Genomic DNA, 54,184 nt, shown 5'->3' on the forward strand with positions numbered 1-54,184 from the left:
GAGACGCTCAGCACGCGCGCAAGCGCAGCGCCGGGGAGCATCGGGATCAGCCTTCGCGGTTTTCCTTGATGTTCCAGGCGGTGCCCCAGGCGAACGACTTGATATCCGTCCACTCCTTGTGGTTCGTGTCCTTGGATTCGCCGTTCGCGCCCTCCACGCGCATGAACATGTCTACTGTCATGGTTGTTATCTCCAGAGGTTGGTGGCCCGCTACGCGTTGGGCGAAATCAGCCGTTCCGGCCGGACGCGAGCGCTGAAATCCATCGACATGCCAGAGGCTCGCCAGCGTCCGAAGTCATCAATTCGAAAGCATTAATGCAGTGCAAATTAATAACAAATGATTCGATCAATGTCGTGATTGGGAATGCATTACTTTAGTAAAGAATGATTTCCAACGTGCAGCTTTGTTGCGACTGTTTGATCTTTTCTTTGGATTGGTGATTTATTTCCATAAGAAATTGGTATTCGCCTGAAGCTTACCCACGGGCGCAAGCGGCGCGTGCGATGAATTCGCGCATCAACGAGACGGCGACTTCTTCATGGGTCTCTAGGAGCAGGTGGCCGGCGTCCAGAACATGCGCTTCCATCCGTGGCAGCGCACGCATCCAGGAAAGGACTTCGGCCAGATCGAAATAGACATCGTGCCTTCCCCAGACCAGCAGGGCGGGCGGCTGCCAGTGTTCGAGGTACCTGGCAATCTCGTCGAAGCGGGCGGCATGGTTCGCATAGTCGGCGATGAGCGCGCGCTGGGTTTCCATGTGGCCCGGCAGGTTCATCACGCGCCAATCCTCTTCCCAGTGTTCGGCAGGAATCCGTCCGGCTATGTCCGCAGGCACGCCGGAGATGTAGGTGTCGCGCGTGCCCGCAAGGGTGAGATGCGCCGTCGCCGCGGCCTCGTTCTCTGCATTCGGCTGCGACCAGTAGGCCTGCGTCGCGGCCCATCCCGGTCCCCAGCCGGTTCGATGCGCGTTGGCGTTCTGGACGATGAGGCCCAACACTTTCTCGGGCGCCTGCATCGCGATCTGCAGGCCCACGGGCGCTCCCCAGTCGTGCAGGTAGATGAACCGCGGCCCGATCTCCAACGATTCCAGCAGTTCGGAGATCGCGTGGCCAATGGCCTCGAACGACACCGCCGGCAGCGGATCGGACGCGCCGTGGCCGGGCAGGTCCGGCGCGATCACGAATGCAGCCTGCGACAGCGCGGGCATGATCGGTCGGAACAGGCGGGCCGAGTTCGGCGTCCCGTGCAGCAGCAGCAGCGCGGGGCTGGAAGGCTCGCCGGCGGTCGTGAAAGACAGCGCGGTGCCGCCGGACAGACGAAGTCGTTGGGTTCTCATGCCGTTGTCCACCATGCGCGAGCAGGACTCGCTCGCTCATTCAGGGATCCTGGCTTGCGTCGATGCGGGCGGTGTCAGCCGCTCGCTCCCGCGCGTTGCCGGAGATGGCTGACACTGGACGCACGTCAGGACGCGCCGATGCTTCGCGCCTCGCCTTCGATCACCAGGCGATCGATGCGCTCGTCGGGCAGGTTGACCAGCAATTCCACGTGGCGGCGGATCGCATGCATCGCGAGCGAAAAAGCCCCGAGGCCCTCGCCGGCGTCCTTGGCACACGGATCGGGGTGCGACCAATGCGCCGATGCGGGATGGCCCGGCCAGACCGGGCAGGTCTCTCCCGCAGCTTCGTCGCACAGCGTGACGATGAGGTCCATGCGCGGCGCGGAGGCGCCGCCGAACTCGTCCCAACTCTTGCTGCGCAGCCCGTCGGTGGGAAGCCCCGCGCCACCCAGCACCTCGATCGTGCGCGGGTCGGGTTGCCCGCCCGGCGTCGGCGCGCTGCCGGCGGAGTAAGCCGCAAAGCGCTCGCGGCCCAGTTGCTTGAGCAGCGACTCGGCGATCAGGCTGCGCGCGGTGTTGCTGTTGCACAGAAAGAGGACGTGGATCGGGTGGCTGGTGGTCATGGCGAAATGATGATCGCGCGGTGGCGGCCAGTGTTGTGACGACCCGAAACATTGGCGCGCGGCAGTGTGACGTGTGTATGACGGCGCGTTGCGCTACAACCTCGGCTCCCGCAGTGCCGTCCAGGCGAAGGAGTTCTCGATGAGTTTGAATTTCCAATTCGGTCCCACGGCACTCGCCCTCTGCGTCGGTTCGCTGTTCGCCGCAGCTTCGGCGAGCGCCGACGAGCTCGCCAGCCAGCCGGCCAACGAGGCGTACAGCCTCAGCACGGAAAGCATCAGGCTGCATCTGGCCAACACCTTGGCAGAGGACTCGGTGATCAAACCCCTGCCGCGCAACAGCGAGCGGTACAGCTTCGACGGTAAGGTCCGCACCTATGTCGTGCCGGTGAGCCCGGCCATCGACAACCCGATGAACGGCTATTCGCGCTTCGACAGCAGTTCGTTCCGCCGCGATACGGTGACCGCGGAGTTTTCGAATCTCGGCTGGCTCCAGGCGGCGTACAAGCGCCTCGCCGCGGACTGAGGAGTATGAGACCGCATCTTCAATCCATGAATGACGCCGGTTCCTCAGGCGATCCTGTGGGAAAGGCTTCCTTCAGAAATTCGAGAAAAGTCGAGACGCGGTTGCTCAGCAGCCTGCGCGACGGATACAGCGCCCACAGCGCGATCTCCGGCCCCTCGATCTCGCCCCAGCGCACCAGCCGCCCTGCGGCGAGGTCCTGAGTCACGAGCGACACGGGCAGGTACGCGGCGCCGACGCCGCCCCGGACCGCCTCGCGCACCAGGACGAGCTGGATGGCTTACGACATGCGCCTCATGAGCGAACACTTCATGACGGAAGGCATGACCCCGGGTGCGGGCGACGTGGAGCGCCTGACGGAGCTGCTGGCGCGACCACTGCGCTCGTACCGGAATTTTGTTTCGGAGATTTCGACACCGGTCTGACCGGCTCAATCCGCCTTGAACCCCGTCGCAGCAACCGCCTTGCCCCAGCGCACTGTGTCGGCTGCGATCACGCGGCTGAACTCCTGCGACGTGGTACCCGTGACGGCGAAGCCCGCATCTTCCAGCTTCGCCTTGCCTTCGGCCGACTGGACGGCGCGGCGGATGTCGGTCTCGAGCCGCGCGACGATCTCGGGCGGTGTTTTGGCCGGGACGACGATGCCGAACCAGGAGTTGAAGGCGAGCTGCGGGTAGCCCTGCTCGCGGAAGGTCGGAACGTCGGGCAGCGCGGGGCTGCGCGCTTCGCCGCTCGAGGCGAGCGCCACCAGCTTGCCTCCCTTCACGTTGGCCGCCGACAGGCCCACGCTCGCGAAGGCGCCCGACACGTCGCCGCTGAACAGGCCGCCCAGCGCATCGCCCGTGGTCTTGTAGTGCACCGGCTCCGGCTTGAGGCCGATGGCATCGCCGAAGAGGAAGGCGCCGAAATGGCCCGGCGTGCCGGCGCCGAAGGTGCCCATGAACAGCCCCTTCTGTGCGCGGCTCCATTCGACGAACTGCTTCACGTCGCGCGCCGGCACCTTGGCGGGGTTGACCACCAGCATGAAGTTGGAGGTGACCACCTGGCTCACGGGCACGAAGTCCTTCTTCGGGTCGTAGGCGAGCTTGCTGTAGCTGCTGGGTGCAATGGCCAGCTGGCCGGTCTCGCCGAGCATGAGGGTGTAGCCGTCGGGCTGCGCGCGCGCCACTTCGGAGGCGGCGATCAGCCCGCCGGCGCCCGGCTTGTTGTCGACGATGACGCCGACGTTGCTCCAGCCTTCGGACAGTTTCTGGGCCAGCAGGCGCGCCACGATGTCCGGACCGCTGCCGGCCGGAAACCCCACGACGAGGCGCACGGGCCGCTGCGGATAGGCCGAGGCAGCCGCCTGGGCGAAGGCCTGCGGTGCCCCGAAGAGGGTGGTGAGGACGGCGATGGCGAGCGCGCGGCGGCGCACGCCCGCGGGGAGGGCGGTGATCATTCAGGTCTCCTGTCGGTATCGGTATGGGAATCGGGTCAAAGGCCGGCGTGGCCGGTCACTGCAGCGCGAAGAAGCGCATCACGACCTGTGCCGGGTGGCGCATGCCGACGCCGACGAACAGGCGCTCGGTGATCCACTGCAGCGACTGGCTGCGCGTCTCGAACGAGGGCGTGCAGCGGAAGTAGACCTGCGCGGGATCGACCGGCTCGCCGCGCAGCAGCTTCGCCATCACCTCGGCAGGGGCCGTGCGCAAGGCGCGGTTGCGCACGTAGATGCGGTCGCCGGCATCGGTCTCGAGGCCGTAGCGCGCGTCGAGCTCCGAGACGGTGTCGCTCGCGATGCGCTGGAAATCGGCACCCCCCGGCAACACGCGCGCGGTCCAGCCGTCGCCCTTGGCATGGCCACCCAATATCGGCACCACCCGGCGCAGCCCCTCGGCGCCTTCGCCGAGCACCAGCGGCGCGCCGACGTCGACCGAGACATCGGCAAACCAGGCCAGGCGCGGTGCGGCCAGCGGATCGTTCGGCGGTTGGGGTTGTTCGATGGTGGAAGTCATGCCCTAGCGTAAGCCCGGTGGCGAGCCGGCGCTGTCATCCTGGAAGATGACGGGATTGCCCGTATTGCCCGTATTGCCCGTCTTGCCCCCATGCGCACCTGGATTCCCGATCTGCCCGCCGAGCCTGTCGCCGCGTCACTGGTGCAGTGCCTGCCCATGGTGGTGCCTGCGCTCGGCGAGCCCGGGTTCGGCGCCTGCCTTCTCGAGGCCATGGCGCCGGCGCTGCCGGTGGGCTCGTTCTCGGTCTACCGCACGGGGTCGCGGCCGGCCATCTTCCTGAGCGGCAGCCGGGGCGTGCCCGACACCACCCGCGACTGCTGGCGCGCCTACCTTTCGGGACCCATCCGCAGCGACCGCACCTTGCGCGAGGCGAGCGTGCCGCAGCCGCTGCGCGTGTGCCACATCACGGCACCCGAGGTGCCGCCGGAGCATCGCGCGAAGATCTACGAGGCGCACGGCGTGGTGGAGCGCGTGTCGGTGGTCGAAGAGGATCCCGCGGCATACGACGAGGGCGACGACGCCGGCGCGCTGTTCGCGGTCAATTTCTATCGGCACACCCATCAGCGCCCGCTCAGCGATGCGCAACTCGCCGACTTCGGCGCCGCCGGGCGCCTCTTGATGGCGCTCACGCGCAAGCACATCGCGCTGGCACGCGCCGACACGGCGCACGAACTCCGCGCACGGCTGCATGCCCGCTGCCCGGCCTTGACACCACAGGAACTCAACGTCTGCCTGCGGCTGCTGCGCGGCATGACGCAGGAGGGCATTGCATCGGACATGGGCCTCGCGCTGCCGACGGTCAAGACCTATCGCAACCGGGCTTTTAGCCGGCTCGGGATTCACTTTCGCAACGAGCTGTTTGCGCTGATGTTGCCGGAGCGTGGGGTGCAGCAAGGCAGGGCTTGACGACATGGTGTAGCTTCGCCGCTATCCCATCCACCGCCGGACGCGCCCGATGCCCACGCCCACGAACATCGACAACCCCGTCTCGCCCCAGGCCGCATGGGGCCCGCTGGCGCTGGCGCGCCTGCTCCACGCGGTGGTCGCGCTCGCGGCAGCCGGGGGCGTGGGGCTCGAGCTCGCCACCGCGATCATTCACGGGCCGGGCCTCGCGCCGACGCAGCTCGAAAGGCTGGTGCGGCTGTTCAGCTTTTTCACGATCGATTCGAACCTGCTGATCGGTGGCGTCTGCGCGCTGCTGGTCTTCAGGCCTGCGCATGACGGCCGCGTGTTCCGCGTGCTGCGGCTCACGGCGGTGCTCTGCATCGCGGTGACGGGCGTGGTGTTCCACACGGTGCTCACGGGGCTGCGCGACCTGACGCCGTCGGGCGAGCTGGCCAACTTCCTGCTGCACACCGTCACCCCGCTCGGCGCGGTGCTGGGCTGGCTTTTCGTGGGCCCGCGCCCGCGCACCGACCGCGGCACCATCGGCCGCGCGATGCTGCTGCCGCTGGCATGGATCGGCTACACCTTCGTGCGCGGCGCGTTCGTCGACTGGTATCCGTACCCGTTCATGGACGTGGCGAAGATCGGCCTGGCGCGCGCGCTGCTCAACTCGGCGGCGGTGGCCTTGGTGTTCCTGGCCATGGCCTTCGGCCTGCGCTGGCTCGAGAAGCAGCTGCCGCCCGCGCCGGCTTCCTGAGCCCCAGGGTTTTCGGCTTCGTCGCAGAATCGCGGCATGACGAAGACCACACTGCAGCAACTCCTCGGCACCGAGCTTCCTCTCATCCAGGCGCCGATGGCCGGCATCCAGGGCAGCGCGATGGCGATCGCGGTCAGCAACGCGGGCGGGCTCGGCTCGCTGCCTTGCGCGATGCTCGGCAACGACGCGCTCCGCAGCGAACTGGCGGCCATCCGCGCAGGCACCGGCAAGCCTTACAACGTCAATTTCTTTGCCCATGTGACGCCCGCGCCCGACGCGGCGCGCGAAGCCATGTGGCGTGAGGCACTGGCGCCTTACTACCGCGAGTTCGGCATCGATGCCGCTTCCATTCCGACCGGTCCGGGGCGCAACCCCTTCAGCGCCGAAGTGGCCGAGCTGCTCGCCGAATTCCGCCCGCCGGTGGTGAGCTTCCATTTCGGGCTGCCGCACGAAGCGCTGCTGGCGCAGGTGCGCGGCTGGGGCTCGAAGATCCTTGCATCGGCCACCACCGTCGACGAGGCGCTGTCGCTCGAGGCGCAGGGCGTCGACGCGGTCATTGCGCAGGGGCTCGAAGCGGGGGGCCATCGCGGCCACTTCCTCTCGCACGACCTGACCAAGCAGCTCGGCACTTTCGCGCTGCTGCCGCAGGTGGTGCGCGCGGTCCGGCTGCCGGTTATCGCCGCGGGCGGCATCGCCGATGCCGATGGCGTGAGGGCCGCCATGGCGCTGGGTGCAGCGGGCGTGCAGGTGGGCACGGCCTACATGCTCGCGCCCGAGGCCACCACCAGCGCGCTGCACCGCGCGGCGCTCCAGAGCGAGGGAGCGCGCCACACGGCGTTGACCAATCTCTTCACCGGCCGGCCGGCGCGCGGCATCGTGAACCGCGTGATGCGCGATCTCGGACCGATCGGCGCGGCGGCGCCCGAGTTTCCGCTCGCCACCTCGGCCATCGCGCCGCTGCGGGCCAAGGCGGAGGCGCAGGGCAGCGGTGATTTCTCGCCGCTCTGGTCGGGGCAGAACGCCATGGGCTGCCGCGACCTGCCGGCCGCCGAGATCACGCGTGCGCTGGCACACGGCCTGGCCTGAAGACACATCGCGCCGGGCTGAACTTCGACGCGGTGAACGGGTCACACCGCGTTACGAGCGGGAGGAGGCGCTACGGCGTCGATTTGGTGCACCATCGGTGCTCGTCTCCCATTGCTCTTTGCAAAAGGAAACCGCCGACATGCCCGAACGAGATCCCTCCGACCTCCGCGACAACCATTCCGACGCCCCCGAGTTCAGGCCGCGGCGCGAAACACCCACCGGCCTCATCGTCGTCATCCTGCTGCTGGCCCTGGTGGCGGCGTTCTTCGGCTGGCGCTGGTACCAGCAGCAGCAACAGCAGCCCGAGGCGCTCGCGCCTTCGCCGCCCATGGCCGCCACGCCGAACGACGGCCTGGTGCTGCCGCCGCTCTCGCCGCTGCCCGAGCTGCTCGAACCGCAGAACCCGCTCGAAGGGCTTGCACCGCCCGACGCGGGGCTGCCGCCGGTGGCTGATTCGGATTCGCGCGTGAGCAAGGCGCTGGCCGACCTGCTCGGCAGCCGCAACGCGGCCGAGTTCCTGCTGCCCGACGGCGTGGTGCGCCGCTTCGTGGCCACGGTCGACAACCTCCCGCGCGAGCAGGCGCCCGCCAGCCGGTGGCCGGTCCACCCCACCGGGCAGCGCTTCATCACCGCGGGGCAGGGCAACGCCGAGGTGATCGACGCGAAGAACAGCGCGCGCTATGCCGCTTTGGTGCAACTGACGCAGTCGGTCGATTCGGCGAAGGCGGCCAAGGTGTATGCGCGGCTCTACCCGCTGTTTCAGCAGGCGTACGAAGAGCTCGGCTATCCGGGGCGCTATTTCAACGACCGCCTGATCGCGGTGATCGACCACCTGCTGCAGGCGCCCGAGCCCGCGGGCCCGGTGAGCGTGCGGCTCGTCGAGGTCAAGGGCAGCGTGCCGTCGCAGCGGCCGTGGGTGCGCTACGAATACGTCGACCCTGCGCTCGAATCGCTCTCGGCGGGCCAGAAGATCATGGTGCGCGTGGGCCTGGAGAACGAGCGCAAGCTCAAGGCGAGCCTGCGCAGCTTCCGCCAGCAGGTCGCGACGGGTGCGGTGGCGAAGAAGGCCGGCCAGCCCTGACGCGCGCCGTGTAGGCGCGGGCCGATTGCGCGCGGCGGCGATGGCGCAGATGATCGGCCTTCACGAAATCCAAGCCGTTTCGAGGACCACCGTATGAGCCTGATGAGCGTCGACCTCTACCAGAGTGCTACCGATCCCGCGAAATTCCTGGCGCTTCCCGCCGGCACGGACCCGACGGAACTCATGGGTCCGATGACCTTCGATGCCGACTACGGCGAGGTCCGGCGCTACCGGGAGGGCTTCGAATTCGACCCCTCCCAGGACTACGCCGGCGTCAACGCCGCCAAGATCGCCGCCGACCTGCTGACCGTCAAGTGGGCCATGTACCGCCGCGAAGGTTGAACCGGCGGCTGAGGCCGCCAAGCGCTCAGGCGGCGGCTTCGGCTTCCTGGTAATCGCCCACGGGCAGGCAGCTGCAGAACAGGTTGCGGTCGCCATAGACGTTGTCGACGCGGCCCACGGGCGGCCAGTACTTGGCGTCCTTCAGCGCGGCCAGCGGATAGGCGCCGAGTTCGCGCGCATACGGATGCGTCCATTCGCTCGCAACCAGGCTGGCGGCGGTGTGCGGCGCATGCTTGAGCGGGTTGTCGTCCTTTGGCCAGACGCCTTCCTCGATGCGGCGGATCTCGCCGCGGATCGCGATCATCGCGTCGATGAAGCGATCGAGTTCGGCCAGCGGTTCGCTCTCGGTCGGCTCGACCATCAAGGTGCCCGGCACCGGGAAGCTCAGCGTGGGCGCGTGGAAGCCGTAGTCGATCAGGCGCTTGGCCACGTCTTCGGCGGTGACGCCGCTGGTCTCCTTGAGCGGGCGCAGGTCGAGGATGCACTCGTGCGCGACATGCCCGTTGGGGCTGGCGTAGAGCGTGGGGTAGTGCTCCTTGAGCCGCGCGCTGATGTAGTTGGCGCTCAGGATCGCGGTCTCGGTGGCGGCCTGCAGGCCCTTGGCGCCCATCATTCGGCAGTACATCCAGCTGATCGGCAGCACTGCGGCATTGCCCAAGGGCGCAGCGGAAACGGCGCCTACGCCATTGCCCGCGGCGCCGGCCGTCGCATGCCCCGGCAGGTACGGCACCAAGTCCTCGACCACGCACACCGGCCCCACGCCCGGACCGCCGCCGCCGTGCGGGATGCAGAAGGTCTTGTGCAGGTTGAGGTGGCTCACGTCGCCGCCGAATTCGCCGGGCGCGGCCACGCCGACCAGCGCGTTCATGTTGGCGCCGTCGACGTACACGCGGCCGCCGTGTTCGTGCACCAGTTCGCAGAGTTCCTTCACGCGGGTCTCGAACACGCCGTGCGTGCTGGGATACGTGATCATCACCGCGGCCAGGTTGGCGCTGTGCTTCTCGCAGGCGCGCCTCAGGTCGTCCATGTCGACGTTGCCCTGCGCGTCGCAGGCCGTCACCACCACCTGCAGGCCCACCATCTGTGCGCTCGCGGGGTTGGTGCCATGCGCCGACGACGGAATCAGGCAGATGTTGCGGTGTCCCTGGCCGTTGGCTTCCTGGAACGCTCGGATCGCGAGCAGGCCCGCGTATTCGCCCTGCGAGCCCGCATTGGGCTGCAGGCTGATGCCCGCGTAGCCGGTGGCTTCGCAGAGCCAGGCGCGCAGCTGGGCGTCGAGCTGGGCGTAGCCCGCGAGCTGCTCGGCGGGCGCGAACGGATGGATGTTCGCGAACTCGGGCCAGGTGATGGGGATCATCTCGCTGGTCGCATTGAGCTTCATGGTGCAGCTGCCGAGCGGGATCATGCTGCGGTCGAGCGCCAGATCCTTGTCGGACAGGCTGCGGATGTAGCGCAGCATCGCCGTCTCGCTCTTGTGCGTGTTGAACACCGGGTGCGCGAGAAAGGCGCTGGTGCGGCGCAGGTCGTCGGGCAGTCGCGGCGCGGTGCCGGCGAGTTCGTCGAAGCGCGGCATCGGCGTGCCGGCGGGCACGAACAGCGCCCAGAGCGTCTCGATGTCGGCGCGCGTGGTGGTCTCGTCGAGCGAGATGCCCAGGTGCTGCTGCAGACGCTGGCGCAGGTTGATGCCGCCGGCCTCGGCGCGCTCGACGATCTTCTGCGTGTCGTCGCCGGTGTGGATCGTCAGCGAATCGAACGCGGTGGCATTGACCACTTCGCGGCCCATCTGCGCGAAGCCTTGCGCGAGGATCGCGGTGAGCGCGGCCACGCGCTGCGCGATGCGCGTAAGGCCGTCGGGTCCGTGGTAGACGGCGTACATGCTCGCCACCACGGCCGGCAGCACCTGCGCGGTGCAGATGTTGGACGTGGCCTTCTCGCGCCGGATGTGCTGCTCGCGCGTTTGCAGCGCGAGGCGGTAGGCCGGACGCCCGTGCGCATCGACGCTCACGCCGACCAGCCGGCCGGGCAGCGAGCGCTTGAATTCGTCACGGCAGGCCAGGTAGGCCGCGTGCGGGCCGCCGTTGCACATCGGCATGCCGAAGCGCTGCGTGGTGCCGCAGACGATGTCGGCGTCCCATTCGCCGGGCGGCGCGAGGAGCGTGAGCGCGAGCAGGTCGGCGGCCACGCAGAAGGCGGCGTCGCACTGGTGGGCATGGCCCGCGAGCGGGCGCAGGTCGTGCACATGGCCGGTGGTGGCCGGGTACTGCGCGAGCACGCCGAAGAAGTCGCAGCTCGCCATCAGGTGCGGCAGCGTCTCGGACGCCGTGCTCACCTTCACTTCGATGCCCAGCGGCGCGGCACGCGTGCGGATGACCTCGATCGTCTGCGGATGGCAGTCGCCCGAGACCAGGAACACGTTGCTCTTGCTCTTGACGCTGCGCCGGGCGAGCGTCATGGCCTCGGCCGCGGCCGTGGCCTCGTCGAGCATGGAGGCGTTGGCGATGGCCATGCCCGTCAGGTCGCACACCATCGTTTGGAAATTGAGCAGGGCCTCCATGCGCCCTTGCGAGATCTCGGCCTGGTAGGGCGTGTAGGCGGTGTACCAGGCGGGGTTCTCGAGCACGTTGCGCAGGATCACGCCGGGCGTGTGGGTGCCGTAGTAGCCCTGGCCGATGAAGCTCTTGCACACCTTGTTCTTCGCCGCGATGGCCTTCATCTCGGCCAGCGCGTCCGCTTCGCTGGCGGGCGCCGGCAGCCGCATCGGGCGGGCGCGGCGAATCGCCGCGGGCACGATGCCGTCGATGAGCTCCGCACGCGTGGCCGAGCCGATCACCGGCAGCATGCGCGCTTCGTCGGCCGCATCGATGCCGATGTGGCGGGCGAGGAATTCCTCGGCATTCTCGAGTTCTTGCAGGGAGGGGAGGGAAGGGGTGGGCATGGCGGTGTCGGGGGGAAAAGGCAAGGGCGGGGCTGCCGGACGCGTCGCGTGCGGCCAGCCCGTCTTCAGCGGTGCATCAGGACTCGGCTGCGAACTGGTCGTAGGAGGCGGCGTCGAGCAGCGCGTCGAGCTGCGCAGGTTCGCTGAGCTTGACCTTGAAGAACCAGCCCGCGGCCAGCGGGTCGCTGTTGGCGAGCGAAGGATCGGCGCGCAGCGCCTCGTTCACTTCGGTGATCTCGCCCGACACGGGCATGAACACGTCGGCCGCGGCCTTCACCGATTCGACGACACCGGCCACTTCGCCCTGCGCGAAGGTCTTGCCCACGTCGGGCAGGTCGACGAACACCACGTCGCCGAGCGCATCCTGCGCATGCACGGTGATGCCGACGGTGGCCGCGTCGCCTTCGGCCGAGACCCATTCGTGGTCCTTGGTGTACTTGATGGTCATGTGAAAAAACTCCTCGTGGAAAAAATGAAATGCCGAGCTCAGCCGCGGTAGTAGCGCGTGGGCACGAAAGGCATGGCCGAGACTTCCATCGGAACGGGCTTGCCCCGCACGATGGCCTGCACGCGCGTGCCGGGCTCGGCGAAGGCCATGGCCACGTAGCCCATCGCGACCGGGCGGTCGGCCGTGGGGCCGAGCAGGCCGCTCGTCACGAGGCCTATGTCCTGGCCCTCGAACGATTGCAGCACCGTGCCGTCGCGCACCGGTATGCGCTCGAGCGCCACCAGGCCAACGCGCTTGCGCGTGAGCGTGTCGTGGTCGGTGCGGCCGGCCGCGCCCGACGTGGCCGATGCCAACTGCGCCAGCACCCGGGCCGCGCCCGGGAAGCCGCCTTCGCGCGCGCCGCCCGCGCGGCGCACCTTCTGGATCGCCCAGTTGAGCGAGGCCTCGACCGGCGTGGTGGTGGTGTCGATATCGTTGCCGTAAAGGCACAGGCCGGCCTCGAGCCGCAGCGAATTGCGCGCGCCCAGGCCGATCGGCTTGACCTCGGCCTGGGTGAGCAGCAGGCGGGCCAGGGCGTCGGCGTCACGGCCGGCGACCGAGATCTCGAAGCCGTCTTCGCCGGTGTAGCCGCTGCGCGTGACGAAGGCTGGAATGCCGCCGATCTGCACTGCGCCGCCGGTCATGAACACGAAGCGCTCGGCGCCGGGCGAGAGCCTTGCGAGCACCGCGGCGGCCTGCGGCCCCTGCAGCGCGAGCAGCGCGTGGTCGGGCAGGGGCTGCACCTCGCAGCGTGCGCCGATCTTCTGCTGGATGTGCGCGATGTCGGCCATCTTGCAGGCGCCGTTGACGATCACGAAGAGCGAGCCGTGCCCCTCGTTGAAGAACATCAGGTCGTCGAGGATGCCGCCTTCGTCGTTCAGCAGCAGGCCGTAGCGCTGCTTGCCCGGGGCCAGGTCGATCACGTCGACCGGCATCAGCGTCTCGAAGGCGGCGGCGGCGTCGGGCCCGACCAGGCGCAACTGGCCCATGTGCGAGATATCGAACAGCCCGGCCTGCTCGCGCGTATGGCGGTGCTCGGCCATCAGGCCGGCGGGGTACTGCACCGGCATCGAATAGCCGGCGAACGGCACCATGCGGGCGCCGAGCTCGACGTGCAGGTCGTGCAGCGGGGTCTTGAGCAATGGTTGTTGTTGGTCAGCGGAAGCAGCCACGGGGCACTCTCCAAAGGGGCAGTCGAATTCCATGGCGCAAGCCATGGGCCACCCCTGCTGTCCGCTTTACCTGAGAGATTCGCCCCACGATCGGGGTTTGCTCCTTCGGTGGGCCGTCGCCGCAAACGCGCGCTGCAACGGCCTCTCTCCAGCAAGGAAGCGACGGCGTTCGCTGTCGCTGTGTCAGTCCTTTTGCCTGAGCGTTCGGGGGTTCCCTGCGCCTTCGGCGGCCTCGCGTGGCGAAGCTCTCTCCTGACCCGGCGAGTGTAGTGGATCGCGCTGCGGGCCGGCCGCGCGGGACGGCGGCAGTTCCGCACGCAGATGGTCGAGAAAGGCGCTGACGCCCTGTGGCAGCGTGCGTCCGGCGAGGGTCTGGACCTCGACGGCGCGGCCGTTCATGCCGCGCTCGCGGATCGGTGCGGCATGCAGCTCGCCGCGCCGCGCACGGTCGCGCACCGTCACCTCGCCCGAAATCGACAGGCCGCCGCCGTGCAGCACGAAGTTGGTGAGCGACTCGAAATGGTTGCTGACCAGCACCGGGTCGAACACCAGCCGCCGCTGGCTGCAGCCGATGTCGAACAACTGGCGCACCGTGTTGTCGCGCTCTGGCAGGGCGATCGGATGCGGATGCATCTGCGCCAGCGTGACGGTGGAAAAGCGCGCGAGCGGATGGTCGGGCCGCATGATCGCGTGGACGGGCGCCGCCTGCATGTGCTGCACCTGGATGTCGCGCTCGGCAGCCCGGCTGTAGGTGAGGCCGATGTCCACGTCGCCATTGCGCACCGCCGCGGTTACCTGGGCCGGCGCCACCACGCGGAGGTGGAACAGGATGCCAGGGTGGCGGGCACGGAATTCGGCCATCGCGCCGGGCAGGAACTCGATGGCGAAGCCGGACGAACTGGCCAGGCGCACCAGGCCCCGGCGCAGACCCTGCAGCGCCTGGATGTCGGACACCACGCGGTCGGCCTCCATCGCGCCGCGGCGCGCATGCGCGGCCAGCAGTTCGCCGGCGGCGCTGGGCGCCATGCCGCGCGCGTGCCGCTCGAACAGCGGCACGCCGAGCAGTTCTTCCAATGCCGCCACCTGCCGGCTTACGGCCGAGGGCGACACGCTGAGCCGCGAGGCGGCCTCGCTCACGGAGCCGCTGCGAACCACCTCGAGAAAGTAGCGCAGCGCCGTGTCCTGCAGTCGGTCGGACAGCATCGAAAACCTTCCTAGGTTTGCGTAAAACGCAACGATTCTTGCAACAAACGGCGATTGTCGTATGGCTGGCGGGCGCTTATTCTGACTTCGTCCCGTCATTTTTCCGCAGGAGAGGCATGCACAAACCCCGATCGGCCACGCCGGCGCCGGTGGCTTCGGCCATCGTGGAACTCAGCGCCACAGCGCTTTCGCATGCCATCCATTCGCGCGAGGTCTCGTGCGTCGAAGTGCTCGATGCCTACCTGGCGCAGATCGACCGGCTCAATCCGGTGGTCAATGCCATCGTGGCGCACGCCGACCGCGATGCGCTGCACGCCCAGGCCCGCGAGCGCGACGACCAACTGGGGCAGGGCCGCAGCCTGGGGCCGATGCATGGCTTCCCGCAGGCGCCGAAGGACATCATGCCCGTGGCCGGCATGGTCACCACGCGCGGCTCGCCGATCTTCCGTGGCCAGGTCACGCCGGCCGACGCGGTGGTGTTCGAACGCATGCGTGCCGGCGGCGCGCTGTTCGTCGGCCGCACCAACACGCCCGAGTTCGGGCTCGGCGGCCACACCTACAACCCGGTGTACGGCGCCACGCGCAACGCCTTCGACCCGGCCCGCTCGGCAGGCGGCAGCAGCGGCGGCGCCGGCGTGGCGGTGGCGCTGCGCATGCTGCCGGTGGCCGACGGCTCCGACATGATGGGATCGCTGCGCACGCCGGCGGCCTTCAACAACGTGTATGGCCTGCGCACCTCGATCGGCTGCGTGCCGCACGGTCCCACCGAAGAGGTCTTCTTCCAGCAATTCAGCGTCGCCGGTCCGATGGCGCGCAACATCCCCGACCTGGCCATGCTGCTGGCCGTGCAGGCCGGTTTCGACGCCCGGCTGCCGCTCACGCACCGACAGGCGAAGGGCAGCGACTTCCTGCAACCGCTGGCGCGCGACTTCCGCGGCACGCGCATCGGCTGGCTCGGCGACCTGGGCGGCCATCTGCCCACCGAGCCCGGCGTGCTCGACACCTGCGCCGCGGCGCTGCGGCATTTCGAGGCGGCCGGCTGCAGCGTCGAGGCGGTGCTGCCGGCCTTCGACCTCGAGCAGTTGTGGCGCGCCTGGATCGACCTGCGCAGCTTTGCGGTGGCGGGCGCCAATGCCGCGCTCTACCATGACCCGGCACGGCGCGCGCTGCTCAAGCCCGAGGCGGTGTGGGAGATCGAGCGCGGCCTGCAGCTGAGCGGCATGCAGGTGTATGACGCCGCGCGCACGCGCTCGGCCTGGTACCAGGCACTGCGCGGGCTGTTCGCGCAGTTCGACTTCCTCGTGATGCCATCGGCGCAGGTGTTCCCCTTCGACCTGGTGCTCGACTGGCCGCACGAGGTGGGCGGCCGCGCGATGGACACCTACCACCGCTGGATGCAGGCAGTGGTTCCCGCCACCATGGCCGGCCTGCCGGCACTGGCGGCGCCCGCCGGCTTCGGTGCCGGCGGCCTGCCTGCCGGCCTGCAGATCATCGGCCCGGTGCAGGCCGACGCGGCCGTGCTGCAGATCGGCCATGCCTACGACGAGGCCAGCGGTCACGCACGGGTGCGAAGCCCCTTGCTCGGCTGACCGCCGTCTCGCCTCTTCCGTTTTTCTTGCCTGCCAACTGGAGCTTTGCACCGCCATGTCTCTCCGTCGTTCCCGTTTCCTCTCCCTTGCGTTCGTCGCTGCCGCGGCATGCGCGGTGCCCGCGATGGCGCTGGCCCAGCAGGGCTTTCCCGATCGTCCGATCAAGCTGGTGGTGCCCTATTCGCCGGGCGGCGCGACCGACATCCTCGGCCGGCTGATGGCCAACGCGATGGGCGAGAAGCTCGGGCAGCCGATCGTGGTCGAAAACCGCCCCGGTGCGTCTACGGTCGTCGCGGCCTCGCTGGTGGCCAAGGCGCCCGCCGACGGCTACACGCTGCTGCTGGGCGCCAGCACCACGCTCACGCTGAACCCGGCGATCCGCCCGAACCTTCCGTATGACCCGCTCGCGAGCTTCACGCCGCTCGGGTTGGTGGCCGACATGGGGCTGCTGCTGGTGGCCGGCAACGACACGCCGGGCAGTTCGCTCAAGGACATCGTGGCCCAGGCCAAGGCTGCGCCCGACAAGTTCTCGTACGGTAGCTTCGGCACCGGCTCGTCGGTGCATTTCGGCGGCGAGATGCTCAAGTCGGCGACCGGCATCCAGATGGTCCATGTGCCGTACAACGGCAGTTCACCGAGCCTCACGGCGCTGATGGGCGGACAGGTGCAGGTGGCGGTGGACACGGTGGTCGCGTCGGCGCCGCTCGTCAAGGCCGGGCGCATCCGGCCGATCGCCGCGCTCGGCGCGAAACGCCTGGCGCTGCTGCCCGACGTGCCGACGATGGCAGAGAGCGGCTATCCCGGGTTCGACATGAGCACCTGGTTCGCGCTGCTGGCGCCTGCGGGACTGCCCGCGCCCGTGCAGGCGAAGCTCGAGGCAGCGCTGGCCGCGAGCATGCGCGAGCCCGGCTTCCAGAAGAAGCTCGTCGAGATGGGGCTCACGCCGGCATGGGGCCCGGCCAGTGCGGTGCGCGAGCGCGTCGAGCGCGAGCTCCCGAAGATGCGGGCCGTGGCCGCGCAGGCCAACATCCAGGTCGACTGAGCAGGGTCTCCGACGCCCGCCGACGACCGGTTCAATGAACGGCCTGTGCTGCCGACGGCAGCAATTTTTCAATGCGCTCGCGCAGCGACTCGGCCCGCTCCGCGCCCGCGGTCTTCTCGACCTCGGCCAGCATCAATGCCGCGATCTCCAGCATCGCCTCGCGGTCGCGCGCCTCGCGCAGCGCGTCGCGCATCTGCAGCGCGAACGCCGGATCGCGCCGCACGAACATGCGCTCGCAGATGTCGAACAGGAACATCCGCGTGGTGGCGAGGGAGCGCTTGCCGTCGAAGGTGTCGGCGGCGTTGCCGGGCGCAGCGGCGGGCGGTGCGATGAGGGCGGCAGGCGCGGGAAACTGCAGGTAGCCGCGGTGCGCGAGCGCCTGCAGCGCCTGCTCGGCGTCGCCGCGGCTCGCGAACAGCGGGGCGAAGTCGCTCAGCGAGCGACGGCCGTCGGCCATCAGCAGCAGCGCGCGTTCGCGCTGCGTCAGGGTGCGCTGGCCGCCCCGGAGTTCGTCGCGTGCCTTGTCGGTCTTGATGGGGAACATGGCGCAACAGCCCTGGAATTCGAGGGCTGAAGCATCGCGGCGCGCGGTGACATCTTGATGAAGCTTTTGCCTTACATGGCGAAGGCTTCGGCGGCGCCCGGACTCAGCCCGCGGTTTCGCGGCGGATGAGCCAGCGGTCGTCCACGCGCTGGAACTCGAGCGTCTTGCGGCTCGTGTCGTTCAGCGCATCGGCGCGGTAGGTCTGCTTGAAGTGCGCGGTGGCGGTGGTGCCATGGATGCTGATGACGAGGTCGTCGACACCCACCTCGATGCGCGACTTGCCCTCGATGCGCTTGCGCCGGTCGGCTTCCCAGCCGCGGCGGTCGAGCTTGCCGCTCGGCACCGCCTCCGGCGCATAGACGGCGAAGTAGCGGTCCAGGTCCTTGGCGGCCCAGGCGGCGGCCCAGGCGCGCACCGCGGCATCGACTTCGGCGATGGCGGTGCCGGCCGTCGTGGGGGGAGATTCCGCCGCTGCAGAAGCAGCCCTGGCAGTCGGTGCCGGTGCGGCCGACGCCGCCGAGGCCTCGGGCCGAAACGCCACGTACCCCGTAAATCGCCAGCGCTTGCCCTCATCGAGCGAAAAGCTGAGCTTCTCGGAACCCGCCTTGCCATCGGCCAGCAGCGTGACGAACTCTACGTTGGCATAGGTGCCGGCGGGCAGGTCCTGCAGGCTGCCGTCGGCGCTGGTGGTGCGGCGCGTCACGCTCTGCCAGTCGCGCTGCTTCACGGCGCCGAGCGTCTGGCGCGCCTTGCGCGTGGTGTCGACGAAGGCGGCGCGCGGCACGCGCGACTTGAGCACGCGTGATGCGTTGTCCCACAGCGGCCCGAAGCGGTCTTCATCCAGCTGGCGCAGGGTGGCGTGCGCCCCTTGCAGCAGTTCGTCGGCCGACCGGCCCGCAGGGAGCTTGTCGGCCGCCGCGGCGCCAAGGGCGGCGGCTGCAAGAACCCAGCCGGCGAGAAGCTGCGTCGAGATGCGATGCATGGTGTCGTTCCCCCCTGTTTTCTTGTACGTGTGCGCGCAGGTCAGCGTGCGTACATCAGGTCGCGCACCGACAGCGAGATCCAGGGCACGTAGGTGATCACCATCAGGCACACCATGATCACCAGCACGAAGGGAATCAGGTGCTTCACTATTCGGTCGAGCGAGATGCGCGCCACGGTGCAGGCCGCGAACAGGTTCACGCCAAAGGGCGGCGTGATCATGCCGAGTGCGAGGTTCACCACCATGATGAGCCCGAAGTGCACCGGGTCGACCCCGAAGTGCATCGCCACCGGCGCAAGGATCGGTGCGAGCACGATGATCGCCGCGCTGGTCTCGATGAACATGCCGATGAGGAACAGCGCCGCATTCACGCCCAGCAGGAACATCGTCGGCGACTTGAGCACTTCCTCGAGCCAATGGCCGATCGCATCGGGCACGCCCGCACGCGTGATCAGGAACGCGAACAGGCCCGCGTTGGCGATGATGAACATGATCACCGCCGACGAGAGCACTGACTTGCGCAGGATGCCGAACAGGTCGCTCGGCTTGATCTCGCGGTAGATCACCACGCCCACGACGAGCGCATAGAACACGGCGACCGCCGAGGCTTCGGTGGGCGTGAAGATGCCGCCGTAGATGCCGCCCAGGATGATGACCGGCATCAAGAGCGCCCAGCCGGCCTGCAGCAGCGCGCGGCCGAAGGGCATGCGGCCCTCGCCGTCGCTCTTGCCCCAGCCCTTCCACTTGCAGAAGGCCCAGACGAACAGCATCAGCGCGCCGCTGATGAGCAGGCCGGGACCAACGCCTGCGATGAACAGCTCGCCGATCGACACTTCGGCGCTCACGCCGTAGAGGATCAGCGGAATCGACGGCGGGATGATCACGCCCAGCTCGGCGCTCGTGGCCTGCAGCGCCGCCGCATACGACGTGGGGTAGCCGTGCTTGATGAGCGCGGGGATCAGGATGGCGCCGATCGCGAAGGTGGTGGCCACCGACGAGCCCGACACCGCCGCGAAGATCATGCAGGTCAGCACGCAGGTCATCGGCAGGCCGCCCTGCACGCCGCCGACGATGCTCTTGGCGAACTCGACCAGCCGGCGCGAGATGCCGCCCGTTTCCATCAGGTTGCCCGCGAGGATGAAGAACGGGATGGCCGCGAGCGGAAACTTGTTGATCGAGTTGAAGATCTCCTTGGCGGAGATCAGCATGTGGGCGTTCGTCACCTGGATGCCGACGATCGACGCCAGGCCGATCGAGACGGCGACGGAAACCGACAGTGCGAAGCACAGCACCATCGTGGCAAGCATTGCGGAAGTCATTGCGCCGTCTCCAGTTCGAGCCGCTTCGGGTCGAGGTAGTTGCCGACGATGCCGAAGAGCGAGAACACCGCCCCCACGGGCAACGCCATGTAGGCCCAGATCATCGACAGGCTCTCGAGCCCGGCCATGCTCTGCACGCGGCCGCGGATCGCGTAGTCCCAGCCCCACCACAGGATGATGAGCATGAGCGCGAGCGCGGCCACGCTCACCGCCGCATCGAGCAGGCGGCGCATGCGCGGCGAGCTCCAGCGGTACAGCACGTCGACGCTCACCATCGCGCCCTGGCGAAACGCCATCGGAATGCCGAGGAACACCATCCAGATCAGGCTCACGCGGATCATGATCTCGCTCCATTCGGCGGGCTGCTCGAGCACGAAGCGGGTGACGATCTGGAACACGCCGAGCGAGGATGCCACCACGAGCATCACGCAGGCCAGGGCCATGGACACCATGGTGGTCCATCGCTCCACGCCGAGGAACATGGTTTTCATTTGAAAAAACTCTGACGGTAAAACAAAAACAGGAACGCCCGCCTGGCGTGGTGCCGGGCGGGCGCAGCCTTCAAGCAAGCGCCGGTCGGGGGCCGACGATCACTTGTAGTTGCGGATCTTGTCCAGGTTGGCCTTGCCGAAGTCCTTTTCGAACTGCGTGTTCACCGGTGCCAGCGCCGCCACGAACTTGGCCTTGTCGAGGTTCTCGATCACGGTCATGCCCTTGGCGCGCAGGTCGGCCACGCCCTTGGCGTCGTCTTCGTCCACGCGTGCGCGGTTGGCCTTGGTGCCTTCCTTGGCGGCTTCGAGGAAAGCCTGCTTGTCGGCGGCGCTGAGCTTGTCGAAGCTGGCCTTGTTCATCACGAAGATGCAGGGCGAATACACGTGGCCGGTGAGCGAGAGGTGCTTTTGCACCTGGTCGAACTTGGCCGAGATGATCACCGGCAGCGGGTTCTCCTGGCCGTCGACCGTGCCTTGCTGCAGCGCCGTGAACACTTCGGGGAAGGCCATCGGCGTGGTGACGATGCCGAAGCCCTTATAGGCGGCGATGTGCACCGGGTTTTCCATCGTGCGCATCTTCAGGCCCTTGAGGTCTTCCGGCGCCTTCACCTCGCGCTTGCTGTTGGTCATGTGGCGGAAGCCGTTCTCGGCCCATGCCAGCGCCTTGAAGCCCTTGGCCTCGAACTTGGTCAAGAGCTCCTGGCCGATCGGACCGTCGAGCACGGCGCGCGCATGCGCCTTGTCGCGGAACAGGAAGGGCACGTCGAGGATCTTGGTCTCGGGCACGAAGTTCGGCACCGGGCCGGTCGAGGAGAACGCGAGTTCCTGGGTGCCGAGCTGCACCGCCTCGATCGACTCGCGCTCGCCGCCGAGCGAGCCGTTGTAGAAGGTCTCGACCTTGTAGCGGCCATTGGTGCGCTTCGCCACTTCTTTCGCGAAGGTGTCGATGGCGACGCCCTGGTGCGAGTTCTGCGAGGTCGAGATGCTGATCTTCATGGTCGTCTGCGCGAAAGCGGCGCATGCCATGCCCAGGCCCAGAACCAGGCCGGCGGCCAGTCGGGTCAACTTCATTGTGTGTCTCCTCGGTTGGAAAAAAGAGTGGAAATCGGCCTTGAGACCGGTTTCACGCAAGCGGTGACTATGCACGAATAAGCAGTTTGACTGCGTCGGGATTTTCACGGACGTAGTTGCGGATCACCGCCTCGAAGTCGGCATCGGGCAGCAGCCCCAGGCCGCGGGCGCGCCGGGCCTCGATGTGGCCGGGCCAGGTCTTGACGATGCGCCGGATGGCCGGATCGGGCGTGCGGTCGAGCAGGTCGGTCGCAGCCTTACCGGCCACGCGTTCGAGCGCGGCGGCCATGTCGCCGACGGTGGTCGCGAGCGAGGGCAGGTTGAGCGCGGTGCGCGGTCCCCATTCGGCATCGCCCGCCTCGGCAGCGCGGATGATGCCCTCGATGGTGCGCGCGGGCGAGGCGATGGCCACCGGCGTCTCGTCGGGCACCGGGCACGCGGCGCGAAGGCCCGCGAGCGGCTCGCGGATCATGCCGCTGAAGAAGCCCGAGGCGGCGCCGTTGGGGCGCCCCGGACGCACACTCACCGTCATGAGCCGCACGCTGCGCCCGCGCACGAAACCCTTGCGCGTGTAGTCGGCCATCAACTGCTCGCCGATGAACTTCTGGATGCCGTAGCTGGTCTGCGGCGTGGGCAGCGTGTGGTCTTCGATGACCGGCGGCAGCGGCTGCTCGGGCGAATCGCCGAACACCGCGAGCGAGCTCGCGAACACCACCAGCGGCCGGGTGCCCAGCGCGCGCGCCTTTTCGAGCAGCGCATGCGTGGCCGCGAAGTTGCTGCGCATGCCGAGGTCGAAATCGGCCTCGCATTCGCCGCTGACCGCGGCGGCCAGATGGAAGATGGCGGCCGCCTCGCGCCAGGGCGCCGCATCGGGTGCGGCGAGCTGGTCGTTGAGGTCGCCGAGCGCAACGGCAATGCGCGGGTCGCCCGCCAGGTCAGCCGGCGGCGCGACGCGGTCGACCAGCGTGATGCGGGAGATGGGTTCTGCCGGCGCCCCCGCGAGCGACAGGCGCCCCGTGGCGAGCAGCGTGCGTGCGAGGCGCGCGCCCAGGAAGCCCGCGCCTCCTGTGATGACGACCTGCATGCTCACATGCCCACGTAGTTGGGGCCGCCGCCGCCTTCGGGCGTGACCCAGACGATGTTCTGCGTCGGGTCCTTGATGTCGCAGGTCTTGCAGTGCACGCAGTTCTGCGCATTGATCTGCAGGCGCTCCTTGCCGGCATGGGCTTCGTCGGGCACGAACTCGTACACGCCCGCGGGACAGTAGCGGCTCTCGGGTCCGGCGAACTTCGAGAGGTTGATGTTCACCGGCACCGAGGCGTCCTTCAGCGTCAGGTGCGCCGGCTGTTGCTCTTCATGGTTGGTGTTGCTGATGAACACGCTCGAAAGCCGGTCGAAGGTGAGCTTGCCGTCCGGCTTCGGATAGGCGATGGGCTTGCACTCGGCCGCGGGCTTCAGGTAGAGGTGGTCGGGCTTGTCGCGGTGCAGGGTCCATGGAATACGGCCCTTCAGCAGCCACTGCTCGACGCCGTTCATCACGGTGGCGATGCCCAGGCCCTTCTTGAACCAGGCCTTGAAGTTGCGCGCCTTGTTGAGCTCGGTGTGGAGCCAGCTCTTCTCGAACGCGGCCGGATAGGCCGTGAGCTCGTCGTGCTGGCGCCCGGCGGTCACCGCTTCGAACGCGGCTTCGGCGGCCAGCATGCCGGTCTTGATGGCCGCATGGCTGCCCTTGATGCGGCTCACGTTGAGGTAGCCGGCCTCGCAGCCCACCAGCGCGCCGCCCGGGAACACCGTCTTGGGCAGCGACATCAGGCCGCCCGCGGTGATGGCGCGCGCGCCGTAGCCGATGCGCTTGGCGGGCTTGATGCCCTTGGCTTCGTCGCCTTCGAGGTACCAGCGGATGTTGGGGTGCAGCTTCCAGCGCTGCATTTCCTCGAACGGGCTCAGGTACGGGTTGCTGTAGTCCAGGCCCGTGATGAAGCCCATCGTGACCTTGTTGTCCTCCATGTGATAGAGGAAGGCGCCGCCATAGGTGTCGCTCTTCATCGGCCAGCCGGCCGTGTGCAGCACGAAGCCGGGCTGGTGGCGCTTGGGATCGATCTCCCAGACTTCCTTCACGCCCAGGCCGTAGGTCTGCGGGTCCTTGCCCTCGTCGAGCTTGAAGCGGCTGATGAGCTGGCGGCCCAGGTGGCCGCGCGAGCCTTCGGCGAACACGGTGTACTTGCCGAGCAGTTCCATGCCGAGCTGGAAGTTCTCGGTCGGCTCGCCGTCCTTGCCCACGCCCATGTTGCCGGTGGCCACGCCGCGCACCGAACCGTTCTCGTTGTAGAGCACCTCGGCGGCCGGAAAGCCCGGGAAGATCTCGACGCCGAGGTTCTCGGCCTGCTGCGCGAGCCACTTGGTGAACGCGCCGAGGCTGATGATGTAGTTGCCGTGGTTCTGGAAGCACTCGGGCAGCAGGAAGCCCGGCGTGCGCAGGCCCGAGTTCTCGCCCAGGAACACCATCGCGTCGTCGGTCACCGGCTGGTTCAGCGGCGCGCCGAGTTCCTTCCAGTCGGGCAGCAGTTCGTTGAGCGCGCGCGGGTCCATGATGGCGCCCGACAGGATGTGCGCGCCGGGCTCGGAACCCTTCTCGAGCACCACGACCGAGATCTCCTTGTCGTGCTGCGCGGCAAGCTGCTTGAGGCGGATCGCGGTCGCGAGGCCGGCCGGGCCGCCGCCGACCACGACCACGTCGTATTCCATGGATTCGCGGGGGCCGAATTGGGCGAGGATTTCGTCGGGGGTCATTGTGGGGGTCTCGTCGATAATGATTGAGGCTCGGACGCTTCGGGGGCGCGAAACATTTTATGTGGAGTGCGAGGCGTCACCTCGGCGACTCAAAAGGACCCTCTTTCATGGCGTACACGATCGATCTTTCGGGCCGCGTGGCCTTCGTCACCGGCGCTTCGAGCGGCCTCGGCGCCCAGTTCGCCAAGACGCTTGCGCGTGCCGGCGCCGCGGTGGTGCTCGCGAGCCGCCGCGTCGAAAAGCTCAAGCAACTGCGCGCGCGCATCGAGGGCGAGGGCGGCGACGCCCACGTGGTCGAGCTCGACGTGACCGACATCGCGAGCATCCGGGCTGCCGTGGCGCGCGCCGAGACCGAGGTCGGGCCCATCGACATCCTCGTCAACAATTCGGGCGTGAGTACCACGCAGCGCCTGCAGGACGTCGCGCCCGACGACTTCGACTACATCTTCGACACCAACGTGAGGGGCTCGTTCTTCGTTGCGCAGGAGGTCGGCAAGCGCATGCTCGCGCGCGCCAGGGGCGCGGCGCCGGGCACCTATATCGGCGGGCGGATCATCAACATCGCGTCGGTGGCCGCGCTCAAGGTCATGCCGCAGATCGGCACCTATTGCATGAGCAAGGCCGCCGTGGTGCAGATGACCAAGGCCATGGCGCTCGAATGGGGCCGCTTCGGCATCAACGTGAACGCGCTGTGCCCTGGCTACATCGCGACCGAGCTCAACGAGGAGCACTGGACCACCGAAGGCGGCGCCAAGCTGGTGAACATGCTGCCGCGCAAGCGCGTGGGCAAGCCCGAGGACCTCGACGGTCTGATCGTGCTGCTCGCGAGCGGCCAGAGCCATTTTGTGAACGGTGCGGTGATTGCCGCCGACGACGGCTTCGCGCTCTGAAAAAGACCCATGAAAATCGAAATTCCCGAACAGAAGAAGCTCGTCTATGAAATGTCGATCCCGATCCGCTGGGGCGACATGGACGCCATGGGCCACCTGAACAACGGCACCTACTTTCGCTACATGGAGACCGCGCGCATCGACTGGATGCGCTCCATCGGCTTCGAGCCCGAGCCCGGCGGCGAGGGCATGGTGATCGTCAACGCGTTCTGCAACTTCTACCGCCAGATCGAATACCCGGGCGACGTGCAGGTGAAGATGTACGTCAGCGACCCCGCGCGCACCACCTTCGAGAGCTGGGCCACGATGGCGCGCGCCGATGCGCCCGAGGTGGTCTGCGCAGCCGGCGGCGCGACCATGATCTGGGTCGACTTTCCGAAGCAGAAGGCCATGCCGCTGCCGGACTGGCTGCGGGCGCTGGTGGGCGGGTAAGGGGCGGGTAGGAGTCGCGCCGCTACCCCGGCGGCAGCACGATGCGTGCCTCGAAGCCGCTCGACGCACCGGGCGGCGGCGACGCGAGTTCGAGCGCAGCGCCGTGCTTCTCGACGATGGTGCCCACGATCGACAGCCCCAAGCCATAGCCGGCGCGGTCGGCGCTGTGCCGCACATGGCGCTGCTGCAGCGTGCGCAGCTGTTCGGCACTCACGCCCGCGCCGAAGTCGCGCACCGCGAGCGTGCAGGGCGCCATCACTTCGATCACCACACGGCCCGCGCCGGCGTAGCGCAGCGCGTTCTCCACCAGGTTGCGCAGCGCGATCGCGAGCGCATCGACGTCGCCCGATGCCACCGGTGCCACCTTGTCGGGCACCTTGAGCCCAAGACGCTCGACGGTCTGCGGGTCGTCCCAGAATTCTTGCGCCACCGCGCCGGCGAGCTGCACCAGGTCTACCCGCGCGCGCGCGAGCGATGCGCCCGATTCGGCGCGCGAGAGCTGCAGCAGCTTCTCGGTGCGGTGGCTGAGCATCTGCAGCGCATCGAGCGCGGCCTGCACGTCGTCGCGTCGCAGTTCGTGCTCGAGCGCGGTCTGCAGCCGCAGCCGCGCCGCGGCCAGCGGGGTGCGCAGTTCGTGCGCGGCGTTCGCGGCCAGCGCGCGCTCGACATCGAGCGACTGCGACAGGCGCTCGAGCAGGCTGTTGACATGGTCGCCGACCGCGCGCAGCTCGATCGGCAGGCCGGGCAGGGCGATCGGCCGCAGGTCGGCGCCGCTGCGCTTCTCGATCTCGCCCGCGAGCTGCTCCAGCACGCGCAGCTCGGTGCGCGCCACCTTGCGCAGTACCAGCGCCAGCAGCGGCAGCACCGCACCGAGCGGGATGATGAGGCCGACGAGCGTGCGGTTGAGCGCCGTGCGCCGCTCGTCGAGCGGATCGGCCACCTGGAAGTACAGCCCGAGCGTGGGATGCCGCACCGTGTAGACGCGCCACGCGTGGTTGTTCGCGAAGCCCGCCGCCAGCGGCACATCGAAGGCGCCGGTGGGCGCCTCGGCCGAGCGCAGCAGCACGCGCTCGTGGATGTCGACCACCTGGTACATCACGGCATCTTGCGCGAACAGCTGCTTCGGCGCGATCAGCGGTGCGGCGGACGCGGCACCTGCCGGCTGCAGCTTTTCGAGCTCCTGCACCGCCATGTCGAACATGCGGTGCGACACCTCGGCGAGCTCGTTGTCGAAGTTGTGGTTGATCTCGCGGTCCACATACCAGACCACCGCTAGCACGCAGACGAGCCACACGCCGCCGACCCAGACGATCAGCGTGCGGGCCAGTCGGCCGGCCAGCGTGTCGCGCCCGCCGCGGCGGTGGGTGGACAGCGTCATTCGTTGTCGTCGCCGGCCGAGGTCGACAGGCGGTAGCCGAGGCCGCGCAGCGTCTGGATGTGGCGCTTGCCGAGCTTGCGCCGCAGCCGGCTGATGAACACCTCGAGCGTGTTGCTGTCGGCTTCGTCGCCGAAACCGTAGAGCGCATCGGCCAGGTTCTCGCGCGTGTGGATGCGCTCGGGCCGCGTGGCCATCACGCGCAGCAGCGCCCATTCCTTTTGCGTCAGCACGACCGGGCTGCCGTCCTTGCGCACCCGGTCCTGTGCCAGGTCGATCTCCAGCGTGCCGAGGTGCAGCACCGGCGCGCTGCCCGCATTGCGCCGCCGTTCCACGGCGCGCAGCCGCGCCAGCAGCTCGGCCGGGTCGTAGGGCTTGACGAGGTAGTCGTCGGCGCCGGCGTCTAGGCCGCGGATGCGGTCGGTGACCTGGTCGCGCGCGGTCAGCACGATCACGATCGGCGGCTCGCGCAGCGCGCGCACCTGGGGCAGCAGCGAGAGGCCGTCGCCGTCGCCCAGGTGAAGGTCGAGCAGCACCGCGGCGTACTGCACCGACAGCAGCGCGCCGCGCGCGTCGGCGAGGCTGGGTGCCACGTCGACCACGAAAGCCTTGGCGCGCAGATAGCCGCAGACCGCGTCTGACAACGCGCTGTCATCTTCGACAAGCAATATGCGCACGCCGGACCGACTTTCTTCAGGAGGAAGGGGGAAAAAAGAAGCGGGAGTCTAGCGCCGGGCGTGCCCACCACCGCTTCAGGCTGGGTTCATCTCGCCCACGTAGCCTCGCGCGAATTTTCCTGGCTTGCTGCTTTTCATGTCCATGACGCGTGTTGTTGCCCCCTATCGCCCGATGAACCCGTCGAACCGCCGCCTTGCGTGGCTGACGCTGGCTGCCCTGGCGGTGCTGCTGGCGTGGGACGCCACGGGCGGCGACCTGGCGCTGGCGCGCCTCGCGGGCACGCCCATGGGCTTCCCCTGGCGCGACAACGCCTTTCTCGTGCAGGTGATGCACGAGGGCGCGAAGGACCTGAGCTGGCTGCTGTTGATCGCGCTGTTCGCCGCGATCCGCTGGCCGGTGGGCTTGCTGCGGCGCCTGCCTGCCGCTGCGCGTGCGCAGCTCGCCTTGACGGTGCTGCTTTCGGTGGCCGCGATCAGCGCGATCAAGCATGCGAGCCACACGAGCTGCCCCTGGGACCTGCAGGAATTCAGCGGCGTGGCCCGCCATGTGTCGCACTGGGCCTGGCGTGTTCACGACGGCGGCCCGGGCGGCTGCTTTCCCGCCGGGCATGCATCGGCGGCGTTGGCCTATGCGGGCGGCTTCTTCGTGCTGCGCAGGGTGTCGCCGCGCGCCGCCGCGCGCTGGCTCGGCGTGTCGCTCGCGGCCGGCCTGGCGCTGGGGCTGTCGCAGCAGTGGCGCGGCGCTCATTTCATGAGCCACACGCTCTGGACCGGCTGGATCTGCTGGGTGGTCGGCTTCGCCATCGAACTGCTCGCCTCGGCGCGCGCCGTTCGCTCCCTGCCGCAAGCCAAACCGGATGCGCTGCATGCGAGCCCTTGACGTCGCGCTCTTCGAGCTGGTGAACGCGGGCGTCGCCGCGCCCGCATGGAGCATCGCGTTCGCGCGCTTCGCCTCCGACGTGCTGCCGACGCTGCTGGCTGCCGGCATCCTCTGCGGCGCGCTGTTCGATCGCCGGCTGCGCTATGCCTGTTTCACCGCCGTGGTCAGCGTGCTGGCCGTCTGGCTGCTGGTGAACGTGTTCCGCTCGGTGCTGCCGTTTCCGCGGCCGGCGTTCTTCGGCCTCGGTGTGCAATGGGAGCCGCAGGGCATGCGGCCCGGCTTTCCGAGCCTGCATGCCGCGGGCACCTTCGCGGCGGCGTTTGCGCTCTGGTGCCTGCCCCGGCGCGGACCGATGTTCGCGGCGCTCGCGATCGCGGCGGTGGTCGGATGGAGCCGCGTGTTCCTGGGTCTGCACTTTCCGACCGACGTGGTGGTGGGCGCGATGCTCGCGGCGCTGGTGTCGATCGCGGTCGAGCGGCGCGTCTCGCGGCCGCTCAATGTCGCGCTGCGCGCCTGGATGCGGCCGCGGTTGCGGGCACGAAAGGCCCGGGCCACCTGAACGCCGCCTGAACGCGCGGTTCAGGCTTCCTTCAGTTGCGCTTCCTACAGTGGGCGCATGTCTTTCTCCCGAATCGAACCCGCGCCCGTGCGGGTCACCGCGCTGCCCGCTGCGCCGTCGTGGTGGGTCCGCGCCGATGCATTGCGGGCGCATGTCGACCGCGTGCTGGCGCGGCCGCGCTCGCCGCAGCAGGTCGTCGCATGGCTTGCCATCTATCTCGCGGCGGCCGCCAACTGGCCGCTGTGGAGCGAGCTCGCGCGCATCGGCGGCGCGCCCGCCATCTACCTGTCGACGATCGCCGCGATGGCGGTGCTGCTGGTCTGCGCCACGGTGGCGCTGCTGTCGTTCACCGCCTGGCCGCGGGGGATGAAGCCGCTGTGGCTGGCGGTGGTGCTGCTGGCCGCCTTCGCGCAGCACTACACGCTCGAATACCGCGTGGTGATGGACCCGACCATGATCGCCAACGTGCTGCAGACCGACCTCAACGAGGTGCGCGACCTGCTGGGCTGGCGCATGGCCTTCCATGTGCTGGTGGTGGCGCTGCTGCCGGCGCTCGCGCTCTGGCGGCTGCGCGTTGCGCCGGTGCGTGCGGCGTCGGGGCTCTGGCGCAATGCGGCGCTGCTGCTGCTGTCGGTGGCGGTGGCGCTGCTGGCCGCCGTGTCGATGAACCGCCAGCTCGCACCGCTGATGCGCAACAACGTGCACTTGCGCTACATGATGAATCCCGTTGCCAGCATGTATTCGGCCGGGTCGGTGCTGCTTAAGCCGATGTTCAAGCGCCACCGCAAGCTGGTTCCGATCACCGCCGGCACCACGCTTGGCGCCAGCTATGCGGGGCAGGCACGGCCACCGCTCTTCGTGCTGGTGGTGGGCGAGACCGCGCGGGCCGACCACTTCGGGCTCGATGGCTATGCGCGCGACACCACGCCCGAGCTCGCCGCGCGCGGCGCGCTGAGCTGGCGCGACGTGCATTCCTGCGGCACCAACACGCTGGCATCGGTGCCCTGCATGTTCTCGCACCTCGGCAAGCAGGGCTACGAATCGCGCACGGACGACCACGAGAACCTCGTCGACGTGCTGCAGGCGGCCGGCCTTGCCGTGCTGTGGCTCGACAACCAGGCGGGGTGCAAGGATGTCTGCGCGCGCATCCCGAGCGCCTCGGCCTACGATGGCCTGGCGCCCGCCGACAAGGCAGCGCTGTGCGATGGCGAGGAATGCCTGGACGACGTGATGCTGAAGGGCCTCGATGCGCGCATCGCCGCGCTGCCTACCGAGCGCCGGGCGAGGGGCGTGGTGCTGGTGATGCACCAGATGGGAAGCCACGGCCCGGCCTACTACAGGCGTTCGGCGTCCGATGTGAAACGCTTTCTGCCGGAGTGCCGGACCAACGCGCTGGCCGAATGCGGCCATGCCGAACTGCTGAATGCCTACGACAACTCGATCGCCCAGACCGACCGTTTCCTGGCCCGGACCATCGACTGGCTCAGGGACCAGTCGGGGCGTTACGACACGGCGCTGCTCTACCTGAGCGACCACGGCGAATCGCTCGGCGAGTACGGTCTGTTCCTGCACGGTCTGCCGTACGGCTTTGCACCCGAGGTGCAGAAGCATGTGCCGATGGTCGCGTGGTTCGGCCAGGGCATGAGCGCGCGCCGCGGACTTTCGCGCGCCTGCCTCGAGGCGGGGCTCGACGCGCCGCTCACGCACGACAACCTCTTTCACACGGTGCTCGGGCTCATGGACGTGGGCAATCCCACCTATCGGCGGTCGCTCGACGCGCTGGCCTCGTGCCGCAGTCGTGCGTGAGTTATTTCTTCTCGCGCGGCACCCGGCCCATCAGGAAGAACTCGGGGTTCGGCGGCATCCCGCTGAAGCTCGCAATCCGGTTGCTCAGGCCGAAGAAGGCGGTGATCGACGCGATGTCCCAGATGTCCTCGTCGTCGAAGCCGTGGGCATGCAGCGCCGCGAAGTCGGCTTCCTCGATCTCGTGCGAGCGCTCGCAGACCTTCATCGCAAAGTCGAGCATCGCGCGCTGGCGCGGCGTGATGTCGGCCTTGCGGTAGTTCACCGCCACCTGGTCCGCCACCAGCGGCTTCTTCTCGTAGATGCGCAGCAGCGCACCATGCGCCACCACGCAGTAGAGGCACTTGTTGGCGGCGCTGGTGGTGGTGACGATCATCTCGCGGTCGCCCTTGGTGAGCGAGCCTTCCTCCTTCAGCATCAGCGCGTCGTGGTAGGCGAAGAAAGCACGCCACTCGGCCGGGCGGCGCGCAAGGCCGAGAAACACATTGGGCACGAAGCCCGCCTTTTCCTGCACCGCGAGGATGGCGGTGCGGATGTCGTCGGGCAGGTTCTCGAGTTTGGCGAGGGGATAGCGAACGGGCATGGTCGTCTCCTGGATGTGATGCCACGATCATAGGCACCGCGAATCGGCCATCTGGTGCAAGATCACGGCGGACCCCTGCCCAGCGACACATGATTACCCTTCACCATTGCGTCAGCGCACGCTCGTTCCGGCCCCTCTGGATGCTCGAGGAGATCGGCATCGCCTATGAGCTCAGGATGCTGCCCTTTCCGCCGCGCGTGCTGTCGCGGCCGTACCTCGAGGTCAATTCGCTCGGCACGGTGCCGCTGATCGCCGACGGCGCGGTGCGCATGACCGAATCGGCCGCGATCTGCCAGTACCTGGCCGCGCGGTTCTCCCCGGGCCAATTGGACGTGGGCCCTGACGAAGCTGACTTTGGTCCCTACCTCAACTATCTCCATTTCGGCGAGGCGACCCTGACCTTTCCGCAAACGCTGGTGTTGCGCTATGTGCACTTCGAATCGCCAGAGCGAAAGCAGCCGCAGGTCGCCGACGACTACGGCAAGTGGTTTCTGGCGCGGCTGCGAACGCTGGAGCCGTTGCTGGCCGAGCGCGACCATCTCTGTGCGGGGCGCTTCACTGCCGCGGACGTGTCGGTCGGCTATGCGCTGTTGCTGGCCGAGCACCTGGGGTTTTGCGAACGCTTCACACCCGCCGTGGCGGCGTACTGGGAGCGCCTTCGAACGCGGCCCGGCTTCGAGGCCGCGATGGCTGCACAGTCGCGCGCAGCCGAAACGCAGGGCGTTTCGGCGACGCCGGCGCCCGACATCAGGCCCGACCGGGCGTGAGCGCCCATTGCGCGGACACACACCAGCGCCATTCGATGTAGGAGATTTCGACATGCCGGAAGACCACAAGACCATCCTCGTTGCCGCCAACGCCGCCATCAAGGATGGCGACTTCGAGGGATTCCTGAAGTTCTGCACCGAGGACACCGTATGGACCTTCGTGGGGGATACCGTCCTGCGAGGCAAGCAGGCGGTTCGCGAGTGGATGGCCGCCACCTACAAGGAGCCGCCCCGTTTTCAGGTTCACCACATGATCGGCGACGGTGACTTCGTTGCCGCGCTCGGCGAGATCACGTTGAGGGACGAGGTGGGAAACACACGACCCTGCGCCTACTGCGACGTCTGGCGGTTCCGTGATGGAAAGATGGCCGAGCTGCAGGCTTTCGTGCTTCAAGGATGAAATGTGATTTGCCGCTCGAAGACCGGCGGCTCCGGGGTCAGCGTGCCAAAGAGCTACCCCGCTGAAGGGGCGAGCCGGGCGTTGCGTTCTGTGTCGATCACCGCGCGCTCGCTCTCGTCCTTGAGCGCCACGCCCGTCAGCCCGCGGCGCAGCGCCTCGCGCATCAGCCAGGCCAGCTTGAACGCCGCGGTGTCGTACGGCAGGCCTTCGGGGCGCACGTTCGAGATGCAGTTGCGCTCGGCGTCGTTGCGGCCGCGCTTCGGCGAATGGGTCAGGTAGATGCCGAGGCTGTCGGGCGAGCTGAGCCCGGGCCTTTCGCCGATGAGCATGACGGAGAGCGCGGCGCCGAACAGTTCGCCGGCCTCGTCGGCCAGCGCCACGCGCGCCTGCGTGGCGATCACCACGGGCGCGAAGCGAACGCCGGGCGGCAGCAGCGGGCGCAGCGTGGCGAGCAGCGGCGCGGCATGGCGTGCGACGGCGAGCGACGAAAGGCCGTCGCCCACCACGACGCAGACCTCGCACGGCCCGATGGCGGCAGCGGCGGCGCGCAGGCGTTCGGCATCCGCGGGGTCGAGCTGGCGGCCCAGGTCGGGGCGGCGCAGGTATGCGGTGCGGTCTTCGGCGCGGCTGCGCGCGCGAAGCACCGCCCCGTGCTCGGCGCACAGCGCGGCTTCGAGCGCATCGACATCGAGCGGCGCGTGGATCGCATCCCGCGCCATCGCATGGGCCCAGCCGAAGCGCAGTATCTCGTCCGTCGGCATGCCGGCACCGGCGCGGCCCAGCGCGAGCCGCGCGGGCGTGGCCGAACGCCATGCCGACCAGGGGCTGGGGGTGACGGGCTCGTCGTTCATGGCGCGAGTGCGGCCAGCCCGCCCATGTCGGCCAGCAGGCGGTTGGAAGAGGGCGCTGCGAGCCGTCCGGCGCCGTCCGTGATCTGCATGCGCTGCAGCCAGGCCTCGAACTCGGGCGCGCGCTTCAGGCCGAGGGTCTGGCGCAGGAACAGTGCATCGTGGAACGAAGTGCTCTGGTAGTTGAGCATCACGTCGTCGGCGCCCGGAACGCCCATGATGAAGTTGACGCCCGCGGTGCCGAGCAGCACCAGCAGGTTGTCCATGTCGTCCTGGTCGGCCTCCGCATGGTTGGTGTAGCAGATGTCGCAGCCGATCGGCAGGCCGAGCAGCTTGCCGCAGCAGTGGTCCTCGAGGCCGGCGCGGATGATCTGCTTGCCGTCGTACAGGTACTCGGGGCCGATGAAGCCGACGACGGTGTTGATCAGCAGCGGCTGGTAGCGACGCGCCAGCGCATAGGCGCGCACCTCGCAGGTCTGCTGGTCGACGCCGAAGTTCGCGTCGGCCGACAGGGCGCTGCCCTGGCCGGTCTCGAAGTACATGAGGTTGTTGCCGACGGTGCCGCGGTTCAGCGCCTGCGCGGCGGCGTGGGCCTCGTCGAGCAGCGCGGGGGTCACGCCGAACGACAGGTTCGCCTTCTCGGTGCCTGCGATCGACTGGAACACCAGGTCGACGGGTGCGCCGGCTTCGGCGAGCCGGAGCGTGTTGGTCACATGCGTGAGGACGCAGCTCTGGGTCGGGATGTCGAAGCGCTGGATCACTTCGTCGAGCATGCGCAGCAGGCGCTCGAGCACCGGCAGGCTGTCCGACACCGGATTGATGCCGATCACCGCGTCGCCCGCGCCATAGAGCAGGCCGTCGAGCGTGGAGGCGGCCACGCCGTGCAGGTCGTCGGTGGGGTGGTTGGGCTGCAGCCGCACCGCAAGGTGGCCCGGCAGGCCGAGGGTGTTGCGAAAGCGCGTGACGACGCGGCACTTGCTGGCCACCGAGATCAGGTCCTGGTTGCGCATGAGCTTGGACACGGCCGCGACCATCTCGGGCGTAAGCCCCGGCGCGAGGGCGGTGAGCGCCTCGGTGGTGGCCTGCGCCGATAGCAGCCAGTTGCGGAAGTCGCCGACCGTGAGGTGGGACACCGGCGCAAAGGCCGCCGCATCATGGCCGTCGACGATGAGCCGGGTGATGTTGTCGCTCTCGTAGGGAATCAGCGCCTCGTTCAGGAACTGGCTGAGCGGTGTCTCCGCAAGCACGTGGCGCGCCGCCATGCGCTGCTGCGCGGTGGCCGCGCCGATGCCCGCGAGGTAGTCGCCCGAACGCGCGGGGCTGGCCGCGGCCATGACCTGACGCAGCGCGTCGAACGCGAAGACCTGGCCGGCGATGGTGGTGCGGTAGCGCATCTCGATGTCCTTCGATCGGCGGATGTTGACAGTGCGCCACCCCCAAGGCAAGGGGCGATCTGCCGCTCGCCATAATCGGTGTTTCTTCATTCCCCGAGGTGTTCAGTGAAGTCTTCCTCCCCGTCGTCGCTCCTTTGTACCGCCCTGGTCTCGCTGTGCGCGGTCTCCACCGCGTGGGCCCAGTCCGCGCCCGTCACCACGTCGAGCGGCCTGGTCTACCAGTCGCTCAAGGAAGGCAGTGGCGCATCGCCCGCCGCGACCGATGTGGTCAAGGTGCACTACCGCGGCACCTTCCCCGACAGCGGCAAGGAGTTCGACAGTTCCTACAGCCGCGGCGAGCCGACCGAATTTCCGCTCAATGGCGTGATCCCCTGCTGGACCGAAGGCGTGCAGAAGATGAAGCCCGGCGGCAAGGCCAAGCTGACCTGCCCGCCCGCGATCGCCTACGGTGCGCGCGGCGCAGGCGGCGTGATTCCGCCGAACGCGACGCTCAACTTCGAAGTCGAGCTGGTGTCGGTCAAGAAGCGCTGACCGGCGCGCGCGCGGCGGCAATCGGCCCGACTGCGCGAAAAAAGAGTGTGCAGTCCGTCACGTTTGGCGCCTCGGAATGGCGCCTGGGTGGCGTGCGAAGGACGTTGTCGTTTTTCGCCCTCCCATAATGCGCCGGATGATCTGGCTGGCTTTCTCGATCGCTGGCACTGTGATCGGCGCATTCATCGGCCATTCGATGTGCGGTTGCCACGACGCGGCCGATGCCGCCGGCGCCGCGCTCGGGCTCTTGTTTGCAGCAGCAGGCGGCGCGATCGGTTTCGTGGTCGGCGGCCTGGGCGCGGCGTTCGTCGCGGTGGCCGGCAGCCCCGAAGACAGCCTCTCCGACTTCTCGACCACCACGGCGAACGGCAGCACCGAATGGGTTCACGGCGTCGCGCCGTGCCCGCGCTCGGGGCTGTGGCTCGCGCGCGTCGCCGACGACCATCCGCTGGCCAGCCGGTTCAACGTCTGGGGCCGAACGGCCAGGGTCACGCGCGGCGACCGGTTTCCCGATCCCGCGCGCATGCTGGCTGGCGTCAGCTACGCCGATGTCATGTGGAAGTGCGTGGACGACTTCGTCGGCTGAGGCACGAAGCCTCGCCCCAAGCCACTCAACCTGGCTGAAACTGGTAGAGCCAGGTCTCGGTCAGCGTCTGGTCGCCGTTCTTCAGGTAGAGCCGCATGTCGATCGGCTCGGTGCCTTCGGGCGTGAAGTCGAACTGCGCGCGCCAGTGGCCCGGCACGCCGTTGGGCACGGCCTCGGCAAAGACGTACGAGAACTTGCCGCGCGGCGCGGTCAGCACGAGTTCGGGCTTGACGCCGAAGGGCACGGTGGTCAGCGGCTGGCCGACGAACTCGACCATGAACTTGCGCACGCCAGCCGGGCGCGGCTGGCCCGGCTGGCCGCCGCGGCCGATGCGGGTCGCCACGCAGCGCGCGAGCGGCGACGGAAAGGGCTCCTGGTCGGTCCAGTGCAGCCGGTACTTGAGGCTGTAGCTCGAACCGGCCTTGGCTTCGGCCTTGGGCACCCAGAAGGCGACCACGTTGTCGTGGATCTCGTCGTCGGTCGGAATCTCGATCAGCTGCACCGAGCCTTCGCCCCAGTCGCCGAGCGGCTCGATCCAGAGGCTCGGGCGCTTCTCGTAGTTGACGCCGTCCTGGTAGTTGTCGAAGACGCGGTCGCGCTGCAGCAGGCCGAAGCCGCGCGGGCGCGTGTCGGCGAAGGCCGAGGCGCGCGTCTGCGTGGGGTTGTTGAGCGGGCGCCAGATGCGCTCGCCCGCGCCGTTCCAGATCGCGAGGCCGTCGGAGTCGTGCACTTCGGGCCGCCAGTCGATGGCGGTGGGCTTCACGGTCTCCGAATACCAGTACATCGACGTGAGCGGCACCAGCCCGAGGCGCGCGACGTCGCGGCGCAGGAACAGGCGCGAATCGATGTCCATGATGACCGCCTTGCCGCGCTGCATGACGAACTTGAAGACGCCCGTGATGCTCGGCCCCTCGAGCAGCGCGTAGACGGTCATCGAGGTGGCGTTGTCCGCGGCCGGCGCCTCGAAATAGAAGCGCGTGAAATTGGGGAATTCCTCCGACTTTTCCGGCACCGCCACGTCGAGCGCTATGCCGCGGGCCGAGAGGCCGTACTGGTAGAGCTCGCCGATCGCGCGGAAGTACGAGGCGCCCAGGAACGCCACCCAGTCGTTCTTCTGCCAGTCGAGCTTGGTTTGGTCGCCGAAGCGGCTCTCCTGCAGCCGGAAACCCGCGAAGCCGGCGCCCGCGGGCAGCGCGCGCGCGGGGCTGTCGGGCGGCATCGAGAAATATGAAGGGCTGTAGCGCACCTCGCGCGCGAACATGTCGCCGCCGGCGTTCTCGAGCACGTGCATGCGCACTGGCGCCTGGAAAAAGCGGCCCAGGTGGAAGAAGGTGACGGGAAAGGCGCCGGGCCCGTCGCGGAAGAGGGCGTTGGCGGGATCGAACCGGATCTTGCCGTGTGCGTCGTAGTCGATCTTCTCGAGCACTTCGGGCGCTAGCGGCTTGGGGCCGGTGTAGGCCTGGCCGGCAAGGCGCCTGGCGTGGGCCACGAGACCATCGAACGAAAAAGGCGCGGGCTGGCTCAGTTGCAGGCCATTGGCGGCCAGTGCCTCTTCGGGCAGTCCAAGGGCGGCGAGTGCGGCGGCGGCACCACCAGCGGCAAGGAAGGATCGGCGATCGAGCATGTAGATAGGCGTCGTTTCGTGCAGGTTGGAAAAGTGGGGAGTGTGGCAGGCTGAGGCAGCACACGCAGTGAAGCAGCGAGCATGCCTGCTGCAGCGCACCCGCCGCGTCAGCCAACCCGCGTTTTTCGGGCCAGACAGGCGCCGAATTTGCAAAGTTTGTAGATTTATGTTTCTTGTGCGTCCATCGCCTCGAGCGCGTACACGGCATACGCCGGTACGCCGAACAGCAGCATCGAGAACGTCCCGAACAGCGCATAGGGCAGGCCCGCACCTTCGAGCAAACGGTGGGTGGTGGCCAGCCGAAGGCGCGAATGGGCCTGGGCAAGCTCGGCGGGGCGGCGCACGCCCCAGAGAAATTCCGCGCCGGTGGCGCGCACCGAAGGATGCCGCGCCGCATGGCCCACGCCGAGCCAGCAGATGGCGTCGAAGGCCAGCACCGATCCCGCAGGCGCACGTTCGCCGAAAGTGGCGAGCACTGCGCGCACCTGTGCCGGCGTCAGGTACATCAGCACGCCTTCGGTGAAGAGGAACACCGGCTGCGCACCGCGGCGCCGGCGCGTCGGCAGCCCAAGCTGCTCCCACCAGTCGGGCAGCGCCAGATCGAGTGCGCGCTCGTCGTGACGCGGGCCGAGCTTGGGAATCAGCTCGCGGCGCAGGTCGAGCACTTCGGGCAGGTCGGCATCGGTGAGCCGGCACGCCCCGTCGTCGAGCCACTGGAAGTAGTGGCTCAGCCCGCAGCCCATGTTCACCACCCTGGCCCCCGGATGCCGCTGAAGGAACTGCTGCGCCAGGCTGCGCAGGTGGCGCGTGCGCTTCAGGATGCCGTAGATCGTGGTCCGGTCCTCGGGCAGCGCGTCGCCGTCGTCGCGGATCCTTTCGAGGATCGAGGCGGCATAGGCGTCGCGCACGGCGAGCTGCGGAAACATCGTGTCGCCGGATGCGCGCGCCGCCAGCGGAATGCGCAAGGTGGAGGGCACCGCCGCAAGGCGGCGCGCGGCCTTGCCGTGGGTCATGGTCGGTCGAACGAGAACATGCCCCAGTCTGGCCGCTGCGGCCGCGAGCGGCAAGTCAGACTTTAGGTTGTGCCCCCTCTGCGGCTGAGGGGGCGTGCGGCGCCTACTTGGCCGTGGGCATCACGAACTCGGCGCCCTTGGGCGTGCTTTCGGGCCAGCGTTGCATGATCGACTTCTGCTTGGTGTAGAAGCGCACGCCTTCCTCGCCGTAGGCATGCATGTCGCCGAACAGCGAGCGCTTCCAGCCGCCGAAGCCGTGCCAGGCCATCGGCACCGGAATCGGCACATTGATGCCGACCATGCCCACCTGGATCCGGCGGCCGAACTCGCGCGCCACGTTGCCGTCGCGCGTGAAGCAGCTCACGCCATTGCCGAACTCGTGGGCGTTGACCAGGTCGATGGCGTCCTGGAAGTTCGCCACGCGCACGCACGAGAGCACGGGGCCGAAGATCTCTTCCTTGTAGATGCGCATCTCGGGCGTGACGTGGTCGAACAGCGTGCCGCCCATCCAGAAGCCGTCGCCGCAGCCCGCGCCCGCCTGGTTGCCGTCGAACTGACGGCCGTCGACCAGCAGCTTCGCGCCTTCCTTCTCGCCCTGGGCGATGTAGCCGGTGATGCGTTCGTGCGCCGCGCGCGTGACGATCGGGCCCATCTCGGCGGCCAGGTTCTCGCCGTCGAGCACCTTGAGCGCCTTCGTGCGCTCGATGAGCTTGGGCATGATCTTGTCGGCCGCATCGCCCACGAGCACCGCAACGCTGATCGCCATGCAGCGCTCGCCGGCCGAGCCGTAGCCCGCGCCGATCAGCGCGTCCACCGTCTGGTCGATGTCGGCGTCGGGCATCACCACCATGTGGTTCTTCGCGCCGCCGAGCGCCTGCACGCGCTTGCCGTGGCGCGCGCCGATTTCGTAGATGTAGTTGGCGATGGGCGTCGAACCCACGAAGCTCACAGCCTTGACGTCGGGGTGCTCGAGCAGCGCATCGACCGCGACCTTGTCGCCCTGCACCACGTTGAACACGCCGTCGGGCAGGCCCGCTTCCTTCAGCAGCTCGGCCATGCGCAGCGACGGCGTCGGATCGGTCGGGCTGGGCTTGAGGATGAAGGTATTGCCCGCGGCAATGGCCACCGGGAACATCCACATCGGCACCATCACCGGGAAGTTGAACGGCGTGATGCCCGCCACCACGCCCAGCGGCTGGCGCAGCGTCCAGTTGTCGATGCCGGTGGAGACCTGGTCGGTGAAGTCGCCCTTGAGCAGCTGCGGGATGCCGCAGGCGAACTCGACGATGTCGATGCCGCGCGAGACCTCGCCCTGCGCGTCGGTGAACACCTTGCCGTGCTCGGCCGTGATCATGTGGGCGAGCTCGTCCTTGTGCAGGTTCAAGAGCTCCAGGAACTTGAACATCACGCGCGCGCGCCGGATCGGCGGCGTGTCGGACCACTTCGGAAACGCGGCCTGGGCGGCGGCCACGGCCGCGTCGACATCGGCCGCACCGGCCAGCACCACCTTGCCGGTGACCTTGCCCGAAGCGGGGTTGGTGACGTCTTGCGTGCGGTCGGAGTTGCCGCCGGCGGTGCGCTGGCCGCCGATGAAATGCGCGATCTGTGTGGTCATGGAGGTCCCGACGATGGTGGAGTGATGTTGCCAGTCTAGGAAAGCGGGCGCTGCTTGCCTAGGTGCCAGGATTGAACTGTTTGTTCGCCATGGTGAACAATGGAGCCATGGAATCGCAAAAAGCCGAGTCGCTCTGGACCCACCTGCACTGGCTCATCGTGCTCGGCCAGCAGGGCAGCTACACCGCCGCCGCGGCGCGCCTGGGCGTGAGCAAGGCCGCCATGAGCCAGCGCATCGCCGAGCTCGAGCGCGCCGCGGGCGTGCCGCTGGTGCGCCGCACCACGCGCAGCATGCGGCTCACCGAGGCCGGCCAGCAGCTGGTCGACCAGACCCGCGAGCCCTTCGAGCAGATCGCGCATAGCTTCCTGAAGGCGCAGGACCATGGGGGCGAGCCGCGCGGCCTGGTGCGCGTGACGGCGCCGGTGGCGCTCGGCCGGCAGCAACTGCTGCCCAGGCTGGCCGATTTCCTGCTCGCACATCCGGCGATCCGCATCGAGATGGAGCTGTCGGACCGCCTCAGTTCGCTCGCCACCGAGGGCTTCGACCTCGCGGTGCGGCATGCGGCCTCGCCGCCCGACACGCACGTGGCCTGGCGCCTGTGCGACACGCGCTCGGTGCTGGTGGCCAGCGGTGCCTACCTGCGCCGCAAGGGCACGCCGCTGGCGCCGGCCATGCTGGCCGAGCACGACTGCCTGCACTACCCGCGCGGGCAGGAAACCAACGTGTGGTCCTTCGAGCGGCGGAACGCCCGCACGCGCCAGGCCGGCCGCGTGACGGTGCCCATCGCCGGGCCGCTGGCCGCCAACAACAGCGAAGCGCTGCGCGATGCTGCGCAGGCGGGCCTGGGCATCGCGCTCTTGCCCGACTTCAGCGCGCAATCGGGCCTGCAGGCCGGCAAGCTGGTCGAGGTGCTGCCCGACTGGCAGCCCACGGGCGCGTTCGCCGACCGCATCTATGCGATACGGCCCTATTCGCTGCACATCCCGCGCGCGGTCGACCTGTTCGTGGGCCACCTGCGCGAGACGCTCGGCGAAGGGTTTCCGCTGCCCTGAGGGCGCAGATCAAGGCCGATTGACCCCGAGCACCGACAGGATCACGGCACCGAGCGTCAGCGCGACCGGCAGCTGGTGCGCGGCCAGCGCATGCAGGCGGGCAGCGGGCAGCTTCTGGGCGCGCAACTGGCTTTGTTCGGAATGAAGAGCGGTGGACATGGCGAGACTCCTTTGAGTGGCTGCGGGCGGGTTGCCCGCATGCCTCCACGATAGGCCTCGGCCCGCAGCCCGGCGCGGGGCTTTCGGCGACACCGCGTTTCCGTTTCTGCAACGATCGCCGGCGCATGGGTCAGCCCGCGATGAGCTTCTGCACCAGCTCCGCCGTGGTGGCCGCCGCGTACTTGCGCATCAGCCGGGCCCGGTGCAGCTCGACCGTGCGGTGACTGATGCCGAGCGCACGGCCGATCTCCTTGGAGGTGAGCCCGCGCATCACCTGCGCGGCCACCTCGCGCTCGCGCGGCGTGAGCTCGGCCTTGTCGGCGCGGCGCGCGCCCAGGTCCTCGAAGGTCCAGATGCCGGCTTCGTGCGGCGCCTCGCGGTTGAGCGCCTGGCCCGTGACGTGGCACCAGAAGGTCTCGCCCGCCATGGCGCCGTGCAGGGCGCCGAGCCGCTTCATCATGCGGTTGTCGGCATAGTGGCCGCTGGCGTTCAGGAACGGCTCCATGCGCTTGCCGATGCGCTCGAACTCGGCCACGCTCGGGTACAGGATGCTGAACGAATGCCCCACCAGGGCCGAGGGGGTTGCGCCGAAAATCTCGCACACCCGCCGGTTGCAGGCCACGATGGTGCGGTTGCGCGACACCACCATGCCGACGGGCGCCTGCTCGAAGGCGAGCCGGTAGTCGATCTCAGGCGGCGCGCGGTCGGGCATCGGGAGTCACCATTACGAAATACTACGTATGCGGGTACGTAGTATCGTTCAGGGCATTCTTTCCTTCCTTCCAGCCACTCTCCATTCATCCACCAAGGAGTTCGAGTGAACAAGATTTATCCCTCCGCCGACGCGGCACTCAAGGGGGTCGTGGCCGACGGGCAGATGCTCGCGGTCGGCGGCTTCGGCCTGTGCGGCATTCCCGAGGCGCTGATCGAGGCGCTCAAGGACACGGGCGTGCAGAACCTCACCGTGATCTCGAACAACGCGGGCGTCGACGGCTTCGGCCTCGGCAAGCTGCTCGAGACGCGCCAGATCCAGAAGATGATCGCGTCGTACGTGGGCGAGAACAAGGAGTTCGAGCGCCAGTACCTGGCGGGCGAACTGCAACTCGAATTCACGCCGCAGGGCACACTGGCCGAGAAGCTGCGGGCAGGCGGCGCGGGCATTCCGGCCTTCTTCACCAAGACCGGTGTCGGCACGCAGGTGGCAGAGGGCAAGGAGCTGCGCGAGTTCGACGGCGAGACCTACGTGATGGAGCGCTCGCTGGTGCCCGACGTGGCCCTGGTGAAAGCCGACGTGGCCGACAAGGCCGGCAACCTGCGCTTCCGCCTCACGGCGCGCAACTTCAACCCGGCCGCCGCGATGGCCGGCAAGGTCTGCATCGTCGAAGTCGAGAAGATCGTCGAGATCGGCGAACTGGCGCCCGACGACATCCATCTGCCGGGCATCTACGTGCACCGCATCGTGCTCAACGCCAACCCTGAGAAGCGCATCGAGAAGCGCACCCTGAGCGCCGCGGTCGATGCCGCCGCCGCGAAGGTCGAGGCCCAGGCCGCGATCGCCCAGGCCGCCGCCGGCAGCGAGGTGCCCGCGCCCGCCAAGGTCGTCAACAACAACAACAAAGAAGGAGCCTGAGATGCCCTGGACCCAAGATCAGATGGCTGCACGCGCGGCGCAAGAACTCGAAGACGGCTTCTACGTGAACCTGGGCATCGGCATTCCCACGCTGGTGGCCAACTTCGTCGGCGACAAGGAAGTGTGGCTGCAGAGCGAGAACGGCATGCTCGGCATCGGCCCGTTCCCGACCGAGGACCAGGTCGACGCCGACCTGATCAATGCCGGCAAGCAGACCGTCACCACGCTGCCGGGCTCGGCCATCTTCGGCAGCCACGACAGCTTCGCGATGATCCGCGGCGGCAAGATCAACCTGTCGATCCTCGGCGCGATGCAGGTCAGCGTGAAGGGCGACCTCGCCAACTGGATGATTCCCGGCAAGATGGTCAAGGGCATGGGCGGCGCCATGGACCTCGTGGCCGGCGTGAAGCGCGTGATCGTGCTGATGGAACACGTCGCCAGGAAGAAGGACGGCACCGAGGACCTGAAGATCCTCGAGGAGTGCACGCTGCCGCTGACCGGCGTGGGCGTGGTCGACCGCGTCATCACCGACCTGGCCGTGATGGACGTGGTGCCCGAGGGCCTGAAGGTCGTCGAGCTCGCGCCCGGCGTGAGCTTCGATGCGCTGCAGGCGAAGACGGGGGCCAAGCTGATCCAGTAAGGCAGGCCGCACGGTACCCATGGCCTATCTCGACCCGGACAACCTGCAGAGCATCCTTCTGGACGACGAGGCGCTGCAATGGCGGCGCCTGCAGCGGCAGCCTTGCGGGATGCTTCGCATCACGAGCGGGCGCATCGTGGCCTGCGATCCGCTGGTGCAGCCCGAGCGCGCCGCCTTTGCCCGCAGCGTCGGCGTGCGCGGCACCTTCCCTGTCGACGTAGTGCAGCACGGCGGGCGTCACGCACTGGCGGTGCTCTGGCTGCGCGGGCGCGAAGGCCTGCAGGCCGCCGACTTGCACTGGACGCCGGCATTGATCGACGGCCAGTCGCCCGAAGACCTGGGCGACGACGAGTTCTACGGCTATCCCGTCGATGCTGGCGTGGGCTGCTTCATGGACGCCGACTGCGCAGCGGCCCTCGCCGAGCGCGACGCGCGCGAATCGGCCGAGCCCGGCTACATCAGCTACTACGACGACGTGCTCGGCACCGAACTGGGCGACAAGGACGTGGCCGACCACTACCCGCTCGGCGAGGGCAATGCGAACAACGTGCTGATCTTCACCTCGGGATGGGGCGACGGCAGCTACCCGAGCTACTGGGCGCTCGATACGTCGGACGAACCTGTGGCGCTGGTGACCGACTTCATGACGATGCAGGGCGGCGATCCGCGCAGCGAGGACGACAAGCGCGACGACGATTACGCCGCGAGCCTTTCCCCCGAAAAGCGCGAGGCACTCGAAGCGCTCGGCGCCGCAGCCATCGGCGGCGATACGGCAGCGGTCGGGTCGCTGCTCGGCGCCGGGCTTGCGGGGGCCAACGAGATCATTCCGTCGCTCGGCGAAACCGCGATCGCCAGTGCGATCCGCATGAACCAGCTCGAAGCCCTGCGCCTGCTGCTGGGCGACCGGCCGTGCCCCGCCATGCCGGAGCAACTCCGCATCGAGGGAAAGGCCGAGAACTACCTTGCCTATGCCCGGTGGCTCACGAAGCCGCGGGTGCCGGGGCTGATCGAGCTGCTCGAGAGCTCCGAGGCGGCTGCGGGCGGGCCGGCGGCCGGCAAGAGCCTGTGGAAGCGCCTCTTTTCTTGAGGCATCCGGCGTGCGCTAAGCGGCCTGCTTTCGGGTGCGCGGCAGCAGCACGGCCTTCTGCGCCTCGGCCGTCTCGCGCAGGAAGGCCCACACCGCCTGCATCCGCGCAAGGTGCTTGGTCTCCGCGGGCATCGACATCCAGAACGTGCGCGTGAAGTTCGCCTGGTCCTCGAGCACCGGGCGCAGCGACCGGTCCTCGTCGGCCACGAAGGCCGGCAGCACGGCGATACCCGCGTCCGCCGCCACCGCGCGGTGCTGCGCGAGCACGCTGGTGCTGCGCAGCGCGAACGCGTCGGGACGGTGCAGCTCGTCGAGGTATTGCAGCTCCTTGCTGAACAGCAGGTCGTCCACGTAGCTGATGAACGTGTGGCCGCGCAGGTCTTCGCGCGTCTTGATGGGCTTGTGCGCGGCCAGGTACTTCTTCGAGGCATAGAGCCGCAGCGTGTAGTCGGTGAGCTTGGTCACCACCACCGGCCCGCGCGCGGGCCGTTCGAGCGAGATCACGATGTCGGCCTCGCGCCGCGAGAGGTGTACCAGCCGCGGCATGGCGAGCAGGTCGATGGTGAGCTTTGGGTGCTGCTGCGCGAAGCGCGCGAGCTGCGGCGCCAGCACCACCGTGCCGAAGCCCTCGGTCGCGCCGATGCGTACCAGCCCCGAGAGGCCCTCCTGCGACGCGGGCGCGGTGCTTTCGACCGCCTGGAACGCGCTCTCCATCGCCTCGACCTGCGGCTGCAGCCTGCGGCCGGCCTCGGTGAGCCGGTGGCCGCCCGACTCGCGCGAGAAGAGCGGGGCACCCACTTCCTTTTCGAGCGCCTGGATGCGCCGCGCCACCGTGGTGTGGTCGACCTCGAGCCGGCGCGCGGCGCTCATCAGCGTGCCCGAGCGGGCCAGTTCGAGAAAGTAGCGAAGGTTGTCCCAGTCCATGTGCGCGTTCTCCCCGTGGTGATCTGCATTTTTGCAAAGCGCTGGCGCAATTTTGTCTATTGTCATGGCAAATCTGCAAAGCTACGATGCGTGTCGAACCCGCCATTCAGGCCCCGTATTCACAGGAGACAAACCCCATGGACGCCACCACCACATCCAAGACCCAGGTCGCCACCGTCAAGCTCTTGATCGGCGGCCAGTTCGTCGAGTCGAAGACCACCGAATGGCGCGACATCGTCAACCCGGCCACGCAGGAAGTGCTGGCGCGCGTGCCCTTCGCCACGCAGGCCGAACTCGATGCCGCCGTCGCTTCCGCCAAGGACGCATTCAAGACCTGGCGCAAGACGCCGATCGGCGCCCGCGCGCGCATCTTCCTCAAGTACCAGCAGCTCATCCGCGAGAACATGGCCGAGCTGGCCGCGATCCTTACGGCCGAGCAGGGCAAGACGCTGCCCGATGCCGAAGGCGACGTGTTCCGCGGCCTCGAGGTGGTCGAGCATGCGGCGGCCATCGGCAACCTGCAGCTCGGCGAGATGGCCAACAACGTGGCCAATGGCGTCGACACCTACACGCTGCTGCAGCCGCTGGGCGTGTGCGCGGGCATCACGCCGTTCAACTTTCCGGCCATGATCCCGCTGTGGATGTTCCCGATGGCGATCGTCACGGGCAACACCTTCGTGCTGAAGCCCTCCGAGCAGGACCCGATGGTGACCATGCGCCTGTGTGAACTCGCGCTCCAGGCCGGCATTCCGCCCGGCGTGCTCAACGTAGTGCATGGCGGCGAGGCGGTGGTCAACGGCATCTGCGACCACAAGGACATCAAGGCGATCAGCTTCGTCGGCTCGACCAAGGTCGGCACGCACGTCTACAACCGCGCCACGCTGGCCGGCAAGCGCGTGCAATGCATGATGGGGGCGAAGAACCACGCCATCGTCATGCCCGACGCCAACAAGGAGCAGACGCTCAACGCACTGGCCGGCGCGAGCTTCGGCGCTGCGGGCCAGCGCTGCATGGCGGTGTCGGTGGCGGTGCTCGTGGGCGAGGCGCGCAACTGGGTGCCCGACCTCATCGCCAAGGCCAAGACGCTGAAGATCGGCGCCGGCACCGAGAAGGGCGTGGACGTGGGCCCACTGGTCTCGTGCGCCGCCTACGAGCGCGTCAACAGCCTCATCGAACGCGGTGTGGCCGACGGCGCCACGCTCGCGCTCGACGGCCGCAAGCCGACCGTGCCGGGCTACGAGAAGGGCAACTTCGTCGGACCGACGGTCTTCTCGGGCGTGAAGCCCGGCATGACGATCTATGACCAGGAGGTGTTCGGGCCGGTGCTGTGCGTGGCCGATGCCGAGACCATCGACGAGGCCATCGCGCTGATCAACAGCAACCCGAACGGCAACGGCACCGCGATCTTCACGCAGTCGGGTGCCGCCGCGCGCAAGTTCCAGGAAGACATCGACGTGGGCCAGGTCGGCATCAACGTGCCGATCCCGGTGCCGGTGCCGATGTTCTCGTTCACCGGTTCGCGCGCCTCGAAGCTCGGCGATCTCGGGCCGTACGGCAAGCAGGTCATCATGTTCTACACGCAGACCAAGACGGTGACCGCGCGCTGGTTCGACGACAGCACGGTGTCGCAAGGCGTCAACACAACGATCAGTCTCAAGTAAGAAGTCGAGCGAATGGACTTCGAGCTTTCCGAAGAGCAGCGCGCCTTCGCGGATTCGGCGCGCGAATTCGCCCAGGCCGAGTTCGCGCCGCATGCGGCCCGCTGGGACGCCGAGGCGATCTTCCCGAAGGAAGCCATCGCCAAGGCGGGCGAGCTGGGTTTCTGTGGCCTCTACGCGCCCGAGCGCATCGGCGGCCTCGGGCTGCCGCGGCTCGATGCGGCGCTGGTGTTCGAGGAGATGGCCGCGGTCGACCCCTCGACCACGGCCTTCATCACGATCCACAACATGGCGACGTGGATGCTCGGCACCTGGGGCACCGACGCGGTCGCCGCCGAGTGGGGCGAAGACCTCACCAGCGGGCGCAAGCTCGCCTCGTACTGCCTGACCGAACCCGGTGCCGGCTCGGACGCCGGCTCGCTCAAGACGCGCGCCGAGCTGCAGGGCAACGACTACGTCATCAACGGCGGCAAGGCCTTCATCTCGGGCGCGGGCGCGACCGACGTGCTGGTGCTCATGGCGCGCACGGGCGGCGGCGGCGCGGGCGGCATCTCGGCCTTCGCGGTGCCGGCCGATGCGCCGGGCGTGAGCTACGGCAAGAAGGAGCACAAGATGGGCTGGAACAGCCAGCCCACGCGCACCATCAGCTTCGACAACGTGCGCATCCCGGCCGCGAACCTGCTGGGCAGCGAGGGCGAGGGCTTCCGCATCGCGATGAAGGGCCTCGACGGCGGCCGCATCAACATCGCGACCTGCTCGGTCGGCGCGGCGCAGGGCGCGCTCGACGCGGCGCGCCGCTACCTGCACGAGCGCCAGCAGTTCGGCAAGCCGCTCGCGAGCTTCCAGGCGCTGCAGTTCAAGCTCGCCGACATGGCGACCGAGCTCGTGGCCGCACGGCAGATGGTGCGGCTGGCCGCCAGCAAGCTCGATGCGGGCCATGCCGATGCAAGCACCTATTGCGCCATGGCCAAGCGCTTCGCGACCGATGCGGGCTTCAACGTGTGCAACGACGCGCTGCAGCTGCACGGCGGCTACGGCTACCTGGCCGAGTTCCCGCTCGAGCGCCTGGTGCGCGATGCGCGCGTGCACCAGATCCTCGAAGGCACCAACGAGATCATGCGCGTGATCGTTGCGCGAAAATTGCTGGAAGGGGACAGCGACATCCGCTGACGCCCCGCATCCGGAAACCCTCAAGACAATGACCGACTCCGTAGTTCTCTTCGACGAAATCAAGACCGCCGGCGGCAAGCGCTTTGCCACCGCCACGCTCAACGCCCCTGCTTCGCTCAATGCGCTTTCGGTGGACATGGTGCGCCTGCTCACGCCCAGGCTGCGCGAATGGGCCGCCGACGGCGGCGTGGTGGGCGTCGTGCTCCAGGCCGCGGGCGAAAAAGCCTTCTGCGCCGGCGGCGATCTGCGCCAGCTCTACCAGACGCTCGGCGAATGCGGCCCCGCGCGCAACACCTACGCCGAAGACTTCTTCCGCGAGGAGTACGAGCTCGACCACCTGATCCACACCTTTCCGAAGCCGTTCCTGTGCTGGGGCCACGGCATCGTCATGGGCGGCGGCGTGGGCCTGATGGCGGGCTGCTCGCACCGCGTGGTCACCGAGCAAAGCCGCATCGCCATGCCCGAGATCGCCATCGGCCTGTACCCCGACGTGGGCGGCAGTTGGTTCCTGCGCCGCACGCCCGGGCGCACCGGCCTGTTCCTCGCGCTCACGGCCGCCAACCTCAATGCGGCCGATGCGATCTTCTGCGGCCTGGCCGACGTGCTGGTGCCGCATGGGCGCAAGGCCGCCGTGGTCGAGGCCATCGCCGCCGCCGCATGGGCCGGCAACGGCAAGGCCGACCGCGCGACGCTCTCGCGCATCCTGGCCGGGGCCGGCGAGGGCGCCGCGCTGCCGCCTTCGAAGGTGCGCGAGCACTACGACACGATCAACGCGCTGATGGCCGGCGACGACCTGCTCGACATCGCGAAGCGCCTGCGCGCACTGCAAAGCGACGACCCCTGGCTGCAGACGGCCGCCAAGAGCTTCATGAAGGGCGCGCCGAGCTCGGCCGCGCTGAGCTTCGAGCTCTGGCAGCGCGTGCACCGCATGTCGCTGGCCGAGGTGTTCCGGCTCGAATACTGGGCCTCGCTCGGCTTCTGCGCGCACAAGGACTTTGCCGAGGGCATTCGCGCGGTGCTGATCGACAAGGACCGCAACCCGAAGTGGTCGCCGGCCAGCATCGAGGAAATCACGCCCGAGTTCATCGAGGACCACCTGCGCCCGCGCGGCGAGATGCCGGCCGAACTGGCGGCGCTGAAGTAAACAACGCGAACAACGAACGGAGACAGACAATGAAGATCGCTTTCATCGGCCTGGGCAACATGGGCGGCCCGATGGCCCTCAACCTGATGAAGGCGGGCCACGTGCTCAGCGCCTTCGACCTGTCGACCGATGCCTGCAGCAAGTTCGCGGCCGAGGGCCTCGCCATTGCCGCCTCGGCCGCCGATGCGGTGGCCGGCGCCGAGGTCGTGGTCAGCATGCTGCCGGCCAGCGCGCATGTCGAAGGGCTGTTCCTCGGCGCCCAGGGCAAGCCCGGCCTGCTCGAAAAGATCGAGCCTGGCACGCTCGTGATCGACAGCAGCACCATCGCCGCGGCCACGTCGCAGAAAGTGGCCGCCGCGGCGGCTGCGAAGGGCATCGCGATGATCGATGCGCCGGTCTCCGGCGGCACCGGCGGCGCCATCGCCGGCACGCTGACCTTCATGGTCGGCGGCGACGCGCAAGACCTGGAACGCGCGCGGCCCGTGCTCGAGAAGATGGGCGCCAACATCTTCCACGCCGGCGCCGCGGGTGCGGGGCAGACCGCGAAGATCTGCAACAACATGCTGCTCGGCATCTTGATGATCGGCACCTCCGAGGCGCTGGCGCTCGGCGTGGCGAACGGGCTCGACCCGAAGGTGCTGTCCGAGATCATGCGCCGCAGCTCGGGCGGCAACTGGGCGCTCGAGAAGTACAACCCGATGCCGGGCGTGATGGACACCGCGCCCGCGTCGAAGAACTATGCGGGCGGCTTCGGCACCGACCTGATGCTCAAGGACCTGGGCCTCGCGCAGGAGAACGCCACGGCCGTTCGCGCCGCCACGCCGCTCGGCGGCCTGGCGCGCAGCCTCTATGCGGCGCACAGCCTCGCGGGGCACGGCGCGCTCGATTTTTCGAGCGTGCTGAAGCTGGTGCAGAAGAAGGCGTCCTGATCGGCCGGGCGGCTCAGTCCGCTGCACGGCCGGTGGCCGCATCGCCCCGGGCCATCGCCAGCAGGAGCCCGGCGGCAACGAGGTTCGCGCCGATGCTCGCCAAGATCGGCAGCAGGTAGCTGCGGCTCAGGTCGAAGGCGTAGCCTGCCGCGGTCGGCCCGACCAGCGTGCCGACCGCCACGCTCGTGTAGAGCACGCCGATGATCGCGCCGATGTTGCGGCCGCCGAAATGGTCCATCACCAGCGCCGGCAGCAGCGCGACGAAGCCGCCGTAGAACACGCCGTAGCCGAACGCGAACAAGGCCAATCCCCAGAAATTGCCCGACACCGCCCACAGCACGAGCGAGCACGCCATGCCCGCCGACATCAGGGGCAGCGCGAACCGGCGGCCGATGCGGTCGGCCAGCCCGCCGAGGAAGAACCGGCCCGCCGTGCTGCCGACGCCGATCGCGCCCAGCAGCAGCACGGCGGAGCCGGGCGCCACGCCATGGTCGAGCGCATAGGGCACCAGGTGGACGAAGGGCACGAAGAGCCCGAACGAGCTGATCAGGCACGCCGCATACAGCCCCGCGAAACGCCGCGATGCCACCGCAGCGCGCACCGAGGCACCGGCCGCTGCGGCATGGGCGCTTGCGGCCTCGGGCGGCGGCGGGTCGCCGTCGGGGCCGAGGCCGCGGTGGCGCGGATCGTCCTCGACCAGCAGTGCCATGCCCACGCCCACCACCACCGCCAGGGCGCCCAGCGCCAGGTACGCGTTGCGCCAACCAAGACTGTCGATCAGCAGCGCCGCCAGCGGCGGCATCAGCAGCGTGCCCACGCCGATGCCGCTCACCGCCAAGCCCGAAGCGAAGCCGCGGCGCCGCACGAACCAGCGCTGCACCGCGCCCAGCACCGGCACGTAGGACGCACCCACGCCGAGCCCGACGCCGAGCCCGTACGCCAGGTAGACCTGGGTCAGCGTCTCTGCCCGGCCCGCGGCGGCCAGCCCGGCGCCGACCAGCACCATGCCCGCAACCGCGAGCCGGCGCGATCCCCAGCGATCGGCCAGCGGCCCGCTGAGCACGCCGAGGCCGAAGTACAGGAAGCCTGCGAGCGAGAACACCAGCGACACCGAGCCGCGCGAGGCGCCGAAGTCGCGCTGCAGCGGCTCGAGAAAGGCGCTGAATGTGTAGGCGCTGCCGAAGCCCACGAGCATCACGGCGAAGGCGCCGGCCACCACGAGCCAGCCGTGGAAGAGCCGTGCGCGCGGCGGCGCGGGGGAAACGCTGGAAGGTGTTGTCTGCATGGTCTTCGTTCCCGTCAGTCGAGCGGATGGCCGCGGTGCCAGCGGGTGGCGCGCTGGAAGGCGGCGCCCGCGCGCACCAGTGTCGCCTCGTCCATGCGCGTGGCGACCAGCTGGAACGCCAGCGGCAGGCCCGTCGCGGTGAAGCCGCCCGGCAGCGTGATCGTCGGATGGCCGGTCATGTCGAAGGGCGCGGTGTAGCGCAGCAGCGCCGACACCAGCGCCGGCGTCTCGCCGAGCACCTGCATCTCGGCAACCGTGGGCGATGCGAACGGATGCACCGGCGCGAGCAGCAGGTCGACGCCGCCGAGCAGCGCATCGACCTGGCCGCGCAGGCGCGCGCGCCGCGCGTGGATCGCCTGCACTGCCGGGCCACGCACCGCCAGGCCGGCATCGAGCACCGATGACAGCACCGGCCCGTACGCGCCGCGCTGCGACGGAAAGGTCGCTGCATGCACCACGGCCGCCTCGTCCGCACAAAGCGGAAACCAGTCGGCCACCGCCTGCGCCATGTCGGGAACGCGCACGTCGACGATGCGCGCGCCAAGCGAGCGCAGGGTCGCGGTGGCGTCCGCGAGCATCGCCTGCGTCGCGGGGTGCACGCCGTCGGCGTTCCAATCGGCGTCGATGCCGATGCGCAGGCCGTGCATGCCTTCGCCAACTGCCGCGAGGTAGTCGGGCACCGGCGCGTGCGCGGCGCCCGGGTCGTTCGCATCGGCGCCCGCAATCGCGCCGAGCAGCAGGCCGCAATCGACCGCGCTGCGTGCCATCGGCCCGACGTGGTCGAGCGAGGGCGCCAGCGCGAACACGCCGTGGCGGCTCACGCGGCCCCAGCTCGGCTTGATGCCCGTGAGCCCGTTGGCGGCACACGGAAAGCGGATCGATCCGCCGGTGTCCGAGCCCAGCGCGCCGTGGCAAAGGCCCGCCGCCGTCGCCACGCCCGAGCCGCTCGACGACATGCCGGGCCAATGGCCTGCATGCCATGGGTTGCGTGGCGGCGTGATGCCGGGATGATGGTCGGAGTACGCGCCTTCGGTGAGCTGCAGCTTGCCGAGCAGCACGGCGCCGGCTTCCTTGAGGCGGCGCACCACGGTCGCGTCCTCGTGCGGAATGCGGTCGCGGTGGATCGCCATGCCGGCCGCGGTCGCGAAACCCGCGGTAGCGCACAAGTCCTTCACGGCAACGGGCACGCCGTGCAGCGGCCCGCGGTACCGGTCGGCCGCGATCTCGGCGTCGGCGCGTCCGGCCTGCGCCATCGCTTCGTCCCCCATGACCAACGCGTAGCTGTGCAGCCTGCCGTCGAGCGCGGCGATGCGCTCGAGTTGGGCGCGTGTCGCGTCGATGGACGAGACCTCGCGGCTGCGGATGCACGCGGCGAGCTCGGCAATCTCCAGGCGATGGAGTGCGTTACTGGATGAATCAGAATACCTAACTGGATGATCTTCAGTCGTGGTCGGCAAGACGGTTCTCTTTCTGCATTGATCGTGCGAATATCGGTTGCACCGTGCGATCCTGCAATCCAGATCTTCTGAGCCATTCGATTTAGATTTACTGATGAAAGAGCACCAGCTTCCGCCATTCCACGCCTTGCGGGCCTTCGAGGCCACCGCGCGCCACCTCTCGGTGACGAACGCGGCCGACGAGCTGTGCGTGACGCCGGGCGCCGTGAGCCAGCTGGTCAAGGCGCTCGAGCTGCACCTCGGCATTGCGCTCTTTCGGCGCGCGAACCGGGGCATCTTTTTGACCGACGCGGGCCAGGCCTACCTGCCGCCCGTGCGCAACGCATTCCGCCAGATCAGTGACGCCACCCGCCGCGTGGCCGCGCCGGCCGACAGCGGACTGCTCACCGTGAGCGCCACACCGTTCTTCGCGTCGGCATGGCTGGTGCCGCGCCTGCAGCGCTTCCAGGAGGCGCACCCGGACATCGACCTGCAGCTGCGCAGCACCGGCGCGCTCGCCGACTTCTCGCGCGACGGCGTCGATGTCGCGATCCGCCATGGCCTCGGCCGCTACCCGGGGCTCAGCAGCCGGCGCGTGCTCACGGTCGAGGTGGTTCCGGTCGCCGCGCCCTCGCTGGTCGCGCGGCACGGCCTGCCGGCGGCACCGCCCGACCTGCGGCGCTGGCCGCGCGTGAACGACGCCGAGCGCAAGGCCTGGCAGCGCTGGTTCGAGGCGCAGGGCGTCGACGACCCGGGCCGGGCGCGCGGCCCGTCCTTCGACGACGCGGGGCTATTGCTGCAGGCGGTGCTTGCGGGGCAGGGCGCGGCGCTCCTGCCCGCCAC

Annotated in this window: 54 protein-coding genes, 3 pseudogenes and 2 riboswitches (1 of these 59 cut by a window edge); of the genes and pseudogenes, 27 read left to right on the forward strand and 30 right to left on the reverse strand. The window is 68.7% G+C overall.

Features of this window, described 5'->3' with window-relative positions; all coding sequences use genetic code 11:
- Positions 1–76 precede the first annotated feature (76 nt).
- The 3 genes and pseudogenes from AC3A6R_RS24475 to AC3A6R_RS24485 form a co-directional block, all read right to left on the reverse strand.
- A pseudogene (locus AC3A6R_RS24475) lies at positions 77–181 on the reverse strand (type VI secretion system tube protein Hcp); the annotation flags it as partial.
- A gap of 295 nt (positions 182–476) precedes the next feature.
- Positions 477–1,337 (reverse strand): alpha/beta fold hydrolase, encoded by an 861-nt coding sequence (locus AC3A6R_RS24480; RefSeq protein WP_487861654.1) that lies wholly within the window; start codon positions 1,335–1,337, stop codon positions 477–479.
- A 125-nt stretch (positions 1,338–1,462) separates the two neighbouring features.
- Entirely contained in the window at positions 1,463–1,960 is a 498-nt protein-coding gene (locus AC3A6R_RS24485) for an arsenate reductase ArsC (protein WP_487861653.1), read from the reverse strand.
- 88 nt (positions 1,961–2,048) lie between these two features.
- Between AC3A6R_RS24485 and AC3A6R_RS24490 the strand changes: the two genes are divergently transcribed.
- On the forward strand, positions 2,049–2,483 hold the full coding sequence (locus AC3A6R_RS24490; RefSeq protein WP_487865885.1) for a hypothetical protein: 435 nt from the start codon (positions 2,049–2,051) through the stop codon (positions 2,481–2,483).
- Positions 2,484–2,502: 19 nt separating this feature from the next.
- Here AC3A6R_RS24490 and AC3A6R_RS24495 read toward each other — a convergent pair.
- Positions 2,503–2,751, reverse strand: a pseudogene (locus AC3A6R_RS24495) (LysR substrate-binding domain-containing protein); the annotation flags it as partial.
- A 4-nt stretch (positions 2,752–2,755) separates the two neighbouring features.
- Between AC3A6R_RS24495 and AC3A6R_RS24500 the strand changes: the two are divergent.
- Entirely contained in the window at positions 2,756–2,905 is a 150-nt protein-coding gene (locus AC3A6R_RS24500) for a hypothetical protein (RefSeq protein WP_487861651.1), read from the forward strand.
- A 5-nt stretch (positions 2,906–2,910) separates the two neighbouring features.
- Here the strand turns inward: AC3A6R_RS24500 and AC3A6R_RS24505 are convergent, their stop codons facing one another.
- Positions 2,911–3,918, reverse strand: a complete 1,008-nt coding sequence (locus tag AC3A6R_RS24505; RefSeq protein ID WP_487861650.1) for a Bug family tripartite tricarboxylate transporter substrate binding protein — start codon at positions 3,916–3,918, stop codon at positions 2,911–2,913.
- Positions 3,919–3,973: 55 nt separating this feature from the next.
- Positions 3,974–4,474, reverse strand: a complete 501-nt coding sequence (locus tag AC3A6R_RS24510) for a DUF3237 domain-containing protein (RefSeq protein ID WP_487861649.1) — start codon at positions 4,472–4,474, stop codon at positions 3,974–3,976.
- A 90-nt stretch (positions 4,475–4,564) separates the two neighbouring features.
- On the opposite strand from AC3A6R_RS24510, the gene AC3A6R_RS24515 reads away from it, so the two are divergent.
- The 5 genes from AC3A6R_RS24515 (at position 4,565) to AC3A6R_RS24535 (ending at position 8,625) form a co-directional block, all read left to right on the forward strand.
- Positions 4,565–5,380 carry a helix-turn-helix domain-containing protein gene (locus AC3A6R_RS24515; RefSeq protein ID WP_487861648.1) on the forward strand — a complete coding sequence of 272 codons (816 nt, stop codon included), beginning with the start codon at positions 4,565–4,567 and terminating at the stop codon, positions 5,378–5,380.
- Positions 5,381–5,429: 49 nt separating this feature from the next.
- Positions 5,430–6,116, forward strand: a complete 687-nt coding sequence (locus tag AC3A6R_RS24520) for a Pr6Pr family membrane protein (protein ID WP_487861647.1) — start codon at positions 5,430–5,432, stop codon at positions 6,114–6,116.
- Positions 6,117–6,152: 36 nt separating this feature from the next.
- Positions 6,153–7,202, forward strand: a complete 1,050-nt coding sequence (locus AC3A6R_RS24525) for an NAD(P)H-dependent flavin oxidoreductase (RefSeq protein WP_487861646.1) — start codon at positions 6,153–6,155, stop codon at positions 7,200–7,202.
- Positions 7,203–7,341: 139 nt separating this feature from the next.
- On the forward strand, positions 7,342–8,283 hold the full coding sequence (locus AC3A6R_RS24530; protein WP_487861645.1) for a DUF3014 domain-containing protein: 942 nt from the start codon (positions 7,342–7,344) through the stop codon (positions 8,281–8,283).
- Between the two features lie 93 nt (positions 8,284–8,376).
- Complete coding sequence (locus AC3A6R_RS24535) at positions 8,377–8,625, forward strand: hypothetical protein (protein ID WP_487861644.1); 249 nt, start codon at positions 8,377–8,379, stop codon at positions 8,623–8,625.
- A gap of 25 nt (positions 8,626–8,650) precedes the next feature.
- Here the strand turns inward: AC3A6R_RS24535 and gcvP are convergent, their stop codons facing one another.
- The 4 genes and pseudogenes from gcvP to AC3A6R_RS24555 all read right to left on the reverse strand — a co-directional run.
- On the reverse strand, positions 8,651–11,560 hold the full coding sequence (gene gcvP / locus AC3A6R_RS24540; RefSeq protein ID WP_487861643.1) for an aminomethyl-transferring glycine dehydrogenase: 2,910 nt from the start codon (positions 11,558–11,560) through the stop codon (positions 8,651–8,653).
- 76 nt (positions 11,561–11,636) lie between these two features.
- Entirely contained in the window at positions 11,637–12,008 is a 372-nt protein-coding gene (gcvH, locus tag AC3A6R_RS24545; protein WP_487861642.1) for a glycine cleavage system protein GcvH, read from the reverse strand.
- 38 nt (positions 12,009–12,046) lie between these two features.
- Positions 12,047–13,219 (reverse strand): glycine cleavage system aminomethyltransferase GcvT, encoded by a 1,173-nt coding sequence (gene gcvT / locus AC3A6R_RS24550; protein ID WP_487861641.1) that lies wholly within the window; start codon positions 13,217–13,219, stop codon positions 12,047–12,049.
- A 47-nt stretch (positions 13,220–13,266) separates the two neighbouring features.
- A riboswitch (glycine riboswitch) is annotated at positions 13,267–13,381 on the reverse strand.
- A 12-nt stretch (positions 13,382–13,393) separates the two neighbouring features.
- Positions 13,394–13,484: riboswitch (glycine riboswitch) on the reverse strand.
- A gap of 35 nt (positions 13,485–13,519) precedes the next feature.
- Positions 13,520–14,422, reverse strand: a pseudogene (locus tag AC3A6R_RS24555) (LysR family transcriptional regulator); the annotation flags it as partial.
- 116 nt (positions 14,423–14,538) lie between these two features.
- On the opposite strand from AC3A6R_RS24555, the gene AC3A6R_RS24560 reads away from it, so the two are divergent.
- Positions 14,539–16,011 carry an amidase gene (locus AC3A6R_RS24560; protein WP_487861640.1) on the forward strand — a complete coding sequence of 491 codons (1,473 nt, stop codon included), beginning with the start codon at positions 14,539–14,541 and terminating at the stop codon, positions 16,009–16,011.
- A gap of 55 nt (positions 16,012–16,066) precedes the next feature.
- Positions 16,067–17,053: a Bug family tripartite tricarboxylate transporter substrate binding protein gene (locus AC3A6R_RS24565; protein ID WP_487861639.1), complete on the forward strand. Its 987-nt coding sequence runs from the start codon at positions 16,067–16,069 to the stop codon at positions 17,051–17,053.
- A gap of 31 nt (positions 17,054–17,084) precedes the next feature.
- On the opposite strand, the gene AC3A6R_RS24570 is transcribed toward AC3A6R_RS24565, so the two are convergent.
- From AC3A6R_RS24570 to AC3A6R_RS24600, 7 genes are all read right to left on the reverse strand, one after another.
- On the reverse strand, positions 17,085–17,597 hold the full coding sequence (locus AC3A6R_RS24570; RefSeq protein ID WP_487861638.1) for a hypothetical protein: 513 nt from the start codon (positions 17,595–17,597) through the stop codon (positions 17,085–17,087).
- A gap of 103 nt (positions 17,598–17,700) precedes the next feature.
- A complete protein-coding gene (locus AC3A6R_RS24575; protein ID WP_487861637.1) occupies positions 17,701–18,579 on the reverse strand; it encodes a DUF4019 domain-containing protein in 879 nt (292 codons plus the stop codon).
- 41 nt (positions 18,580–18,620) lie between these two features.
- Entirely contained in the window at positions 18,621–19,898 is a 1,278-nt protein-coding gene (locus tag AC3A6R_RS24580) for a TRAP transporter large permease (protein WP_487861636.1), read from the reverse strand.
- Positions 19,895–20,389, reverse strand: coding sequence for a TRAP transporter small permease (locus tag AC3A6R_RS24585; protein ID WP_487861635.1), 495 nt, complete (start codon positions 20,387–20,389; stop codon positions 19,895–19,897). Before AC3A6R_RS24585 ends, AC3A6R_RS24580 begins: the two co-directional genes overlap by 4 nt.
- Positions 20,390–20,488: 99 nt before the next feature.
- Positions 20,489–21,460, reverse strand: coding sequence for a TRAP transporter substrate-binding protein (locus AC3A6R_RS24590; RefSeq protein WP_487861634.1), 972 nt, complete (start codon positions 21,458–21,460; stop codon positions 20,489–20,491).
- A 67-nt stretch (positions 21,461–21,527) separates the two neighbouring features.
- Positions 21,528–22,544, reverse strand: coding sequence for a D-erythronate dehydrogenase (denD, locus tag AC3A6R_RS24595; protein ID WP_487861633.1), 1,017 nt, complete (start codon positions 22,542–22,544; stop codon positions 21,528–21,530).
- Between the two features lie 2 nt (positions 22,545–22,546).
- Positions 22,547–24,250: an electron transfer flavoprotein-ubiquinone oxidoreductase gene (locus AC3A6R_RS24600; protein WP_487861632.1), complete on the reverse strand. Its 1,704-nt coding sequence runs from the start codon at positions 24,248–24,250 to the stop codon at positions 22,547–22,549.
- Positions 24,251–24,357: 107 nt separating this feature from the next.
- Here AC3A6R_RS24600 and AC3A6R_RS24605 point away from each other — a divergent pair, with 107 nt between their 5' ends.
- Positions 24,358–25,140 carry an SDR family oxidoreductase gene (locus AC3A6R_RS24605; protein ID WP_487861631.1) on the forward strand — a complete coding sequence of 261 codons (783 nt, stop codon included), beginning with the start codon at positions 24,358–24,360 and terminating at the stop codon, positions 25,138–25,140.
- 9 nt (positions 25,141–25,149) lie between these two features.
- Positions 25,150–25,572, forward strand: a complete 423-nt coding sequence (locus AC3A6R_RS24610; RefSeq protein ID WP_487861630.1) for an acyl-CoA thioesterase — start codon at positions 25,150–25,152, stop codon at positions 25,570–25,572.
- Between the two features lie 22 nt (positions 25,573–25,594).
- Here the strand turns inward: AC3A6R_RS24610 and AC3A6R_RS24615 are convergent, their stop codons facing one another.
- Positions 25,595–26,950 carry a sensor histidine kinase gene (locus AC3A6R_RS24615; protein ID WP_487861629.1) on the reverse strand — a complete coding sequence of 452 codons (1,356 nt, stop codon included), beginning with the start codon at positions 26,948–26,950 and terminating at the stop codon, positions 25,595–25,597.
- Positions 26,947–27,624, reverse strand: coding sequence for a winged helix-turn-helix domain-containing protein (locus tag AC3A6R_RS24620; protein ID WP_487861628.1), 678 nt, complete (start codon positions 27,622–27,624; stop codon positions 26,947–26,949). Before AC3A6R_RS24620 ends, AC3A6R_RS24615 begins: the two co-directional genes overlap by 4 nt.
- A 142-nt stretch (positions 27,625–27,766) precedes the next feature.
- On the opposite strand from AC3A6R_RS24620, the gene AC3A6R_RS24625 reads away from it, so the two are divergent.
- The 3 genes from AC3A6R_RS24625 to AC3A6R_RS24635 are packed head-to-tail and all read left to right on the forward strand — an operon-like array spanning position 27,767 to position 30,869.
- Positions 27,767–28,504 carry a phosphatase PAP2 family protein gene (locus AC3A6R_RS24625; protein ID WP_487861661.1) on the forward strand — a complete coding sequence of 246 codons (738 nt, stop codon included), beginning with the start codon at positions 27,767–27,769 and terminating at the stop codon, positions 28,502–28,504.
- Complete coding sequence (locus AC3A6R_RS24630; RefSeq protein WP_487861627.1) at positions 28,491–29,063, forward strand: phosphatase PAP2 family protein; 573 nt, start codon at positions 28,491–28,493, stop codon at positions 29,061–29,063. The genes AC3A6R_RS24625 and AC3A6R_RS24630 overlap by 14 nt, the downstream gene beginning before the upstream one ends.
- 57 nt (positions 29,064–29,120) lie before the next feature.
- Entirely contained in the window at positions 29,121–30,869 is a 1,749-nt protein-coding gene (locus AC3A6R_RS24635) for a phosphoethanolamine transferase (RefSeq protein WP_487861626.1), read from the forward strand.
- Position 30,870: 1 nt separating this feature from the next.
- On the opposite strand, the gene AC3A6R_RS24640 is transcribed toward AC3A6R_RS24635, so the two are convergent.
- A complete protein-coding gene (locus AC3A6R_RS24640) occupies positions 30,871–31,449 on the reverse strand; it encodes a peroxidase-related enzyme (protein ID WP_487861625.1) in 579 nt (192 codons plus the stop codon).
- A gap of 89 nt (positions 31,450–31,538) precedes the next feature.
- On the opposite strand from AC3A6R_RS24640, the gene AC3A6R_RS24645 reads away from it, so the two are divergent.
- The gene (locus AC3A6R_RS24645) at positions 31,539–32,216 is read left to right on the forward strand and encodes a glutathione S-transferase family protein (RefSeq protein WP_487865886.1); all 678 of its coding nucleotides are present in this window, start codon (positions 31,539–31,541) and stop codon (positions 32,214–32,216) included.
- 52 nt (positions 32,217–32,268) lie between these two features.
- On the forward strand, positions 32,269–32,616 hold the full coding sequence (locus AC3A6R_RS24650) for a nuclear transport factor 2 family protein (RefSeq protein WP_487861623.1): 348 nt from the start codon (positions 32,269–32,271) through the stop codon (positions 32,614–32,616).
- 53 nt (positions 32,617–32,669) lie between these two features.
- Here the strand turns inward: AC3A6R_RS24650 and eutC are convergent, their stop codons facing one another.
- Positions 32,670–33,467 carry an ethanolamine ammonia-lyase subunit EutC gene (eutC, locus tag AC3A6R_RS24655; RefSeq protein ID WP_487861622.1) on the reverse strand — a complete coding sequence of 266 codons (798 nt, stop codon included), beginning with the start codon at positions 33,465–33,467 and terminating at the stop codon, positions 32,670–32,672.
- Entirely contained in the window at positions 33,464–34,858 is a 1,395-nt protein-coding gene (locus tag AC3A6R_RS24660) for an ethanolamine ammonia-lyase subunit EutB (protein WP_487861621.1), read from the reverse strand. The genes eutC and AC3A6R_RS24660 overlap by 4 nt, the downstream gene beginning before the upstream one ends.
- A gap of 105 nt (positions 34,859–34,963) precedes the next feature.
- On the opposite strand from AC3A6R_RS24660, the gene AC3A6R_RS24665 reads away from it, so the two are divergent.
- The gene (locus AC3A6R_RS24665) at positions 34,964–35,389 is read left to right on the forward strand and encodes an FKBP-type peptidyl-prolyl cis-trans isomerase (protein ID WP_487861620.1); all 426 of its coding nucleotides are present in this window, start codon (positions 34,964–34,966) and stop codon (positions 35,387–35,389) included.
- A 136-nt stretch (positions 35,390–35,525) separates the two neighbouring features.
- Complete coding sequence (locus tag AC3A6R_RS24670; RefSeq protein ID WP_487861619.1) at positions 35,526–35,975, forward strand: hypothetical protein; 450 nt, start codon at positions 35,526–35,528, stop codon at positions 35,973–35,975.
- Between the two features lie 25 nt (positions 35,976–36,000).
- Here the strand turns inward: AC3A6R_RS24670 and AC3A6R_RS24675 are convergent, their stop codons facing one another.
- From AC3A6R_RS24675 to AC3A6R_RS24685, 3 genes are all read right to left on the reverse strand, one after another.
- Positions 36,001–37,599 carry an OpgD/OpgG family glucan biosynthesis protein gene (locus tag AC3A6R_RS24675; protein ID WP_487861618.1) on the reverse strand — a complete coding sequence of 533 codons (1,599 nt, stop codon included), beginning with the start codon at positions 37,597–37,599 and terminating at the stop codon, positions 36,001–36,003.
- A gap of 164 nt (positions 37,600–37,763) precedes the next feature.
- On the reverse strand, positions 37,764–38,612 hold the full coding sequence (locus AC3A6R_RS24680; RefSeq protein WP_487861617.1) for a class I SAM-dependent methyltransferase: 849 nt from the start codon (positions 38,610–38,612) through the stop codon (positions 37,764–37,766).
- 103 nt (positions 38,613–38,715) lie between these two features.
- Positions 38,716–40,227: a CoA-acylating methylmalonate-semialdehyde dehydrogenase gene (locus AC3A6R_RS24685; RefSeq protein WP_487865887.1), complete on the reverse strand. Its 1,512-nt coding sequence runs from the start codon at positions 40,225–40,227 to the stop codon at positions 38,716–38,718.
- A gap of 107 nt (positions 40,228–40,334) precedes the next feature.
- Here AC3A6R_RS24685 and AC3A6R_RS24690 point away from each other — a divergent pair, with 107 nt between their 5' ends.
- Positions 40,335–41,279 carry a LysR family transcriptional regulator gene (locus AC3A6R_RS24690; protein WP_487865888.1) on the forward strand — a complete coding sequence of 315 codons (945 nt, stop codon included), beginning with the start codon at positions 40,335–40,337 and terminating at the stop codon, positions 41,277–41,279.
- 9 nt (positions 41,280–41,288) lie between these two features.
- On the opposite strand, the gene AC3A6R_RS24695 is transcribed toward AC3A6R_RS24690, so the two are convergent.
- Together AC3A6R_RS24695 and AC3A6R_RS24700 are read right to left on the reverse strand one after the other, a co-directional pair.
- Positions 41,289–41,438: a hypothetical protein gene (locus AC3A6R_RS24695; RefSeq protein ID WP_487861614.1), complete on the reverse strand. Its 150-nt coding sequence runs from the start codon at positions 41,436–41,438 to the stop codon at positions 41,289–41,291.
- 130 nt (positions 41,439–41,568) lie between these two features.
- Positions 41,569–42,150 (reverse strand): LuxR C-terminal-related transcriptional regulator, encoded by a 582-nt coding sequence (locus AC3A6R_RS24700; protein WP_487861613.1) that lies wholly within the window; start codon positions 42,148–42,150, stop codon positions 41,569–41,571.
- A 105-nt stretch (positions 42,151–42,255) separates the two neighbouring features.
- Here AC3A6R_RS24700 and AC3A6R_RS24705 point away from each other — a divergent pair, with 105 nt between their 5' ends.
- From AC3A6R_RS24705 to AC3A6R_RS24715, 3 genes are read left to right on the forward strand one after another with little or no spacing between them, the layout of a single operon-like run.
- A complete protein-coding gene (locus tag AC3A6R_RS24705; RefSeq protein ID WP_487861612.1) occupies positions 42,256–43,068 on the forward strand; it encodes a CoA transferase subunit A in 813 nt (270 codons plus the stop codon).
- A gap of 1 nt (position 43,069) precedes the next feature.
- Positions 43,070–43,708: a 3-oxoacid CoA-transferase subunit B gene (locus AC3A6R_RS24710; protein ID WP_487861611.1), complete on the forward strand. Its 639-nt coding sequence runs from the start codon at positions 43,070–43,072 to the stop codon at positions 43,706–43,708.
- A gap of 19 nt (positions 43,709–43,727) precedes the next feature.
- Positions 43,728–44,795, forward strand: a complete 1,068-nt coding sequence (locus tag AC3A6R_RS24715; protein ID WP_487861610.1) for a DUF4241 domain-containing protein — start codon at positions 43,728–43,730, stop codon at positions 44,793–44,795.
- Positions 44,796–44,810: 15 nt separating this feature from the next.
- On the opposite strand, the gene AC3A6R_RS24720 is transcribed toward AC3A6R_RS24715, so the two are convergent.
- Positions 44,811–45,719 (reverse strand): LysR family transcriptional regulator, encoded by a 909-nt coding sequence (locus AC3A6R_RS24720; protein ID WP_487861609.1) that lies wholly within the window; start codon positions 45,717–45,719, stop codon positions 44,811–44,813.
- A gap of 137 nt (positions 45,720–45,856) precedes the next feature.
- On the opposite strand from AC3A6R_RS24720, the gene AC3A6R_RS24725 reads away from it, so the two are divergent.
- Genes AC3A6R_RS24725 through mmsB form a run of 4 tightly spaced genes read left to right on the forward strand, consistent with a single transcriptional unit; the run spans position 45,857 to position 50,620 of the window.
- Positions 45,857–47,380 carry a CoA-acylating methylmalonate-semialdehyde dehydrogenase gene (locus AC3A6R_RS24725; protein ID WP_487861608.1) on the forward strand — a complete coding sequence of 508 codons (1,524 nt, stop codon included), beginning with the start codon at positions 45,857–45,859 and terminating at the stop codon, positions 47,378–47,380.
- Between the two features lie 12 nt (positions 47,381–47,392).
- Complete coding sequence (locus AC3A6R_RS24730; RefSeq protein ID WP_487861607.1) at positions 47,393–48,547, forward strand: acyl-CoA dehydrogenase family protein; 1,155 nt, start codon at positions 47,393–47,395, stop codon at positions 48,545–48,547.
- 28 nt (positions 48,548–48,575) lie between these two features.
- A complete protein-coding gene (locus AC3A6R_RS24735) occupies positions 48,576–49,691 on the forward strand; it encodes an enoyl-CoA hydratase/isomerase family protein (protein WP_487861606.1) in 1,116 nt (371 codons plus the stop codon).
- A gap of 29 nt (positions 49,692–49,720) precedes the next feature.
- On the forward strand, positions 49,721–50,620 hold the full coding sequence (gene mmsB / locus AC3A6R_RS24740) for a 3-hydroxyisobutyrate dehydrogenase (protein ID WP_487861605.1): 900 nt from the start codon (positions 49,721–49,723) through the stop codon (positions 50,618–50,620).
- Between the two features lie 13 nt (positions 50,621–50,633).
- Here the strand turns inward: mmsB and AC3A6R_RS24745 are convergent, their stop codons facing one another.
- Both AC3A6R_RS24745 and AC3A6R_RS24750 read right to left on the reverse strand, forming a co-directional pair.
- Complete coding sequence (locus AC3A6R_RS24745) at positions 50,634–51,905, reverse strand: MFS transporter (RefSeq protein ID WP_487861604.1); 1,272 nt, start codon at positions 51,903–51,905, stop codon at positions 50,634–50,636.
- A 14-nt stretch (positions 51,906–51,919) separates the two neighbouring features.
- On the reverse strand, positions 51,920–53,362 hold the full coding sequence (locus tag AC3A6R_RS24750) for an amidase (protein WP_487861603.1): 1,443 nt from the start codon (positions 53,360–53,362) through the stop codon (positions 51,920–51,922).
- 94 nt (positions 53,363–53,456) lie between these two features.
- Here AC3A6R_RS24750 and gcvA point away from each other — a divergent pair, with 94 nt between their 5' ends.
- Positions 53,457–54,184: the 5' portion of a transcriptional regulator GcvA gene (gene gcvA, locus AC3A6R_RS24755; protein WP_487861602.1), read on the forward strand. 217 nt of this gene lie beyond the right edge of the window; only the first 728 of its 945 coding nucleotides appear in the window; it begins with the start codon at positions 53,457–53,459; its stop codon lies beyond the right edge, outside the window.

This window comes from Variovorax sp. Soil_C_19 (genome assembly GCF_057657255.1).

Coding starts and splice junctions, on each gene's coding strand:
- AC3A6R_RS24700 (WP_487861613.1), bottom strand. CDS start 42,150: ATGCCCGACCGCGCGCCGCCTGAGATCGACTACCGGCTCGCCTTCGAG.
- AC3A6R_RS24565 (WP_487861639.1), top strand. CDS start 16,067: ATGTCTCTCCGTCGTTCCCGTTTCCTCTCCCTTGCGTTCGTCGCTGCC.
- AC3A6R_RS24560 (WP_487861640.1), top strand. CDS start 14,539: ATGCACAAACCCCGATCGGCCACGCCGGCGCCGGTGGCTTCGGCCATC.
- AC3A6R_RS24515 (WP_487861648.1), top strand. CDS start 4,565: ATGCGCACCTGGATTCCCGATCTGCCCGCCGAGCCTGTCGCCGCGTCA.
- AC3A6R_RS24635 (WP_487861626.1), top strand. CDS start 29,121: ATGTCTTTCTCCCGAATCGAACCCGCGCCCGTGCGGGTCACCGCGCTG.
- AC3A6R_RS24535 (WP_487861644.1), top strand. CDS start 8,377: ATGAGCCTGATGAGCGTCGACCTCTACCAGAGTGCTACCGATCCCGCG.
- AC3A6R_RS24580 (WP_487861636.1), bottom strand. CDS start 19,898: ATGACTTCCGCAATGCTTGCCACGATGGTGCTGTGCTTCGCACTGTCG.
- AC3A6R_RS24585 (WP_487861635.1), bottom strand. CDS start 20,389: ATGAAAACCATGTTCCTCGGCGTGGAGCGATGGACCACCATGGTGTCC.
- AC3A6R_RS24675 (WP_487861618.1), bottom strand. CDS start 37,599: ATGCTCGATCGCCGATCCTTCCTTGCCGCTGGTGGTGCCGCCGCCGCA.
- AC3A6R_RS24735 (WP_487861606.1), top strand. CDS start 48,576: ATGACCGACTCCGTAGTTCTCTTCGACGAAATCAAGACCGCCGGCGGC.
- AC3A6R_RS24500 (WP_487861651.1), top strand. CDS start 2,756: ATGGCTTACGACATGCGCCTCATGAGCGAACACTTCATGACGGAAGGC.
- AC3A6R_RS24625 (WP_487861661.1), top strand. CDS start 27,767: ATGACGCGTGTTGTTGCCCCCTATCGCCCGATGAACCCGTCGAACCGC.
- AC3A6R_RS24530 (WP_487861645.1), top strand. CDS start 7,342: ATGCCCGAACGAGATCCCTCCGACCTCCGCGACAACCATTCCGACGCC.
- AC3A6R_RS24730 (WP_487861607.1), top strand. CDS start 47,393: ATGGACTTCGAGCTTTCCGAAGAGCAGCGCGCCTTCGCGGATTCGGCG.
- AC3A6R_RS24685 (WP_487865887.1), bottom strand. CDS start 40,227: ATGACCACACAGATCGCGCATTTCATCGGCGGCCAGCGCACCGCCGGC.
- AC3A6R_RS24520 (WP_487861647.1), top strand. CDS start 5,430: ATGCCCACGCCCACGAACATCGACAACCCCGTCTCGCCCCAGGCCGCA.
- AC3A6R_RS24485 (WP_487861653.1), bottom strand. CDS start 1,960: ATGACCACCAGCCACCCGATCCACGTCCTCTTTCTGTGCAACAGCAAC.
- AC3A6R_RS24505 (WP_487861650.1), bottom strand. CDS start 3,918: ATGATCACCGCCCTCCCCGCGGGCGTGCGCCGCCGCGCGCTCGCCATC.
- mmsB (WP_487861605.1), top strand. CDS start 49,721: ATGAAGATCGCTTTCATCGGCCTGGGCAACATGGGCGGCCCGATGGCC.
- AC3A6R_RS24525 (WP_487861646.1), top strand. CDS start 6,153: ATGACGAAGACCACACTGCAGCAACTCCTCGGCACCGAGCTTCCTCTC.
- eutC (WP_487861622.1), bottom strand. CDS start 33,467: ATGAACGACGAGCCCGTCACCCCCAGCCCCTGGTCGGCATGGCGTTCG.
- AC3A6R_RS24605 (WP_487861631.1), top strand. CDS start 24,358: ATGGCGTACACGATCGATCTTTCGGGCCGCGTGGCCTTCGTCACCGGC.
- AC3A6R_RS24510 (WP_487861649.1), bottom strand. CDS start 4,474: ATGACTTCCACCATCGAACAACCCCAACCGCCGAACGATCCGCTGGCC.
- AC3A6R_RS24590 (WP_487861634.1), bottom strand. CDS start 21,460: ATGAAGTTGACCCGACTGGCCGCCGGCCTGGTTCTGGGCCTGGGCATG.
- AC3A6R_RS24710 (WP_487861611.1), top strand. CDS start 43,070: ATGCCCTGGACCCAAGATCAGATGGCTGCACGCGCGGCGCAAGAACTC.
- AC3A6R_RS24615 (WP_487861629.1), bottom strand. CDS start 26,950: ATGACGCTGTCCACCCACCGCCGCGGCGGGCGCGACACGCTGGCCGGC.
- gcvP (WP_487861643.1), bottom strand. CDS start 11,560: ATGCCCACCCCTTCCCTCCCCTCCCTGCAAGAACTCGAGAATGCCGAG.
- AC3A6R_RS24680 (WP_487861617.1), bottom strand. CDS start 38,612: ATGACCCACGGCAAGGCCGCGCGCCGCCTTGCGGCGGTGCCCTCCACC.
- denD (WP_487861633.1), bottom strand. CDS start 22,544: ATGCAGGTCGTCATCACAGGAGGCGCGGGCTTCCTGGGCGCGCGCCTC.
- AC3A6R_RS24725 (WP_487861608.1), top strand. CDS start 45,857: ATGGACGCCACCACCACATCCAAGACCCAGGTCGCCACCGTCAAGCTC.
- AC3A6R_RS24695 (WP_487861614.1), bottom strand. CDS start 41,438: ATGTCCACCGCTCTTCATTCCGAACAAAGCCAGTTGCGCGCCCAGAAG.
- AC3A6R_RS24645 (WP_487865886.1), top strand. CDS start 31,539: ATGATTACCCTTCACCATTGCGTCAGCGCACGCTCGTTCCGGCCCCTC.
- AC3A6R_RS24715 (WP_487861610.1), top strand. CDS start 43,728: ATGGCCTATCTCGACCCGGACAACCTGCAGAGCATCCTTCTGGACGAC.
- AC3A6R_RS24570 (WP_487861638.1), bottom strand. CDS start 17,597: ATGTTCCCCATCAAGACCGACAAGGCACGCGACGAACTCCGGGGCGGC.
- AC3A6R_RS24480 (WP_487861654.1), bottom strand. CDS start 1,337: ATGAGAACCCAACGACTTCGTCTGTCCGGCGGCACCGCGCTGTCTTTC.
- AC3A6R_RS24575 (WP_487861637.1), bottom strand. CDS start 18,579: ATGCATCGCATCTCGACGCAGCTTCTCGCCGGCTGGGTTCTTGCAGCC.
- AC3A6R_RS24720 (WP_487861609.1), bottom strand. CDS start 45,719: ATGGACTGGGACAACCTTCGCTACTTTCTCGAACTGGCCCGCTCGGGC.
- AC3A6R_RS24660 (WP_487861621.1), bottom strand. CDS start 34,858: ATGCGCTACCGCACCACCATCGCCGGCCAGGTCTTCGCGTTCGACGCG.
- AC3A6R_RS24670 (WP_487861619.1), top strand. CDS start 35,526: ATGATCTGGCTGGCTTTCTCGATCGCTGGCACTGTGATCGGCGCATTC.
- AC3A6R_RS24600 (WP_487861632.1), bottom strand. CDS start 24,250: ATGACCCCCGACGAAATCCTCGCCCAATTCGGCCCCCGCGAATCCATG.
- gcvH (WP_487861642.1), bottom strand. CDS start 12,008: ATGACCATCAAGTACACCAAGGACCACGAATGGGTCTCGGCCGAAGGC.
- AC3A6R_RS24650 (WP_487861623.1), top strand. CDS start 32,269: ATGCCGGAAGACCACAAGACCATCCTCGTTGCCGCCAACGCCGCCATC.
- AC3A6R_RS24610 (WP_487861630.1), top strand. CDS start 25,150: ATGAAAATCGAAATTCCCGAACAGAAGAAGCTCGTCTATGAAATGTCG.
- AC3A6R_RS24690 (WP_487865888.1), top strand. CDS start 40,335: ATGGAATCGCAAAAAGCCGAGTCGCTCTGGACCCACCTGCACTGGCTC.
- AC3A6R_RS24630 (WP_487861627.1), top strand. CDS start 28,491: ATGCGAGCCCTTGACGTCGCGCTCTTCGAGCTGGTGAACGCGGGCGTC.
- AC3A6R_RS24745 (WP_487861604.1), bottom strand. CDS start 51,905: ATGCAGACAACACCTTCCAGCGTTTCCCCCGCGCCGCCGCGCGCACGG.
- AC3A6R_RS24640 (WP_487861625.1), bottom strand. CDS start 31,449: ATGCCCGTTCGCTATCCCCTCGCCAAACTCGAGAACCTGCCCGACGAC.